Annotated in this window: 46 protein-coding genes, 2 tRNA genes and 2 pseudogenes (2 of these 50 only partly in view); 20 read left to right on the forward strand and 30 right to left on the reverse strand. The window is 72.2% G+C overall.

Features of this window, described 5'->3' with window-relative positions:
* From ACIQPQ_RS12815 to ACIQPQ_RS12830, 4 genes and pseudogenes are all read left to right on the forward strand, one after another.
* Nucleotides 1–401 (forward strand): annotated as a pseudogene (locus ACIQPQ_RS12815) (low temperature requirement protein A); its annotated part reaches 598 nt to the left of the window's first position; the annotation flags it as partial.
* Nucleotides 402–442: 41 nt separating this feature from the next.
* On the forward strand, nt 443–1516 hold the full coding sequence (locus ACIQPQ_RS12820) for a P1 family peptidase (RefSeq protein ID WP_401303041.1): 1074 nt from the start codon (nt 443–445) through the stop codon (nt 1514–1516).
* A 232-nt stretch (nt 1517–1748) separates the two neighbouring features.
* Entirely contained in the window at nt 1749–2978 is a 1230-nt protein-coding gene (locus tag ACIQPQ_RS12825; RefSeq protein ID WP_401303043.1) for an Ig-like domain-containing protein, read from the forward strand.
* A 214-nt stretch (nt 2979–3192) separates the two neighbouring features.
* On the forward strand, nt 3193–3939 hold the full coding sequence (locus ACIQPQ_RS12830; protein ID WP_401303045.1) for a DUF6227 family protein: 747 nt from the start codon (nt 3193–3195) through the stop codon (nt 3937–3939).
* 75 nt (nt 3940–4014) lie between these two features.
* Here the strand turns inward: ACIQPQ_RS12830 and ACIQPQ_RS12835 are convergent, their stop codons facing one another.
* Together ACIQPQ_RS12835 and ACIQPQ_RS12840 are read right to left on the reverse strand one after the other, a co-directional pair.
* Nucleotides 4015–4281, reverse strand: a complete 267-nt coding sequence (locus ACIQPQ_RS12835; protein ID WP_401303047.1) for a hypothetical protein — start codon at nt 4279–4281, stop codon at nt 4015–4017.
* Between the two features lie 173 nt (nt 4282–4454).
* A complete protein-coding gene (locus ACIQPQ_RS12840) occupies nt 4455–6125 on the reverse strand; it encodes an MFS transporter (RefSeq protein WP_401303049.1) in 1671 nt (556 codons plus the stop codon).
* A 63-nt stretch (nt 6126–6188) separates the two neighbouring features.
* Here ACIQPQ_RS12840 and ACIQPQ_RS12845 point away from each other — a divergent pair, with 63 nt between their 5' ends.
* Nucleotides 6189–7235 carry a helix-turn-helix transcriptional regulator gene (locus ACIQPQ_RS12845; RefSeq protein WP_401303051.1) on the forward strand — a complete coding sequence of 349 codons (1047 nt, stop codon included), beginning with the start codon at nt 6189–6191 and terminating at the stop codon, nt 7233–7235.
* 246 nt (nt 7236–7481) lie between these two features.
* On the opposite strand, the gene ACIQPQ_RS12850 is transcribed toward ACIQPQ_RS12845, so the two are convergent.
* The 3 genes from ACIQPQ_RS12850 to ACIQPQ_RS12860 form a co-directional block, all read right to left on the reverse strand.
* Nucleotides 7482–8117 carry a TetR/AcrR family transcriptional regulator gene (locus ACIQPQ_RS12850; RefSeq protein ID WP_401303573.1) on the reverse strand — a complete coding sequence of 212 codons (636 nt, stop codon included), beginning with the start codon at nt 8115–8117 and terminating at the stop codon, nt 7482–7484.
* A 751-nt stretch (nt 8118–8868) separates the two neighbouring features.
* Nucleotides 8869–9864: an RNA polymerase sigma factor RpoD/SigA gene (locus ACIQPQ_RS12855; RefSeq protein WP_383777798.1), complete on the reverse strand. Its 996-nt coding sequence runs from the start codon at nt 9862–9864 to the stop codon at nt 8869–8871.
* Nucleotides 9865–10472: 608 nt separating this feature from the next.
* Nucleotides 10473–11240, reverse strand: coding sequence for a dioxygenase (locus ACIQPQ_RS12860; RefSeq protein WP_383777853.1), 768 nt, complete (start codon nt 11238–11240; stop codon nt 10473–10475).
* A gap of 196 nt (nt 11241–11436) precedes the next feature.
* Here ACIQPQ_RS12860 and ACIQPQ_RS12865 point away from each other — a divergent pair, with 196 nt between their 5' ends.
* The gene (locus ACIQPQ_RS12865) at nt 11437–11946 is read left to right on the forward strand and encodes a MarR family winged helix-turn-helix transcriptional regulator (RefSeq protein ID WP_383777799.1); all 510 of its coding nucleotides are present in this window, start codon (nt 11437–11439) and stop codon (nt 11944–11946) included.
* Nucleotides 11947–12024: 78 nt separating this feature from the next.
* Here ACIQPQ_RS12865 and ACIQPQ_RS12870 read toward each other — a convergent pair whose 3' ends face one another.
* Both ACIQPQ_RS12870 and ACIQPQ_RS12875 read right to left on the reverse strand, forming a co-directional pair.
* On the reverse strand, nt 12025–13560 hold the full coding sequence (locus ACIQPQ_RS12870; protein WP_401303054.1) for an MFS transporter: 1536 nt from the start codon (nt 13558–13560) through the stop codon (nt 12025–12027).
* A 434-nt stretch (nt 13561–13994) separates the two neighbouring features.
* Nucleotides 13995–14639 (reverse strand): TetR/AcrR family transcriptional regulator, encoded by a 645-nt coding sequence (locus ACIQPQ_RS12875; RefSeq protein WP_383777801.1) that lies wholly within the window; start codon nt 14637–14639, stop codon nt 13995–13997.
* A 588-nt stretch (nt 14640–15227) separates the two neighbouring features.
* Between ACIQPQ_RS12875 and ACIQPQ_RS12880 the strand changes: the two genes are divergently transcribed.
* Entirely contained in the window at nt 15228–16454 is a 1227-nt protein-coding gene (locus ACIQPQ_RS12880; RefSeq protein ID WP_401303056.1) for a M6 family metalloprotease domain-containing protein, read from the forward strand.
* A gap of 58 nt (nt 16455–16512) precedes the next feature.
* Here ACIQPQ_RS12880 and ACIQPQ_RS12885 read toward each other — a convergent pair whose 3' ends face one another.
* Nucleotides 16513–16881: a carboxymuconolactone decarboxylase family protein gene (locus ACIQPQ_RS12885; protein WP_383777805.1), complete on the reverse strand. Its 369-nt coding sequence runs from the start codon at nt 16879–16881 to the stop codon at nt 16513–16515.
* Between the two features lie 357 nt (nt 16882–17238).
* On the opposite strand from ACIQPQ_RS12885, the gene ACIQPQ_RS12890 reads away from it, so the two are divergent.
* Both ACIQPQ_RS12890 and ACIQPQ_RS12895 read left to right on the forward strand, forming a co-directional pair.
* Entirely contained in the window at nt 17239–17538 is a 300-nt protein-coding gene (locus ACIQPQ_RS12890) for an amphi-Trp domain-containing protein (protein WP_401303058.1), read from the forward strand.
* A gap of 176 nt (nt 17539–17714) precedes the next feature.
* A complete protein-coding gene (locus ACIQPQ_RS12895; protein WP_401303060.1) occupies nt 17715–18533 on the forward strand; it encodes a nuclease-related domain-containing protein in 819 nt (272 codons plus the stop codon).
* 422 nt (nt 18534–18955) lie between these two features.
* Here the strand turns inward: ACIQPQ_RS12895 and ACIQPQ_RS12900 are convergent, their stop codons facing one another.
* The 6 genes from ACIQPQ_RS12900 to ACIQPQ_RS12925 all read right to left on the reverse strand — a co-directional run bounded on the left by ACIQPQ_RS12900 (nt 18956) and on the right by ACIQPQ_RS12925 (nt 23637).
* Nucleotides 18956–19906, reverse strand: a complete 951-nt coding sequence (locus ACIQPQ_RS12900; protein ID WP_401303062.1) for a hypothetical protein — start codon at nt 19904–19906, stop codon at nt 18956–18958.
* Between the two features lie 381 nt (nt 19907–20287).
* A tRNA-Arg gene (locus tag ACIQPQ_RS12905) sits at nt 20288–20362 on the reverse strand.
* 404 nt (nt 20363–20766) lie between these two features.
* Nucleotides 20767–21972: a hypothetical protein gene (locus tag ACIQPQ_RS12910; protein WP_401303064.1), complete on the reverse strand. Its 1206-nt coding sequence runs from the start codon at nt 21970–21972 to the stop codon at nt 20767–20769.
* A 396-nt stretch (nt 21973–22368) separates the two neighbouring features.
* The gene (locus ACIQPQ_RS12915) at nt 22369–22761 is read right to left on the reverse strand and encodes a hypothetical protein (RefSeq protein ID WP_401303066.1); all 393 of its coding nucleotides are present in this window, start codon (nt 22759–22761) and stop codon (nt 22369–22371) included.
* Nucleotides 22755–23183 (reverse strand): ATP-binding protein, encoded by a 429-nt coding sequence (locus tag ACIQPQ_RS12920; protein WP_401303068.1) that lies wholly within the window; start codon nt 23181–23183, stop codon nt 22755–22757. The genes ACIQPQ_RS12915 and ACIQPQ_RS12920 overlap by 7 nt, the downstream gene beginning before the upstream one ends.
* A gap of 46 nt (nt 23184–23229) precedes the next feature.
* Nucleotides 23230–23637 carry an NUDIX hydrolase gene (locus ACIQPQ_RS12925; RefSeq protein ID WP_275460542.1) on the reverse strand — a complete coding sequence of 136 codons (408 nt, stop codon included), beginning with the start codon at nt 23635–23637 and terminating at the stop codon, nt 23230–23232.
* Between the two features lie 104 nt (nt 23638–23741).
* On the opposite strand from ACIQPQ_RS12925, the gene ACIQPQ_RS12930 reads away from it, so the two are divergent.
* Together ACIQPQ_RS12930 and ACIQPQ_RS12935 are read left to right on the forward strand one after the other, a co-directional pair.
* Entirely contained in the window at nt 23742–24530 is a 789-nt protein-coding gene (locus tag ACIQPQ_RS12930; protein WP_401303070.1) for a GntR family transcriptional regulator, read from the forward strand.
* A 168-nt stretch (nt 24531–24698) separates the two neighbouring features.
* A pseudogene (locus ACIQPQ_RS12935) lies at nt 24699–24905 on the forward strand (hypothetical protein); the annotation flags it as partial.
* 207 nt (nt 24906–25112) lie between these two features.
* Here the strand turns inward: ACIQPQ_RS12935 and ACIQPQ_RS12940 are convergent.
* A tRNA-Arg gene (locus ACIQPQ_RS12940) sits at nt 25113–25188 on the reverse strand.
* A 99-nt stretch (nt 25189–25287) separates the two neighbouring features.
* Nucleotides 25288–26475 (reverse strand): MFS transporter, encoded by a 1188-nt coding sequence (locus ACIQPQ_RS12945; RefSeq protein WP_401303072.1) that lies wholly within the window; start codon nt 26473–26475, stop codon nt 25288–25290.
* Between the two features lie 85 nt (nt 26476–26560).
* On the opposite strand from ACIQPQ_RS12945, the gene ACIQPQ_RS12950 reads away from it, so the two are divergent.
* From ACIQPQ_RS12950 to ACIQPQ_RS12960, 3 genes are all read left to right on the forward strand, one after another.
* Nucleotides 26561–27589: an ArsR family transcriptional regulator gene (locus ACIQPQ_RS12950; protein WP_401303074.1), complete on the forward strand. Its 1029-nt coding sequence runs from the start codon at nt 26561–26563 to the stop codon at nt 27587–27589.
* A gap of 126 nt (nt 27590–27715) precedes the next feature.
* On the forward strand, nt 27716–28219 hold the full coding sequence (locus ACIQPQ_RS12955; protein WP_383777823.1) for a glutathione peroxidase: 504 nt from the start codon (nt 27716–27718) through the stop codon (nt 28217–28219).
* A gap of 108 nt (nt 28220–28327) precedes the next feature.
* Nucleotides 28328–29194: a MerR family transcriptional regulator gene (locus tag ACIQPQ_RS12960; RefSeq protein ID WP_401303076.1), complete on the forward strand. Its 867-nt coding sequence runs from the start codon at nt 28328–28330 to the stop codon at nt 29192–29194.
* A gap of 166 nt (nt 29195–29360) precedes the next feature.
* Here ACIQPQ_RS12960 and ACIQPQ_RS12965 read toward each other — a convergent pair whose 3' ends face one another.
* The 3 genes from ACIQPQ_RS12965 to ACIQPQ_RS12975 all read right to left on the reverse strand — a co-directional run bounded on the left by ACIQPQ_RS12965 (nt 29361) and on the right by ACIQPQ_RS12975 (nt 31877).
* Complete coding sequence (locus ACIQPQ_RS12965; RefSeq protein ID WP_401303078.1) at nt 29361–29552, reverse strand: DUF397 domain-containing protein; 192 nt, start codon at nt 29550–29552, stop codon at nt 29361–29363.
* A 288-nt stretch (nt 29553–29840) separates the two neighbouring features.
* On the reverse strand, nt 29841–30698 hold the full coding sequence (locus ACIQPQ_RS12970; RefSeq protein WP_401303080.1) for a helix-turn-helix domain-containing protein: 858 nt from the start codon (nt 30696–30698) through the stop codon (nt 29841–29843).
* Between the two features lie 420 nt (nt 30699–31118).
* Nucleotides 31119–31877, reverse strand: a complete 759-nt coding sequence (locus ACIQPQ_RS12975) for a GPP34 family phosphoprotein (RefSeq protein ID WP_383777830.1) — start codon at nt 31875–31877, stop codon at nt 31119–31121.
* 238 nt (nt 31878–32115) lie between these two features.
* Between ACIQPQ_RS12975 and ACIQPQ_RS12980 the strand changes: the two genes are divergently transcribed.
* Together ACIQPQ_RS12980 and ACIQPQ_RS12985 are read left to right on the forward strand one after the other, a co-directional pair.
* Entirely contained in the window at nt 32116–34806 is a 2691-nt protein-coding gene (locus ACIQPQ_RS12980) for a D-alanyl-D-alanine carboxypeptidase (RefSeq protein WP_401303082.1), read from the forward strand.
* Nucleotides 34807–35011: 205 nt separating this feature from the next.
* A complete protein-coding gene (locus ACIQPQ_RS12985; protein WP_401303084.1) occupies nt 35012–37087 on the forward strand; it encodes an MFS transporter in 2076 nt (691 codons plus the stop codon).
* Nucleotides 37088–37117: 30 nt separating this feature from the next.
* Here the strand turns inward: ACIQPQ_RS12985 and ACIQPQ_RS12990 are convergent, their stop codons facing one another.
* A complete protein-coding gene (locus ACIQPQ_RS12990) occupies nt 37118–37957 on the reverse strand; it encodes a hypothetical protein (RefSeq protein WP_401303086.1) in 840 nt (279 codons plus the stop codon).
* Nucleotides 37958–38034: 77 nt separating this feature from the next.
* Here ACIQPQ_RS12990 and ACIQPQ_RS12995 point away from each other — a divergent pair, with 77 nt between their 5' ends.
* Both ACIQPQ_RS12995 and ACIQPQ_RS13000 read left to right on the forward strand, forming a co-directional pair.
* Nucleotides 38035–38820 carry an SDR family oxidoreductase gene (locus ACIQPQ_RS12995; protein ID WP_401303087.1) on the forward strand — a complete coding sequence of 262 codons (786 nt, stop codon included), beginning with the start codon at nt 38035–38037 and terminating at the stop codon, nt 38818–38820.
* A 126-nt stretch (nt 38821–38946) separates the two neighbouring features.
* Entirely contained in the window at nt 38947–40575 is a 1629-nt protein-coding gene (locus ACIQPQ_RS13000; RefSeq protein WP_401303089.1) for a sodium:solute symporter family protein, read from the forward strand.
* 23 nt (nt 40576–40598) lie between these two features.
* On the opposite strand, the gene ACIQPQ_RS13005 is transcribed toward ACIQPQ_RS13000, so the two are convergent.
* From ACIQPQ_RS13005 to ACIQPQ_RS13020, 4 genes are all read right to left on the reverse strand, one after another.
* Complete coding sequence (locus tag ACIQPQ_RS13005) at nt 40599–41717, reverse strand: ADP-ribosylglycohydrolase family protein (protein WP_401303090.1); 1119 nt, start codon at nt 41715–41717, stop codon at nt 40599–40601.
* 404 nt (nt 41718–42121) lie between these two features.
* Nucleotides 42122–42691, reverse strand: a complete 570-nt coding sequence (locus ACIQPQ_RS13010) for a hypothetical protein (RefSeq protein WP_401303092.1) — start codon at nt 42689–42691, stop codon at nt 42122–42124.
* Between the two features lie 111 nt (nt 42692–42802).
* Nucleotides 42803–45388 (reverse strand): bifunctional FO biosynthesis protein CofGH, encoded by a 2586-nt coding sequence (locus tag ACIQPQ_RS13015; protein ID WP_401303093.1) that lies wholly within the window; start codon nt 45386–45388, stop codon nt 42803–42805.
* 77 nt (nt 45389–45465) lie between these two features.
* Nucleotides 45466–46323 carry an LLM class F420-dependent oxidoreductase gene (locus ACIQPQ_RS13020; RefSeq protein WP_401303575.1) on the reverse strand — a complete coding sequence of 286 codons (858 nt, stop codon included), beginning with the start codon at nt 46321–46323 and terminating at the stop codon, nt 45466–45468.
* Nucleotides 46324–46614: 291 nt separating this feature from the next.
* Here ACIQPQ_RS13020 and ACIQPQ_RS13025 point away from each other — a divergent pair, with 291 nt between their 5' ends.
* Nucleotides 46615–47013: a nitroreductase/quinone reductase family protein gene (locus ACIQPQ_RS13025; RefSeq protein WP_401303095.1), complete on the forward strand. Its 399-nt coding sequence runs from the start codon at nt 46615–46617 to the stop codon at nt 47011–47013.
* A 78-nt stretch (nt 47014–47091) separates the two neighbouring features.
* Here the strand turns inward: ACIQPQ_RS13025 and ACIQPQ_RS13030 are convergent, their stop codons facing one another.
* From ACIQPQ_RS13030 to ACIQPQ_RS13055, 6 genes are all read right to left on the reverse strand, one after another.
* Nucleotides 47092–48537: an aldehyde dehydrogenase family protein gene (locus ACIQPQ_RS13030; protein ID WP_401303097.1), complete on the reverse strand. Its 1446-nt coding sequence runs from the start codon at nt 48535–48537 to the stop codon at nt 47092–47094.
* A complete protein-coding gene (locus tag ACIQPQ_RS13035; protein WP_401303099.1) occupies nt 48534–50264 on the reverse strand; it encodes an amidohydrolase family protein in 1731 nt (576 codons plus the stop codon). The genes ACIQPQ_RS13030 and ACIQPQ_RS13035 overlap by 4 nt, the downstream gene beginning before the upstream one ends.
* A 249-nt stretch (nt 50265–50513) precedes the next feature.
* Entirely contained in the window at nt 50514–51629 is a 1116-nt protein-coding gene (locus ACIQPQ_RS13040; RefSeq protein ID WP_401303100.1) for an LLM class flavin-dependent oxidoreductase, read from the reverse strand.
* A gap of 145 nt (nt 51630–51774) precedes the next feature.
* On the reverse strand, nt 51775–52545 hold the full coding sequence (locus ACIQPQ_RS13045; protein WP_401303102.1) for an SDR family NAD(P)-dependent oxidoreductase: 771 nt from the start codon (nt 52543–52545) through the stop codon (nt 51775–51777).
* 9 nt (nt 52546–52554) lie between these two features.
* Entirely contained in the window at nt 52555–53460 is a 906-nt protein-coding gene (locus ACIQPQ_RS13050) for a TIGR03619 family F420-dependent LLM class oxidoreductase (RefSeq protein ID WP_401303577.1), read from the reverse strand.
* Nucleotides 53461–53585: 125 nt separating this feature from the next.
* Nucleotides 53586–54896 carry an amidohydrolase family protein gene (locus ACIQPQ_RS13055; RefSeq protein ID WP_401303104.1) on the reverse strand — a complete coding sequence of 437 codons (1311 nt, stop codon included), beginning with the start codon at nt 54894–54896 and terminating at the stop codon, nt 53586–53588.
* A gap of 265 nt (nt 54897–55161) precedes the next feature.
* Here ACIQPQ_RS13055 and ACIQPQ_RS13060 point away from each other — a divergent pair, with 265 nt between their 5' ends.
* A protein-coding gene (locus ACIQPQ_RS13060) for an AfsR/SARP family transcriptional regulator (RefSeq protein WP_401303105.1) crosses the window boundary here: on the forward strand, nt 55162–57671 show its 5' portion. The gene runs 691 nt beyond the window's last position; only the first 2510 of its 3201 coding nucleotides appear in the window; its start codon is at nt 55162–55164; its stop codon lies beyond the right edge, outside the window.

Consider the following 57671-nt stretch of genomic DNA (forward strand, 5'->3'; position numbering starts at 1 on the left):
GCTCCAACCGGGAGGCGTTCCGCTGGGGATACGGCCACTACCTGGTGTTCGCCTCCGCCGCCGCGATCGGCGCGGGGATGGAGGTGGCGGTCGAGCAGGCCATCGGGGAGGCGCACCTGTCGACGCTGTCGGCGTCGGCGGCGGTGACCCTGCCGACGGCGCTGTACCTGCTCACCGTGTGGCTGCTGCACGCCCGGCACTTCAAGATGGGCATCGCGCAGCAGGCGGTCCTGCCCGCCACGGCGCTGCTGGTGATCTGCTGCACGTTCCTCGGGCACTGGGCGGTCCTCGTGGCCGGGGTGGTGTGCGCGCTGGCGGTGGCCGTCGGGACCGTGCTGACGGCGCGGACGGCGGGACGGGCGACCAGGACCGGAGGACCCGCCACGACCGGCTCGGCCTGACCACGCGCCCCCGGGCGCCGGGGCGGGTGAGACTGGCGGGCATGACAGTTGACGCTCTGACGGATGACGCCCTGACCGATGTCGCCGGGCTGCGGGTGGGGCACGCCTCCCGCACCGGGGACGGCTGGCTCACGGGGACGACGGTCGTCCTCGCGCCCGAGGGCGGCGCGGTGGCCGCCGTGGACGTGCGCGGCGGCGGACCCGGCACGAAGGAGACCGACGCCCTGGACCCGCGCAACGTGGTGCAGCGGGTGGAGGCGGTCGTACTGACCGGCGGCAGCGCGTACGGGCTGGACGCGGCGTCGGGGGTGATGGCCTGGCTGGAGGAGCGGGGGCGCGGGGTGCCCGTCGGGAGCGATCCGGCGCACGTCGTGCCGGTGGTGCCCGCCGCGTGCGTCTTCGACCTGGGGCGCGGCGGTGACTTCCGGGCCCGCCCCGGCGCCGCCCTCGGCCGGGCCGCCGTGGAGGCCGCCGCGGCGAGCGCGCCTGGCGCCCCGGTGGCGCAGGGGTGCGTGGGCGCCGGGACGGGCGCGGCCGTCGGCGCAATCAAGGGCGGGGTCGGTACGGCCGCCGTCGCGCTCCCGTCGGGCGTCACGGTGGCCGCGCTGGTGGTGGCCAACGCGGCCGGTTCGGTCACGGACCCCGCCACGGGCGTGCTGTACGGCGAGTTGTTCCAGGGGCGGGTGGAGTATCCGGCGCCGGAGATCCACGAGGCCGCGTCGCGGCGGCTCGCGGAGAGCGCGGCGGCCGCCGCTCCCCCGCCGCTGAACACGACACTCGCGGTGGTCGCCACCGACGCCGACCTGACGAAGGCGCAGGCGCAGAAGCTGGCGGGCACCGCGCACGACGGCATCGCGCGCGCCGTACGGCCGGTGCACCTGCTCCACGACGGGGACACCGTCTTCGCCCTGGCGACCGGCACCCGCCCGCTCGACCCCGGCGCCGCGGACCGCCCCGGCGGGGCCCCGCACCCCCTCGCGCTCAACGACGTCCTGGCCGCGGGCGCGGACGTGGTGACGCGGGCGATCGTCAGAGCGGTACGCGCCGCGGAGACCGTGGAGACACCGGGCGGGACGTGGCCGTCGTACGAGGACCTGTACGGCGGAGACAGATAGCCGCCCGCGCCCATCCCTTCACTCACCACCCCGCCGACCTTCACAACAGCGCGCTCAGCCCTGCCCTTTCGGTGCGCGGGCCCGACAAATGACCTGGTTCGGTGGGCGATTGTCCCGGTTCTGTCACGCGGGGGACTCAGCGGGGAACGGAAGGAACCCCACCGCCCGCGGCGCTCCTCTTCACCCGCGTACCGGAGCAGATGACGCACCTCACATGAAGATGGAGCATCCCGTGGCAAAGCCGAACATTGCAGCGCGGCGCGCACTGGGGGCCTGTGCCGCCCTCGTGGTCGGTGCCCTGACCCTGACGGCCTGCGGCGGCGACGCCAGCGCCAAGGACAACAACGGCAAGGGCGGCAAGGGCCGCGGCGACTCCGCCAAGACGTCCACCGCGACGATCGCCATCTCGGCGGAGGACGGCTCGACGAACGCCTCGATCAACACGACCGGCGTGAAGGTGAGCGACGGCCGGCTGACCACGGTGACGATGACGGTGGCCGAGTCGGGTACGGCCGTCGAGGGCACCCTCTCGGCGGACGGGCGGAGCTGGAAGCCGAAGGAGCAGCTGGAGCGCGGCACCAAGTACCGCATATCCGCGACCGCCAAGGACAAGGACGGCAAGACCTCGGCCGCCAACTCGATCTTCACGACGCTCTCGAAGTCGGACAGCTTCATCGGCACGTACACGCCGGACAACGGCACGACGGTCGGTGTCGGGATGCCGGTGTCGTTCACCTTCGACAAGGCCATCACCGACCGGAAGGCCGTGCAGACGCACATCACCGTCTCCTCCAGCAGCGGGCAGGAGGTCGTCGGGCACTGGTTCAACGAGAAGCGGCTGGACTTCCGCCCCGAGGAGTACTGGAAGGCGGGCTCCAAGGTCACCATGAAGATCGACCTGGACGGCGTGAAGGGCGCGAACGGCATCTACGGCGTGCAGAAGAAGACGGTCACCTTCACCGTGGGCCGGTCGCAGGTCTCCACGGTCGACGTGAACACCCAGACCATGACGGTGGTGCGGGACGGGCAGACGCTGAAGTCGGTGCCGATCTCGTCGGGCAGCCCCGAACACACCACGTACAACGGGCAGATGGTGATCTCGGAGAAGTTCAAGCAGACGCGGATGAACAGCCGGACGGTCGGCCTGGGCGGGGAGTACGACATCTCGGACGTGCCGCACGCGATGCGTCTGACGACGTCCGGGACGTTCATCCACGGCAACTACTGGTACAACAAGGGCAACCCGCCGTTCGGCCGGACCGGGACCAGCCACGGCTGTGTCGGACTCCAGGACGTGAAGGGCGCGCAGGGCGACACCCCCTCGAAGTGGTTCTACGACAACTCCCTCATCGGTGACGTGGTCGTCGTGAAGAACTCCCCCGACAAGACGGTCACCCCGGAGAACGGCCTCAACGGCTGGAACATGGCGTGGGCCGACTGGACCGCGGGCAGCGCGACCTGAGACCGCCCCGGCCACATCAGAGAACCCTCAGCCGTATTCGGCGGAACAAGCCTCTGACCGGCCGTTTCTGACAGATGATCGGGCCGCGCGGGAACTTCTCGCGCGGCCCCCGCGTTTTCCCGACGTACGTTTTCTCGGTTCGCGGACATGATGTCCGGCCGAGGGGCTACGGTATGCACCCACTAGGTGACATGCAGCAACGCCGGGAGAGACCTTGAGCGTTCCGTACGACACGGCAGCGCAGGAATCAGCAGAGTCGCCCGAGACTCCGGAGGAGCATCTCGCGCGGCTTCTCGGTCGCGCCCTCAACTCGTTCGAACTGCCCGACGAGTGCCTGCGCCGACTGGACTGCGCGCTGGCGCACGACAGCTCGCTGCACTCCGCGCACCACAGCGCGGGCATCCACCGCGAGACGTACCGGCACACCTGGCTGCTGGCCGACGGCTCGGCCCTCACCCTCTGGGAGCTGGTGCACAACCCCACCCCGGTCAGCGCCGCGCAGCACGAGGTGTACGTCGACGAGGAGGAGCTGCGGGCCGCCACCGCCCGGCTGCCGCTCCCGCCGGACGCCCCCGACTTCGAACTGCCGGTGACCGTGCAGCTGTCCCCGATCCCGGCGCCCCGCCACGAGTACCTGCCGGACGACTCCGCGGACCACGCGCGCCGCCTGCTGCGCCGCGCGGAGAACCCCGACCGGCCGGGCCCGGACATCGCGGCGCTGCTGTCGACGGCGTTCGCCCACCAGATCACCCAGGCCTTCGGCCGCCCCTGCCGCGCGGGCCGGATCGGCCTCGGCTACGCGCTCTACGAGCACGCGTTCCTGCTGCGCGACGGCCGGGAGCTGTCGCTCTGGGAGATCGAGCACACCGCCACGCCCGACGGGCGGCACATGTGCGAGGTGTATCCCTCGGAGACCGCGGCCCGCGAGGCCATGGAACAGCGGGCGGCCCGCGTCTCCTGAGACGGGCAGGCCAGGCTTTCCGGTCAGCGCGGGTCTCCGGTCAGCGCCGGCCTCCGGCAGCGCGGGGCGCTCCGCTCAGGGGCGGCCGCCGAGCCGTCGTACGAGGCGCTCGAAGGCGGCGCGTTCCGCCGGGGTCAGCGCGACGGCCTCCCGGTGCGGGCCCGCACCGCGTTGACGTGGGACGACGGGCAGGGCGGGAGTCACCACCGCCGCCCGCTTCCCGGAGCGGGTTCCCGGACGGCCACGCCGGGCGGCGCGCCGCAGACCGGTCAGCCAGGCCGCGCACACCACGGCGAACGCGGCCACGCCCGCCAGTTGGTGGGTCGAGAGGTGCTCAGGCATGGGGTCAGTAGACACCACGAAACAGGCCTTGACGCCTTGATCGTGACCTATATCGCAGAAGGTGCCAGTCGGATCGAAACGCCCACGGCGAGGGGCGGGGAAACGGCGCGGCGCCCCCCGAAGGGAGCGCCTGGCCGGTCACACGGGGTGGCGGTCGGCCCGCCCGTTCGCCTTCAGCCCACCAGCTCGGGCTTCGAGGGCTTCGAGCCCTCGGCCGTCGAGCGCTGGCCGCTCCCCGCCCCGTCGCCCACGGCGCCGTCCGTTCCGGCCGCACCGTCCGCTCCGGCCGCACCGTCCGCTCCGGCGGCCTCCGCCTGGTCGTCCTCCCCGGTGAGGGCGGCGGCCTCCAGGTGCTGCGCGGGACGCTTCGGCAGGGCGAACATCAGCAGGAAGATCACGCCCATCACGGCGGCCACCCAGCCCAGCGCGTACTGGAAGGCGGCGACGAACTCCGGGCCCACCTCGGCCGGGGCGAGCCGCTCCGCGATCCGGCCGAAGAAGACGACGGAGACCAGGCCCAGCCCGAGCGCGGTGCCCATCTGCTGCACGGTGTTGATCAGCCCGGACGCCGAACCGGCGTGCTCCCGCGGCACCCCCGACAGCACCGCGTCGGTCAGCGGCGCCACGATCAGACCCATGCCGACGCCCATCACGACCAGCGGCAGGGTCATCTGCCAGGGCGCGATCCCGAGGCCGTAGCGGTCGGAGACGAAGAGGTAGAGCAGGACGCCCGCGCCCATGGTCAGCGCGCCCGCCTGGAGCACCTTGCGGCCGAAGCGCGGCACGAGCTTCTGCACCGACAGCCCGGCGGCCGTGGAGACCGCGAGGGAGAACGGCACCCCGGTGAGACCGGCGCGCAGCTCGCTCCAGCCGAGGCCGATCTGGAGGTACAGCGTCCAGACCAGGAAGAAGATGCCGAGCCCGATGCCGAAGACGGTCTGCACGGCGATGCCCGCGGCGAAGGACTTCACCCGGAAGAGGGAGAGTTCGATGAGCGGCGAGCCGTCCCGCGCGCTCTTGCGCTTCTCGTACGCCACGAGCGCCCCGAAGACGACGAACGCGCCCGCCATCGACAGGTACCCCCACAGCGGCCAGCCCAGCTCGCGGCCACGGGTGAGCGGGTGGAGCAGCATCAGCAGCCCGAGCGTCACCAGCGCGACGCCGACCAGGTCCAGCTTGAGCGCCTTCGGCGCGCGGGACTCGGTGATGAAGCGGCTGCCGAGGACCAGCGCGGCGATGCCGACCGGCAGGTTGATGAGGAAGATGGGCCGCCACTCCAGGCCGAACAGGTTCCACTCCGTCAGCAGCGCGCCGAGCAGCGGACCGGAGACCGCGCCGAGGCCGACGACCGCGCCGAACAGGCCGAACACCTTGCCGCGCTCGTGCGCCGGGAAGGTGGCGTGCACGATCGACAGCACCTGCGGGACCATCAGCGCGGCCATGCCGCCCTGGAGGATGCGGGAGGCGACGAGCATCTCCGGGTTGGCGGCGAAGCCGCACAGGGCGGAGGCGAGCGTGAAGCCGCCGACGCCGAGCAGGAAGACCCGCTTGCGGCCGTGGATGTCGCCGAGCCGCCCGCCGGTGATCAGACCGGCGGCGAAGGCCAGCGCGTACCCGGCGGTGATCCACTGGATCTGGCCGGCGGTGGCGCCCTCGTCGCGCTGGATGGTCGGGATGGCGATGTTTACGATCGTGACGTCGACGAGGTCCATGAAGGCCGCGGTCATGACGATCGCCAGCGCGAACCAGCGACGGCGGTCACCGGCAGGGTGCTCACCGGCCGGGCGCTCACCGGCGGGACGGACGGGGGACTGCGCCGGTGGCGGTGTCTCGGTGGAGGTCATGTAGGCAACACTAGGCAGGCAGTAGGTCAGATCATGTCCTAGTGGTACGGCATCCTCGGTTCCATGACGACGGACACCCCGGCCAGGCTGCTCCAGCTCCTCTCCCTCCTCCAGACGCCCCGCGAGTGGCCCGGCGGCGAACTCGCCGACCGGCTGCGCGTCTCGCGGCGCACGGTACGGCGCGACATCGACCGGCTGCGCGAACTCGGCTACCCGGTGCAGGCCACGAAGGGCTCGGACGGCGGGTACCGGCTGGCGGCGGGCAAGGCCATGCCGCCGCTGGTCCTCGACGACGAGGAGGCGGTGGCGATCGCGGTCGGCCTGCGCGCGGGCGCCGGGCACGCGCTGGAGGGCGTGGACGAGGCATCCGTACGGGCGCTGGCGAAGCTGGAGCAGGTGCTGCCGACGCGGCTGCGGCACCGGGTCGCCACCCTCCAGGCCGCGACCACCCCGCTGACCAGCGGAGACGGTGCGAGCATCGCGCCCGAGACGCTCACCGCGATGGCCTCCGCGGTGGCCGGGCGGGAGCGCCTGCGGTTCGCGTACCGGGCGAAGGACGGCGCCGACTCGCGCCGCCTGGTCGAGCCCTACCGGCTCGTGTCGACCGGCCGCCGGTGGTATCTCGTCGCCTACGACCTCGGCCGCGACGACTGGCGGACCTTCCGTGTCGACCGGGTCGCCGACCCGTTCGCCACGGGCGCCCGCTTCGCCCCGCGGGAGATCCCGGAGGGCGACGCGGCGGAGTACCTGCGCCAGTCGATCCACCGCCACCAGGAGACGTACGCCGTCGAGGTCACCTTCGACGCCCCCGCGGAGCAGGTCGCCGTGCGGCTCCCCCCGTGGCTCGCCCCGTCCGTGACGGCGGCCGGACCGGACCGGAGCGTGCTGCGGGCCACCAGCGGCGAGCCGATCGAATGGCTGGCGGTCCGCCTCGGCATGACCGGCCACCCCTTCTCCATCCAGCACCCCGCGGAACTCCGCGCCTACGCCCGCGCGTTCGGCGAACGCGTCGCGGCGGCGGCGGGCAGCCAGGAGGCGGACGGTACGGGGGCCGGCGACACGGGTGGGAGTGGTCCGGGGACGGGCGGCGGTCCGCCCGGCGCGGCCTAGGTTCGGAGGCGGTCCCTTGGGTCAGATGCGCGCCCGCCCCAGCCTCAGTCAGACGGGCCCTAGGGTCTGTCGTTTGGATCATGCCGGCTTCGGGCCTGGGTGCCTGGTGAGTGCCGGTGAGCGGGGTGTGGTGCGTGCAGCTGCAAGGCGGAGGAGGGCGTCGACGCGGAGCGTCGGCAACCGACGACAACGCCGCAGATGTGCGTGCCACACCCCGCGGCCCAGGCGTGATCCAAACGACAGGCCCTAGCTCGTCGGCTGCTCGGCCCACTCCGTCCCCCGCAGGACCGCGAGGTTGCGCAGGGCGGACTCCGCGGGGCCGTCCGGGCCGGTCGCGGGGGCGGTGGTCATGGCCCAGCCCTCGACCGCGACGCGCACGGCCGCGCTGGCGACGGCGGCGACGAATCGCTGATGGGGAGTGGGCGGGAGGGCGCCCGCCGGGGCGTCGTCGGGGTCGGTCCCTCGTGCGGGACGTTCCTCGGTCCGCGCCCGTTCCACGAGGATCTCCGCCACGGTCTCCTCGGAGACGTGGCACACCTCGGCCCACACCTGGCGCAGGGCGGGGCTGCTGAGGGCCAGGCGGATCAGGGTGCGGACCCATTCCCAGGAGGCCGCGGACACCCCCGCCCCCGGCGTGAACATGTGGCGGACGGCGTGTTCGAGGGCCTGGGGCAGCGGCAGGTCGGCGGGGGCGTCGCGCAGGGCCTGGGCCCAGCGTTCGGCGCCGGTCGTGTAGAGGGGGGCGACCGCCTCCTCCTTGGAGGCGAAGTAGCGGTAGAACGTGCGCGGCGCGATTCCGGCGGCCTGGGCGATGTCCTCGGCGCGGGTGGCCTTGAGTCCCCGGCTCATGAAGAGGCCGGCCGCCGCCCGCGCGATCTCCATCCGCGTCGCCGCCTTGCGCCGCTCGGTGAGTGAGGCCGGGGCGGCGGGCGTCCCCGGGCGGGAAGGGGAAGGGGATGCGGGGGTGGAACGTGTCACACCGGCAGGCTATGCCCATGTGACACAATCTGCCATCCAGGCGGGCCACCCCGGGGTTCAGGTACGGGGTGACCCGCCCTTCGGCATTCCACGGCGCGCTCGGCATTCCACGGCGTCCTCCAACCGCGGCTCCTCTGGCCTGCCTCGCGGCCGTCTCCGACCGGTCGGCGTGGGCGACGTGCTCCGCGGAGGCCCGGAAAAGCCAGAGAGCCGGGTCCGGCGCCTGGGGGGTAGGCGGCGGACCCGGCTCGGGAGAGTCCCGGCGCCGGGGGGGTGTGCGGCGGGACGTGGTTCTGGGCGGACCGGTGGCGGGGCAGGTCCGTACGGCAGATCGGTCGGTGCTGGTGCGGCGGGGCGGTACGACACGGTGACGGAGGCGTCACCGGGGTCAGGTCGTCGTCGTACCGTCACCGGAGGGCTGCGGGGTTCGAGGGTCCGAACTCCCGTGCCCTGAAGTCTTGTTCCCCCGCTCCCCCCGCTTGAAGCAGCCTTCTCCGCCATGTTTGCGCGTACTTGCGCCACCCCGCGCACGCCGGAGGGGGCTCGGGCCGAGGGGCTCGCGCGGCGGACGCCGGGCCGGGCCGCGGGCGGGGCGTCCGGAGGCAGCGCCTCCGGACGGCTCCGCGTCTGCCCCGCGCGGCGCTGCCCCGTGCCGCTACGCCGCCGCCTCGAACCCGGTGTCGCGGGCGAGCTTCTTCAGCTCCAGCAGCGCGTGCTTCTCGATCTGCCGGATGCGCTCGCGGGTCAGGCCATGCTCCTTGCCGACCTCGGTCAGGGTCCGCTCGCGGCCGTCGTCGATGCCGTACCGCATCTTGATGATGGAGGCGGTGCGCGGTTCGAGGCGGTCGATGAGGCCGTCCAGTTCCTCGCTGCGCAGCAGGGTCAGGACGGACTGCTCGGGCGAGACGGCCGAGGTGTCCTCCAGCAGGTCGCCGAACTGGGTCTCGCCCTCGTCGTCCACCGACATGTTCAGCGAGACGGGGTCGCGGGCCCAGTCGAGGACGTCGACGACGCGCTCCGGCGTGGAGCCCAGCTCGGTGGCGATCTCGACGGGCTCCGGGTCGCGGCCGTGCTCGCGGTTGAACTCGCGCTGCACGCGCCGGATACGGCCCAACTCCTCCACCAGGTGGACGGGCAGCCGGATCGTGCGGGACTGGTCGGCTATGGAGCGGGTGATGGCCTGGCGGATCCACCACGTGGCGTACGTGGAGAACTTGAAGCCCTTGCGGTAGTCGAACTTCTCGACCGCGCGGACCAGGCCCGCGTTGCCCTCCTGGACCAGGTCCAGCAGGGGCAGGCCGCTGCGCGGATAGCGGCGGGCGACCGCCACGACCAGGCGCAGGTTGGAGCGGATGAAGATGTCCTTGGCGCGCTCTCCGTCGGCGACGAGCGCCTCCAGCTCCTCACGGGAGGCGTCCGCCTGCGACTCCTCGAACCCGTCGAGGAGCTGCTGCGCGAAGACGCCCGCTTCGATGATCTGCGACAGCTCGACCTCCTTGGCGGCGTCGAGCAGAGGTGTGCGGGCGATCTCGTCGAGGTACATGCCGACCAGATCGCGGTCGGCGATCTCTCCGCCGTGGACGCGAGCGCTGCTGGCCGCGCCGGTCTCGCCGGTGGCGGACTGACGACGGGCGACGGCACGGGTTGCCATGCGTGCTCCCTTGCGATGGTGGGGTCAGCGGGTGGTCGTGGACACCCGGCACTCCTTACGGGTCCTCCCGGACTCTCACCGGGACTCTCCTCGGGTGCCCTGCATCCGATGGAAACAACGACTGGAATCAGGACAGAATTCCCGTCCGGTGCCCCGATTTTTCTGATCATGCAGTACCCTGTCGGCCCGCACAGGGGGGCGCACTGCTGTCAGAAAGGGCGGAGGTGCAGGTCAGGCCCCGGACGGCCGGGCACGAGCGCCCCGCACCGGCCTCCCCGGTCTGCGGCGGGTGAGACGCCGATCACCCGCACCACCGCGTTTTCCAGGCGGAAGGCCCGTCTTCCTCGACCGGCCCTCCCACCCTGTAGACGGACGGCGCCCGCGGAAGGTTTCCACCGGAACGCACCGAACGCGGTTCGACAGCGGATTCTCAGGCCCCTCTCATGCCATCCACATCCGCCCCGCCCCTCCCCACCGGCCGACCTCACTCCGGCCCCAGCCCCCCTCGCTTCACCAAGCCCCCCGCACCCCCTCAACCGACCTGCCTTCCCTCAACCGACCCGCACCCCGTCAGCCGACCCGCACCCCCTCAACCGACCTGCACCGACTCAGCCGAACTGCACCGACCGCTTGGCCATCCCCATCCAGAAGCCGTCGATGACCGAGCGCTGGGCGTCCAGTTCGCCGGAGACGTCGGCGGCGCCGAGGGTTACGAAGAGCGGGGCGAAGTGTTCGGTGCGCGGGTGGGCGTACCGGCCCGCCGGGGCCTTGTGGAGGAAGTCGAGGAGGGCGTCGACGTCCTGCGCCTCCAGGGCCCGCCGCCCCCAGTCGTCGAACTCGGAGGACCAGGTGGGCACGCCGCCGCCGGTGTGCCGCAGGGCGGCGAGGTTGTGGGTGAAGAAGCCGGAGCCGACGATGAGGACGCCCTCGTCGCGCAGCGGGGCGAGCCGCCGTCCGATCTCCATGAGGCGGGCCGGGTCCAGGGTCGGCATGGAGATCTGGAGGACGGGGATGTCGGCGGCCGGGAACATCTCGACGAGCGGGACGTAGGCGCCGTGGTCCAGGCCCCGGTCCGGGACGTCCTGGACGGGCGTGCCGGGGGCACTCAGCAGCTTGCGCACGGACGCGGCCAGCTCCGGTGCGCCGGGGGCGTCGTAGCGGACGCGGTAGTAGTGCTCGGGGAAGCCCCAGAAGTCGTAGACCAGGGGGACGGGGTCGACGGCGCCGAGGGCGAGGGGGGCCTCCTCCCAGTGGGCGGAGACCATGAGGATCGCGGTGGGGCGGGGCAGGTCGGCGGACCAGGCGGCGAGCTGGCCGGGCCAGACGGGATCGTCGGCGAGAGGCGGGGCGCCGTGGCTGAGGTAGAGGGCGGGCATGCGCGCGCCCGGTACGGCGCGTTCCGTGGTGTCGGTGGTGGCGGCGGACATGGCGGCGACTCCTCGCGTGCGGGAACTCGGGACACGCGCGTACTCGAACCCGTACGCGCACGTACTTGAACTCTAAATATCAGTCTCCCTCGACAGTAGGACCGTTTTATTTAAAGTTCAAGGACTGAGGTCGTACAGTGGTGCCATGACGAAGGCCGCCACACCCGCCGACGAGCCCCAGTGGCTCACCGCAGAGGAACAGCGCGTCTGGCGCTCCTTCCTGAACGCCACGACGCTCCTCGACGACAGCCTCGACCGGCAGCTCCAGCGCGACGCGGGCATGCCGCACGTCTACTACGGCCTGCTCGTCCAGCTCGCCGAGGCCCCGCGCCGGCGGCTGCGGATGACCGAGCTGGCCATGAACGCGAAGATCACCCGCTCGCGGCTCTCGCACGCCGTGGCCCGGCTGGAGAAGAACGGCTGGGTGCGGCGCGAGGACTGCCCCTCCGACAAGCGGGGCCAGTTCGCGGTGCTGACCGAGGAGGGCGTGGCGGTGCTGCGGGAGGCGGCTCCGGGCCATGTGGCGGCCGTACGCCGTGGGCTGTTCGACCGGCTGACGGCCGAGCAGCAGAAAGCCCTCGGCGAGATCATGGAGATCGTCGCCGAGGGCCTTCAGCCGAGCGAAGCGGGTGCCGACCTGCCCTGGCTGCGGTAGCCGTACCGCCGCGCACCAGGGGTGTCACCGCGGGTGGCCGCCGTGCCGGGGCAGGTCCCTACGTCAGGTCACGTCACCTCAGTGGGCCACGACCGGCACCGGGACGGCGTCCTCGGCGTCGGCGCCCTCGCCGGTGAAGGCGCTCATGTCGGGCTTGCCGGCGTTGACGAAGGTGAAGGCGATGGCCGCGGCGACCACCAGGATGCCGACGGCGAACCAGATCGCGCTGGTGTAGCCGCTGACCAGGCCCTCCAGCTGGACCAGCTGCTGCTGGGAGCGGGAGCGGGCGTTGCCGATGTGGTCGGCGATGTACGAGGTGGTCGCGGAGGCCGCGATCGTGTTCAGCAGGGCCGTACCGATCGCGCCGCCCACCTGCTGCGAGGTGTTGACCATCGCGGAGGCGACACCGGCGTCCCGGGGCTCGACGCCCTGGGTGGCCAGCGACATGGCCGGCATGAACGCCGTACCCATGCCGAGACCCAGCAGCACCATGCCCGGCAGCAGCAGCGAGGCGTACGAGGAGCCCAGCTCCAGCTGCGTCAGGAACAGCATGCCGACGCCCGCGACGAGGAAGCCGGGGCCCATCAGCAGCCGGGGCGCGACGCGCGTCATCAGACGGGTGCCGATCTGGGTGGAGCCGACGATCATGCCCGCGATCATGGGCAGGAACGCGAAGCCGGTCTTGACCGGGGTGTAGCCCTTCACGACCTGGAGGTAGTAGGTCAGGAAGAGGAACAGGCCGAACATCGCGATGATCGCGAGACCCAGCGAGAGGTAGACACCGCCGCGGTTGCGGTCGGTGACGACGCGCAGCGGCAGCAGCGGGGCCTTCACCTTGGCCTCGACCACGACGAACGTGGCGAGCAGCACCGCGGACGCGACGAACATGCCGATGGTCAGACCGTCGCTCCAGCCCTCGGACTCGGCGCGGGTGAAGCCGTAGACCAGCGCGACCAGGCCGAGCGTGGACAGGATGACGCCGGGGATGTCGAGCGGGGAGCGGTTGCGGCCGCCCTGGGGCTCACGGATGACGAGGTAGGCGCCGACCGCGGCGACGATGGCGAACGGGATGTTGACGAAGAACGTCCAGCGCCAGTCCAGGTACTCGGTGAGGAACCCGCCGAGGATGAGGCCGACGGCGCCGCCGCCACCGGCGATCGCGCCGTAGATGCCGAAGGCCTTGGCACGCTCCTTGGCGTCCGTGAACATCACGGCGAGCAGGGAGAGCGCGGCGGGCGCGAGGAGCGCGCCGAAGACGCCCTGAAGGGCGCGGGCACCGAACATCATCGCCTCGTTGGTGGCCGCCCCGCCGAGCGCGGAGGCGCCGGCGAAGCCGATCAGGCCGACCACGAAGGCGCGCTTGCGGCCCCACAGGTCCGCTATGCGGCCGCCGAACAGGAGGAGTCCGCCGAAGGCGAGGGCGTAGGCCGTGACGACCCACTGCCGGTTGCCGTCGGAGATCCCGAGGTCCTGCTGGGCCGAGGGGAGGGCGATGTTCACGATGGTCGCGTCGAGGACGACCATCAGCTGGGCGAGGGCGATGAAGACGAGCGCCTTCCAGCGGCCCGGGTCCGCCTGGGGGACTCCGGGAGCCTTGGTGGCTGTGTCAGACATGGGTGTACCCACTTCGGGACTTCGTGACGGAATGTTCGGAAAAAGCGAAGAAGAAGAAACGGAGAAGCGACGTAGCGGAGAAGCGAGGGGGCGGAGAAGCGATGGGACGAGGGGCCGGGGGGCGAGCAGGGACAGACATCCGTGGTGTCGGTGATGTCTCTGCCTGATCCCTGCCGAAGGTGACCAAGCGTGACAAATGGGTGACGGAATCCCGTACGGGGCCTTCCGTACGGCGGTCGGTCCGTACGGCCCTGGGGTGCGGGAGTCGGGATCGGGGCGGATCAGGGCGGATCGGAGGGCTGCGGCCGGTGCGTACGTCGGCGTACGGCGCCGTGCCTTCCGGTGGGGTGACGGTCCGCGGGGCCGTGGGGCCGCCGGGTCGCCGTGAGGGGCGTGGTGTTGGCTCAGTGGGGCGCGTCGGGGCCCGAGTGGGGTCAGGCCCGGCGCAGATCCTCCATGGTCACGGCCGCTCCCGGCAGGACGGAGCGGGCCGGGGCCCGCAGTCCGTCGAGGAGCAGTTGCAGGTGACGGTGGACGAAGCGGTCGGCGCTCATGCAGCCGGTGCCTGCCGGGGGCCGGCTGAGCTGGGCCACGGCGACCATGAGGTCACCGAAGCCGACGTCGTCGCGGAGCTGTCCGGCCTGCCGGGCGCGCTCCATGACCTCCTCGACGAGTTGCTCGGCGCGGAGGCGCGAGGCCACGAGATCCGGATGGTTCTCGTCGAACGTGCTGGCGACCATCGGGCAGAGGGCGCCGACGCGTTCGTCGGCGGCCACGTGCACGAAGCGCTCCAGCGCGCCGAAGGCGTCGCCCGTCTCGGCGAGCGCGCGTCGGGCCGCTCCGGCCGTCCGGTCCATGACGGAGCAGACGACCTCGCGGACCAGCGCCTCACGGTCGGGGAAGTTGCGGTACACCGTGGCGTTGCCGACGCCGGCCCGGCGGGCGATGTCGTCGAGCGGCACGTCGGGGCCGAGTTCGACGAACATCTCGCGGGCGGCGGTGACGATCCGCTCCCGGTTGCGCAGCGCGTCGGCGCGCGGTCGCGTCACCTTGCGTTGCACGGGGGGCGCGGTCTGCACGGGGTACTCCTCGGGTCGAAGACGTGACGGGTGGGGCTGGTGGTGCCGGATGGCACTGGGGTGAAGCCAGGTGCGCCAGGGGCGCCCGGTGGTGCTGTGGCCTCCCTGGGGACGCCGTGCGGGTCGTTCCGGGGATGGGGTCCCCGTTTCGATCCGACACAGGGCTAAACGGGGATGCGATCCCCGGTTATTTCCCGGACCGCGCTTCTCTTCTTGTGACCTGAGTCACATCACGCTCTACGGGGGAGTAACCCCCGATCGGCCGCTCCAGCGCGCGCCCGCCCCACCCCCGGCGGAGGGTGAGCGAGAGGACGCAGCCGGTGACGGTGGCTGCCTGGAGCGAGAGGTTCCTGCATGCAGCCGCACCCCGAGCGATCCGGAACGGGCCGCCCCGGCCCGCCCCCGGAGCCGCTCAGCCGACGCATACGCCGGGGCGAGGACGGTGCCGACGACCGCGACGGCGGCCGGGGCGGGGGCCATGCCGAAGGCCGTGACGGGGGCCGTTCGGGCGGCCGGGGCCACGGCCACGGTTCCGGTTCCGGAGAGCGAGGGGGGCGCGGGGGCCGCCGTACGGCCGGTCTCGTCTGCGTGACCGCGCTGACCTTCGCGGTCAGCACCTCCGCCGGTACGGGCCCGCTCGCCCCGTCCCCCGCACCGGCCGGCGCCGGTCCGATCGCCCTGGCCCGCTCCTCCGCCCTCGCCCCCTGCATGATCACCGGCGGCTCCGCCGTCCAGATGTCCGAGGGCCTGCCCACCGTCGGCGGTTACGCCCGCGCCACCGGCACCGTCCGCGCCCTCACCCTGATGATCGACTTCCCCGACGCCGAGGGCCGGGGCGACGCACGGGACCGGTTCGAGGAGTTCTTCCCCCAGACCCGCGACTGGTTCCGCACCGCCTCCTACGGCCGCCTGGACTACCGCGCCGAGACCCCGGTCCCCGGCTGGCTGCGCATGCCGAAGCCGTTCCGCTCGTACGGCGTGGAACGCGGCGCGCCCTTCGACCCCGGCTACCGGGAACTGGTCCAGGACATCGTCGCCGCCGCCGACCCGAAGGTGGACTTCCGCTCGTACGACCTGCTGAACGTGCTGGTCACCCCGAACGCGGGCCCGTCCGCGCTGGACACGGTGCTGTCGGTGACGTTCGCGGGCAACACCGAGGCCCCGATCGCCGACGGAGTGCCGGTGGCGAACGCCTCCTTCGTCTACTCCCGCCAGGACGACGGCTCCGGCTCCTACGACCGCACCGGCTACCGCGTCCTCCCCCACGAGAACGGCCACGTCTTCGGCCTGCCCGACCTCTACACCCAGGAGGGCGGCGGCGCCGTCGGTCACTGGGACATCATGAGCGAGGACTGGGGCGCCAACAACGACTTCCTGGGCTGGCACAAGTGGAAACTGGGCTGGCTGGACGTCGCCCAGATCGGCTGCGCGGCGGCCCCCGGTACCCGCGAGTTCCGGCTCACCCCGCTCGCCGAACCCGGCGGCCCGAAACTGGTCTTCGTCCCGCTGGACGGCCGTACCGGCTACGCGATCGAGGTCCGCACCAAGGCGGGCAACGACGAGTCGGTGTGCCGACCGGGCGTCCTCGTCTACCGGATCGACGCGGACGTCGACACCGGCATGGGTCCCGTCACCGTCCAGGACGCCCGCCGCGACAGCGGCGGCTGCACCCGCAGCCCCAACGTCCACGCCGAACTCTCCGACGCCCCCTACACCCCCGGCGAAACCTTCAAGGACAAGGCGAACGGGGTGCGGATCGCGGTGGTGGGGGCGGACGGGGAGGGGGGATATCGGGTGCGGGTGACGCGAGGGTAGGGGGACGGCGCGGGACGCTACGGGACGTTGCGGAAACGGGGACTCCGGTCGGGAGCGGTCAACCGCGGGCGTCGAACTCGGCGTCGACATCGGCACCGGCGACGGCGATCGCCATGCCGAGCGCCGAGGCGATGTGCCCGGCCGCCGTCATGACCCGGGCGGTCCCGACGATGGGCGCGATCGCGACGAGGACGTCCTGCACCTGCTCGATGGTCGTACCGCTCTCCAGCGCGGGGCCGATGTGGACCGCGTAGGAGACCGGAGGAGCGTCGGAGGCGGCGAGCGCCGCGATCCGCGTCAGCATGAGCATGTCCGGCGGCAGCCCGCACCGTTCGAGGGAATCGACGGTCATGGCGGCGAGGGTGTCGAGAACAGGGGTGTCGGAGGCGGAAGCCGAGGCGGACGCGGAAGCTGAGGCAGTGGACATGGGGCATGCCCTCCTGGTCGATGGCGAGCCCTCAGGGGGAGGCGGCGCGGGCACGAAGGGGTGGCTGACACTCTCGGCGCCCACGGAGAGCCCACGGCGAGAGGGGCTTCCCTCCACCGTAGAACCCATCCGGGGGTCACGCATGGCGCGCGGGCGGCGAGAGCCGGGGCGGGCAAACCCGAGGTGCGGGGCGGGCCCGAGGGGGCGAGATTGGAGGGAGCCGCGGGCGCGGGAGAGCGGAACCCGGTACGGGGGCGCAGCAACGGCGGGCGGGCGGGCGAGCGGGCGCCGATGGGAACGCCGTTGACCACCACCCGCACCTCGCCCTCGCCCCGCACTCCCGGATCGGAGACGTCGATGAAGGACTTGAAGTTCGAGCAGAAGCGGTCCCTGTCCCGCGCCGAGGCGGCGGACCAACTCACGGCGCTCGCAGCCGCGTTGAGAGAAGGCGGGGACGCCGAACTGGACTTCGGCTCCGGAACACTCACCCTGCGTGTCCCCGACGACCTCCGCGGCGAGCTGGAGATCGAGATCGGCGAAGGAGAGATCGAGCTGGAGATCGAACTCAAGTGGCCCACCACCCGGCCCCGAACGACACCATCCCGTCCGACCAAGGCCACGCCCAAGTCGAAGAGGACACCTGCAAAGCAGTCCTGACCACAATTGGGAGGGCCCTCCCACCTAACCGAACGCCGAACGAAGGGGTCTGACACCCATGCTTTCAATTTCGGCCAAGCGCAGGGTAGACGCAGAAGTGAGGCCGTCTTGCCCGCCGTTCCTGCCCCTGGTCATATGTCCGTGAGTCTCTGATGGGATGAAACGGGGAGTGGAACGTGAGCGGCTTACAGGTCTCCGAGTGGAAGCGTTACGGACACGACCGCATCTACGTGAATCGGTCGAGCGGCGAGAAGGTCGCTTGGTTCGACCGCCGCACGGGGTATCTGAATGTTCTGGTCGAGGGGCAGCGGGACGCGGTGCTCGCCGCGCTCGCTCCCTACCTCGGCACCCCGGCTGCACCTGTGGCGCGCAGGGAGTTGAGTCCTGAGCATGACCTTGCGGGGAACCGTCCGGGAGAGTCACTTCAGGGGAAGGTCGACGAGTTGGCGCCCGGGTTCTGGCGGTGGGCGTCCGCCAGACTGACCGGCCGGAGTCTCGAAGTGGACAGCTGGCGCACCGGACAGGCAGGCGAGCGCCGGATGGGAGCCGAGTTGGAGAGGCTTGGGCGCCGGGGCTGGCGGGTGCTGCATTCCATACCGCTGGCGGCTGATGTGGACATCGATCACGTCCTGATCGGGCCGGGCGGCGCCTTCTGCTTCAACACGAAGTGCCACCGGAGGGCGCGCGTATGGGTGGGCGACGACTCCGCGCGCTTAGGCGGCCAGACGTATCCCTACGTGCGGAAGAGCCGAGCCGAGGGGCGGCGGGCCTCAGCCGCACTGACGCGGGCCTGCGGATTCACCGTCGAGGTCCGGCCAGTGCTCGCCTTCGTGGCGGTGGCGGAATTGAAGGTCGTACCGTCGCTTCGAGACGTACGCGTCCTCCAGGAGCGGGACGTCACAGCGTTCAAGCACCTCAAGGACGTGTGGACGCCGGAGAGCGTTGAGCTGGTCTACACGGCGGCCCGCGACCGCCGGACGTGGCTCCGTTCCTGATATGCGCCGCAAGCGCAGAGGTCCTTCCATCGACGGAACGGAAGGACCTCTGACCAGGCATTTCTCCGTGCCGCCGGCAGGATTCGAACCTTCGACACCCGCTTTAGGAGTTTTCTTGGGGCGGAGCAGTGGCCTGCGAAAACGTCGGCTACCGGACGTCTGGTGGCTGCCGGTGGTGCCCGAGGCGGTCCGGGCCCAGGCACCGAGGGGGAGCGAGTGATCACGAACCGGGAGGGAAGGGGCTTAACGCTCTCTCAGGCGATCACATGCCCAGCAACGTGACGACGCCGTGCGCAGGGCGACAGTCATGCCAGCCGGTGCGGTGAACGATGCCGGAAAGCCGTATGCGGGAGAACCGCACGTATGGTTCGAAGCGGCGGGGACTGGACAAGGAGCGGCAGCCACCGCGCCAGTCCTCGATGCTAAGAGGCTCGATTTCGGGCAAGCGCCGGGTTCTGGGTGGGGGTGTCGGTCGGGGCCGGGACGTCCTTCCCGGCGTTCTCCGGCGCGCCGAACCAGGCCACCGCGACCGCGCCCGAGACCGCCAGGACGAAGCCGGTCACCGCCAGCCAGGCGAAGCCGGGGCGTGATGCGTCCCCCAGCCACCAGACGCCGATCATGCCGGGCAGCACGGTCTCGCCGACCACCAGCGCCGCCGTCGCCCCATTCACCGAGCCGATCTGCAGCGCGACGGTGTGCAGGTACATGCCGCCGATTCCAGCGACCAGAATGGCGTACAGGGCCGGGTCGGTGAGCAGCGTGGCCAGGTCGAACGGATCGATCCCGTTCAGCACTCGCACGCCCACGCCCAGCGCGCCGAAGCCGAGACCGGAGAGCAGACCGGCCAGGATCGCGGCCCGGGCGCCGAGCAGCCGGACCAGGACCGTGCCGCCCGCCATCAGCAGCAGTGAGATCGTGAGGAGCCACCAGTGGGTGGTGATCGGCGTGTGCCCGCTGCCCTCAGAGCCCGCCGCGCTCGCGAGCAGCACCAGCGCCGAGCAGACGACTGCGATCGAGGTCCACTCCGCCCGGGTCAGCCGGATGCCGAGCAGCTTGACGCTCAGGACGGCCGTGATGACGAGGTTGGCGCTGATGACCGTCTGGGAGAGGAACAGCGGCAGCAGGCGGGCGGCGAGCGCGCCGAGTCCGAAGCCGACGAAGTCCAGGACCGTGCCGACGATGAATTCCCAGGTCATCGCTGCCTGGGCAGTGGAGGAGAGACTGGGGCCGCCATGCGCGGTGACCTGCCCGGTGGCATGCCCGGCGGCGGCCGCCTCACGGCGGGCTGACTTGCGGGAGCCGACGGCCTGGAGGACGGAGCCCGTGCCGTAACAGATCGAGGCCGCAACGGCGGTCAGGAGTCCTATGAGCACCGAGCGCTCCGTTCAGGGGGGTGGTTCCTGGCTGTTCGCCCTGCCAGACGGGGGATCGACCGCCCGCGTTGCGTGAACCGGGTCTGCGTCGAGATGGACTTGAAGAAGGCCGTCCGGTATCCCGCAGGGGACGCGCGATCAAGCGGAGATGCCCACTGCGTGTTCGGTCGCAGCAGGCCACGGGCTGCGACCGCCAGCAGCGGAGACACCACCATGGCGGCCAGACAGGACAATTGGCTGGTGCCGCCCTTGAACGCCGGGTCCGTTGGATGCGGCTCTCCGAACGGGCTTGAGGTCGGTATTCGCCACGCTGATGACCAATGCCACGGCCACGACGAACAGCGCGCCCACCCGAGAGGTAAACGCGCTGGTCAGACACTGTGCCCCCGGCAGGATTCGAACCTGCGACACCCGCTTTAGGAGAGCGGCTGGGTGATCTGCAGGCTGAGCTGCGGCTTCGCCGACTGAGGAAGTGGGCGGCTACTCGACTGCGGGGCACCGGTGTTGACCGTGCCTGACCGCTGCATCTGGCACGGTTGTGGCACGACCCTCAGCCGACGACAGTCAGCCACGACGGCCGACGCGCGATGACGGCGCCTGAGCCCATAGCTGACGAGTTGAGTTCTCCGGGTGCAGGCAGGCATAACACGTCCAGTGTGGCAGATCATCTGCGGGCCCCCAGGCCAGAGCGGGGTGGGGGTGGTCACCCGCGGGTATCGCCTGTCAGCGGTGGTCGGCCTCGGACGGCCCAGGGACGGCCCAGAGGACTCAGCTGCCGCGCTCAACCGTTCCGCGAGGGCGGACGTGATGGGCAATTATGACGAGTAACAGCGATCCACTACCCCTAAGCCCCCTCCTCATTAGTCACCATGCAGAATTCTTGTTTTAATTTCACGACCCCGCTGCATGAGATTTTTCATTCTAGGCATGTCCATATTTAATTTGCGATGGGCGCGCTGACTGAATAGCAAGAACCTCGGCTGCATGTCAAGGAGATTGCGCCCCAACGGATCCTCAACGACCTGCGTTCGCATGATTTGAACATCAGTGACGGAAGTCGGCTGTTTCGTTATCCGTAGATCCTCGACACCCCCTTCGGTGATGAGCCGCACGACCAGATTCTGGCTGCGCCCAATTCTCCGCGAGCGGATAGTTACCTTCTTTTCACTCCAGAGGACGAGGTGGCGTGCGCGCTGCTCCGACAACTCCACCCCGTCTAGAATCACCTCGCAATTAAGAAAACAGGAATCTGTAACCTCAAATATTATCGAGCCGTCATTGACGTCTGCCGTACCGTCAGAATGAGCCGTCAGCATGAAGGCCACCGTATGCATGTCTCGAACTGGTACGCCATTGAACCTCGTCGAGAAATGCCCCTCCATGGCCCCTGGTGCGATATCATCCAGAGGCAGAAACTTCTGTATCGCCAGCACCTTTGCTTCAACCCGACCTGTCGCGGGCCAATCTTCCATCCTCTCGAAGAGCATGGATCGCACGTTCACATTCAGATGTATACCGTCGCCTTTCGGCTTCAAGCGGCCAAATGTCTCTACACCGGCGATACGTCCACTTACTTCAATCCCATCATCATCGACAGGCCCGTTGAGGATTCCGGAAAGAGTCACCTCGTCGCCTGGGTTCATGAGGAATGGCTTGATGCGCAAACAACCTTGATCTAGCTCAAATGGGTTATCCCCGAAAAATTCAGATATGGAGCCTCGATTCACCTCCATGGATCCACCCATAAAATTGCAGTGGCTCCCAAAGCGAACCGTCAGCGGACTGGAAAAATCATCTTTAGTGATGGGTGCCTTACCGGTATTCGCTAACCTCAGCTCAAAGACTAGGGGTAAAATAAGGCGTCGGCCACTGGGCTCAAGGTTTACACTGATCGGCCCGCTAATCAAGCTTTCGACGGCATCTTCGTCGCGCTGGAGCGCTAGTAGTTCATAGTAGGCTGTGTAATGCACCCTCTTGAGAGTTCCGCCTCTTTTTTGCCATTCAAGCGCTACCCAGGAAACCGCTAGAGCCACTAAAGCGATAACAGTTCCTATTGCGAACTCCACGAGTCCCCCATCCCGGCTGCATTGGCCCGCGTTCGATCTTAGCTAGCGCACGAGGTCGGCGGAACGGGTTTGGCCGGTGGCCTGCCCGGTCTGGGGTCGAGCATGATCAGGGGGCCGTACGCTGGTTGGCAACTCGGGCAGGCTTCGGGCCTGACCGCAATGTGCACGAGTGGCCCCCTGATCTTGCTCGACGCGGGACCCGGACCGGGGAGGTGGCTAAAGCCGTGGAGCCGACCGCCCCAGCCACAGAGGGTCTCTCCCACCTCATGCCCGCAGCCGCCGAGCGCGCCGCCGGGCGCGGCCGGCCGGGGCGCAGACAGGAGGCAGGCCGCGCCGCAGAGGCGGCGCGCGCCCGCGCCGTGCGCGGGCTCTTGAACCAGTAGAGAAAGTTGTAACTCAGTTGGCCTGCTGGGGTGGTTGGGGTTTGAAGTCGTATGCGCAGGCTGGAAGTTCCGTGCCCTGCCGGTGTGCGAGGGGCAGGAAGATCACGGGCCGGATCGTCCAGGTGATGCGGGTCGATTCGAAGGTGACCGACACGGCGCAGGGCTCGGAGCGCAACAGGGCTCGTCGTGTGTCTATGCGGCCGTCGTAGAGCCACTGCCATGCCTGTTGGGATGCTTCGGGGTCGAATGCCGGTGAGATGGTGCGGAGTGCGACGGCTACCCATCGGTCGGCCTGGGGTGCCGTGTAGGCGTCGAAGGATGCCCGCAACACCGACTCGCCCTCGTCGGTGAGGTCTTCGGTCCAGCATTCGCACCAGTAGCCCCGGCGGGCTTCGTCCTTCAGCACGGGTGGTCTCCCGGTCGGGTGCCGGTGAAGAGTTCCGCGGTGACCGTGTAGCCGCCTTCGCTGCCGTGGACGACGACCCGGTGGGCAAGTGCGGTGACCATGCCCAGGCCCCGGCCGTGTTCGGCCTCGTCGTCCTGGTGCTCGGCCTTGGGGGCGGTGCCGGTTCCTCCGCCGTCCGTGACCGAGAGGGCGATCACCTGCCGGGTCATCGCAAGGGCGAGGTGGAAGCTGCCGGATTCCGTGCCGCTGGCCGTGTGGAGGATCGCGTTCGCGCTCAGCTCGCTCACGATCAGCTCGGCGTCGTCGGCCAGGGGAGATCCGCGCAGGATGTCGCGGGTCCAGCGGCGGGCCCGGCTCACCTCTTCCGGAAATCCTGGGCAAGTGAGTCCCCAGACCCGGGCGGTGCTCGTATACTCGTGCATACAAGTTCCTTCGTGCTGGTAGGCCGCCATGTGCAGCGGGTTCGGGCTAGACGAGTTTCACGCCGTCGTGGGCGCGGATGGCCGGCGGGGATGCCGCGTCCAATGCGTCGGTGACGCGGATCGCGTACGCCTCGTCGGCAAGCTCGGTGACTTCTTCACGGGTGGCCCAGCGGAGCGCGCGGGTCTCGTCGCCGGTGGTCGGTGTGCCGTCGGCCGCCTCGCAGCGGAAGACCAGCGAGACGATCAGGCCCGTCATGTTCTTGTAGACACCGGTCAGGGTCGCGGGAAGTGCGATCTTGATGCCGGTCTCTTCGAGCACTTCGCGCTGGAGGGCTTCGGGGAGGGTTTCCTCGCGTTCGAGGACTCCGCCCGGGGGCTCCCACTTGCCGTTGTCACGGCGTTTGATCAAGAGGGCCCGGCCCTGGTCGTCGACGATGACTCCGGCGACGCTCACGGAGTGCGGACGGTCAGTGCTCACGTTCCTCGGCCCTCTCGGCTGACTAGGCTCTCCACCGTAGCAACAAGCGCCCACTTGTCTAGATATCTAAAGGAGTACACGTGCCCTCTCTCCCTTCCGGCTTCCTCGGTGATCTCGATCCCACGAGTGATCGTGCGGTCTTTCGGCAGATCGCCGACCAGTTGCGCGAGGCCATCGACCGTGGGCGGTTCAAGGAGGGTGAAAAGCTGCCCTCGGAAGCTGAGCTTGTTGACCACTACGGGGTGTCTCGGATGACGGTCCGCAACTCCTTCTCCGTCCTCCAGGGCGAAGGACTCGTGCACGCGGAGCACGGCAAGGGCGTCTTCGTCCGGCCCCGGCCGCCGGTGCGGCGACTCGCCTCCGACCGGTTCGCCCGGCGCCACCGCGAGCAGGGCAAGGCCGCCTTCATCGTCGAAGCCAACGCCGTCGGCAGTCACCCCCAGGTCGACAGCCTTGAGGTCAAGGAAGAGAAGGCCAGTCAGGACGTCTCGACGCGGCTCGGGTCCGTGCGGCGGGTCCTGGCTCGTCGGCGGCGGTATCTCCTCGATGGGCGGCCGGTCGAGTTCGCCACTTCGTATCTCCCGCTCGACATCGCCCGCGGTACGCCGATCGCTGAGCCGAACCCCGGGCCCGGTGGGATCTACGCCCGTCTCGAAGAGCTGGGCCACCGTCTCGACCACTTCGAGGAGGAGATCCGCGCCCGGATGCCTTCGCCCGCCGAGGTGAAGATGCTGCGGCTGGCCTCTGGTGTGCCGGTGATCCATCTGATCCGGACCGCCTTCGACGCCGAAGGGCGGGCCGTGGAGGTCTGCGACACCGTCATGGCGGCGGACGCGTACGTACTGTCGTATCAGCTTCCGGCGACGTGATGAGGTGATGTGCGGTGGCGCGCGGGGGACACTTCTCCGACCCGTACACCCCAACAGGCGTACTCGTATAGACGAGTGGGCAAGTGGTGTGGCAGGGTAACCCGTATGAGCCCGGAGGGCGGGTTCGCAGACCGCATCACGTATAGACGAGTAGATGGGTGAACTGTTGTGCGTACCATCCGTATTGAAACCTCGACCGCCACGATCCTGCTGACTGAGGCCCCTGAGCCCAAGGTCCGGGACCGGCAGACGGGCGAGATCGCCAAGGACGCCGTCAGCGGGGAAGCGCTGATGACGATCGGCGTCGTCTACATCGAGGACGGGGAATCGTCGCTGTTCAAGGTCACCGTGCCCGAGGGCGGTGTGGCCGAGGGGCCGCCGCCGTGACTCCGGCCGCTTCCCGGCCGCCATGGGGGCCACCGCCTGATGTCCGACCTGATGACACTTCTGGAGGTGGGTGATCCTGTCGCCGCCACATGGATCGGCTGCTCACGCGGCGGCCGGTTGCGCGTGATCGCCCTCGCTGATGTCAAAAGTAGATGTCAAAGGCCCCGGACCATGATCGGTCCGGGGCCTTTTGGCTGGTGCCCCCGGCAGGATTCGAACCTGCGACACCCGCTTTAGGAGAGCGGTGCTCTATCCCCTGAGCTACGAAGGCGAAGGCGTGACAGGACAGAGCCTGACCCCGGGACAGCCTAGCGGATGTGGGAGGGGGAGGGGTTTGGGTATCCGGGGCGGGCAGGAGGGCGGGGCTGGGTCAGTGAGGGCGGGGGGTGGGGTTTGGGGTGGTGGTTGGGCGGGCCGCCATTGCCAGGGCCGTTGTCGTAGTCAGGGAGGTCAGGGCGAGGACGGCCATCGCTGTGGTGGGGGTGGTGAGTTGGGCGAGGGTGCCGGAGAGGGTGGCGCTGAGGCCCTGGAGGGTGAGCATGCCTGCCGAGTGGAGGCCGAGGGCGTGGCCGGCGAGGTCGGGGGGTGTGAGGGACATCAGGCGTTCCTGCTGGATGAGGGTGGCGCCGAAGCCGGTCGAGGCGAGGGTGACGCACGCGGCGGCCACGGGCAGGGGTGGGTGGAGGGGGAAGACGAGGTACGGGGTGGCCAGGAGGAGGAGCAGGGGGGTGGCCAGGCGGGCTCGGGTGGCCGGGGCCAGGAGGCGGCCCACCGTGATGTCGCCGGTCAGCATGCCCAGCGCCGCGCACGCCAGCAGGAGGCCCGCCGCGTCGGGGGCGTACGGGATGTAGAGGGCCTCGCAGCCGACGATCAGGCCGTTGGGGAGCCACAGGCCCAGGTAGGTCAGGCGGCGGGGGCGGGAGGACCAGAGGAGGGTGTTCGTGCGCCAGGTGGCGGAAGGGGACGGGCGGCCCGTGACGCGGGGGGCGCGGGGGGTCAGGCCGGTGTGGGCCGTCGCCGCCGCGGTGAGGTGGAGGGCGGTGGAGAGGAGGAGGACCTGGTGCGGGGTGAGGACCGTGACCAGGGCTCCCGCCGTCGCATAGCCCGTGATCTGGGTCAGGCCCGCGCTCATGTTGAAGAGCGAACGGCCCGTGATGTACGCCGACTTGGGGACGATCTCGGTGAGCAGGCCCCAGCGGACTCCCCCGCCCGCCGCCGCCACCAGGCCCTGCGCCAGGACGACGAGGAAGAGGACGGGGATCGGCAGGCCGGGGACCGCCAGGGCCGCCGTGGTCGCGGCGAAGGCCAGGGAGAGCGCCGTCAGGGTCCTGCGGGGCGGGAGGCGGTCCGACGCCGAGAGGAGGAACGTCGCGCCCACGACCTGCGCCAGGGACGGGGCGAACATGCTCGTCGCCGTCAGCAGCGGCGAGCCCGTCGCGCGGTGGACCAGCGTGGCCAGGGCGAGGCCCGCGACCGTCTGGGCCGCCAGGTGCGCCGTGGAGGAGAGCAGCAGCGGCTTGAACTCCGGTGTGCGGAAGAGGTCTTGGTAGGCGGGCATGGGGGGAGTTTTGAGGCGGCGGCGTCGGGGGCGTTAGCGTTTCGCCGCTGTGCGAAAGGTCGAAACGGGTGGGAGGGGAGGCGCGTTGGGGTGGTGGCAGGTCAACGCCGACACCTTGGCGGGGAGTCGGTTCGTCGTCTCGCCGCTCGCCGAGGTGTTCGCCTGTCTGAAGCTGCTGGACGCCGGTGTGGGCGCGCATCCCGGTGAAACCGCCTGGCTGCGCGCGCAGTTGCCCGGCTACCGGGCGCTGCTCGACCGTGATCCGGTGACCGCGGCCCTGGTGCGGGCCGGGCTCGGGCGGGAGTGGATCGCGGACTTCCTCACCCCCGCGACGCGGGACGGCGAGAGCTTCGCGCAGGAGGTCGGCCGGGTGCGGGACGTGGCGGGGGCGGACGCGCGGGCGCATCTGCGGGTCGCGGTCGGCGGGGAGCTGCCCCCGGTGCTGGAGCGGGACGACCTCGGCGAGCTGGCCGCCTCGCTGCTGGAGTACGTCTGGGAGGTCGGCGTACGGCCGTCCTGGGAGCGGCGTCGGCGGGTGCTGGAGGGGGACGTCGTGGCGCGGGTGGCGCAGGTGGGTCGGGGTGGGTGGGCGGCCGTACTGGACTCGCTGCGGCCCGGGACCCGGTGGCTCGGCGGGAGCCGGTTCCAGGTGAACCTGCACGAGTATCCGCCGCGGGAGATCGCGGGCGCGGAGCTGGTGTTCGTGCCGGTCACGCCCCGCACCGGCTGGGTGGCCTGGGAGGAGGGCCCGCGGCGCCCGGACCCGGAGTGCGGGCGGGGGCGGTACGCGGTGGTCTATCCGTGCGCCGGGCCGCTGGTCGGGGTGTCGGAGGGCGGCGGGGGGTCGGTGCGGGCGCTGGAGGCCCTGCTGGGGGTGGGGCGGGCTCGGGTGCTCGTCCTGCTGGACAGTCCGTTGAGCACGACGCAGCTCGTGGCGCTGACCGGGCAGGGACTGGGCTCGGTCGGGCGGCATCTGCGGGTGCTGCTGGACGCGGGGCTCGTGGAGCGGCGGCGGGTGGGGCGGACGGTCCTGTACTGGCGTACGGGGGTGGGGGACGGCGTGGTGGGGCGGAGCGGCACGGACGGGGCCCCGGGGGCCTCGGGAACCTCGTAGAGCACGTAGACCTCGTGGACCTCGTGGACCCACAGGCGTCGTAAACCTTGTCCGCGCCGTAGACCTCCTGCGGGGTGCCTGCCCCGGCGGCACGGCCGTTCCCGCTGCGGAGTTAGCATCCGGGGCATGACTACTGATGCTGGTGCGCTTCCGCTGGATGTCGGGATCGGGGCCCTCAAGGGGGGTGACGCGGAGCTGTCGCGGTACGCGGGGCAGGTCGTCCTCGTCGTGAACGTGGCCTCCAAGTGCGGGCTGACGCCGCAGTACTCGGGGCTGGAACGGCTCCAGGAGCGGTACGCCGGGCAGGGGTTCACCGTGCTCGGGGTGCCCTGCAACCAGTTCCTCGGGCAGGAGCCGGGCAGCGCCGAGGAGATCGCCGAGTTCTGCTCCGCGACGTACGGGGTCACCTTCCCGCTGACCGAGAAGGTCGACGTCAACGGGGACGGGCGGCACCCGCTCTACGAGCGCCTCGTCGGGTTCGCCGACGCGGAGGGCCACACCGGGGACATCCGCTGGAACTTCGAGAAGTTCCTGCTCGGGCGGGACGGCACCGTCGTGGGCCGGTTCTCCCCGCAGACCGAGCCGGAGTCCGCCGAGGTCGTCGCGGCCGTCGAGGCTCAGCTCGGCTGACCGAGGGTCGCCCCCTACGGGGCCCCGGCCTTGACCTTGCCCTTGGGGCAGACCTCAGCGTCGGGGTGCCGGGCGGGACCGCTGCCCGGTCACGGAAGGTGAGGGCGCGTGCGCGGTGACGGCGGTGGTGAGGAGCTGCTGGGCATCGGGGCGTTCGCGGCCCGTGCCCGGCTGTCGGCCAAGGCGCTACGCCTGTACGACCGGCTGGGGCTGCTGGCCCCGGCCCACGTCGACGAGGTCAGCGGCTACCGGTACTACCGTGCCGGGCAGGTGGACCGGGCCCGGCGGGTGGCGCTGCTGCGGCAGCTCGACATGCCGCTGGCGCGGGTCGCCGAGGTGCTCGACGCGGCCGGCGGCGACGAGGCCGCCGGTCTGCTCGCCGCCTACTGGGCGGACGTCGAGACCCGGATCGCCGGGCAGCGCACCCTCGCCGCGTATCTCCGTGCACGTCTGTCGGGGAGGAACTCCGAGATGCACGCAGCGTTCGAGGTCGAGACGGTCGAGGTGCCCGCGCAGGTGGTGGTCACCGAGCGGCGGCACACGCTGGCGGACGAGCTGCCCGCCTGGATCGGCGCCTCGCTGGAGCGGCTGGAGGAGGCGGCGCGGGCCTGCGGGGGCGTCACGGGCGCGCCGTTCGTCGTCTACCACGCCGAGGTGTCCACGGAGAGCGACGGGCCCGCCGAGACCTGCGTGCCCGTCGCCGACGAGTCCGCGGCGCGGGACTGGGTGGCCGCCCAGGGGCGGGTACGGGATCTCGCGGTCCGGGTGGAGCCCGCCCGGCGCCTGGCCCGTACCCGGATCAGCAAGGCGCAGGTCGCCCATCCGCAGATCCTCGCCGCCTTCGAGGCCGTGGAGGCGTGGATCGCGCGCGAGGGGCTGGTGCACGACGGTCCGTGCCGGGAGGTGTACTTCGCCGACTGGGGTGCGGCCGGGCCCGCGGACCTGGTCTGCGACGTGGCCTTCCCGGTGCGCTGAGCCCGCACCGGGAGCGGGTGGCCGGCCCGGATTCCGGTGGGCCGGTCCAGGCATGGCCGAGCCCCCTCGGCAAGGACGGCGATCTCGTCGAGAGGGCTCTGTGCGCGTGTACGCGGGGACCGCGAAGGTGCGTGCGGTCCGCCAGGGTCCGCGAGGACCCTTCCGCCTACGCCTTGACCGAGGTGACGAAGAGGTTCCACGCGTCGGCGGGGAAGTCCAGCACGGGCCCGTCCTCCACCTTGGAGTCCCGTACGGCCAACGCCGCCACGACCGGCGACTTGACCTCGACGCACGCGCCGTTGCCGGTGGAGTACGAGGACTTCGTCCACGCGACCGTGTTGCCCTGACGAATTGCCATTTTTGCTCCGGATTGCCAGATGTGATGAGTTGCTGTCGCCGCGCGGTGGGCAACTGCCTTCCACAGCACGGTTTCCGCCAACGGTGTTGCTCGGTGGCGTGATCGACGCTACTCGCCACCGCCGTAGCGCGAAGCGACTATTCACTCTTCTGGCTGACTCGACCCCGAAGTAGCTTTCCCACCGGCCGAGTTAGGTGTATCTTTCGGCACTTCACTCGGCCGGTCGGTGGACGGACCCGCTCGGCGAGTCCTCGCCGGGGTGCGGCAGGTCCTCGCCGGGGCGCGGTCTCAGCGGGCGTAGCCCTTCGCGATGTCGGCGATGAACTGGCGGGACTGCTCGACGTTCAGCGCCTGGGCGCGCAGGTGCTCGTACATCACGCTGTACCGCCCGACGTCCTGCGGCTTCTCCAGGTAGAGGTCGGCGGTGACGCCCTCGATGTAGACGACGCTGGAGTCGGACGCGTCGGGGAACTCCAGGATCGCGTACTGGCCGTTGAGGCCGGGGTGGGCGCCCATGTCGAACGGGATGACCTGCACGGTGACGTGCGGCAGCTGCGACTGCTCGACCAGGTGCTCCAACTGGTCCCGCATCAAAGAGGTGTTGCCCACGACCCGGCGCAGCGCGGCCTCGTCCATGACCGTCCACAGGCGCAGCGGGTTCTCCTCGGCGCTGATGCGTTCCTGTCTGCGCATCCGCACCTGCACGCGCTTGTCGATCTCCGCCTGCGTGGTCTCGGGCAGCGCGCCCGCGATCAGCGTCTCCGCGTACTGCCGGGTCTGGAGCAGGCCGGGGACGACCTGCGGGTCGTAGACGCGCAGGCTCGCCGCGTCCGTCTCCAGGCCGATGTAGACGCTGTACGGCACATCGCCGAAGGCGTGCCACCAGCCCTGCTGGCGCGAGTCCTTGGCCATCTGCATCAGCAGCTCGACGATCCGCTGGTCCTCGACCTCGTAGACCCCGCACAGGTCGCGGACGTCGCGCTGGCTGATGCTGCGACGGCCGTTCTCCAGGCGGCTGATCTTCGACTGGGACACGAGCAGGCGGTCGGCGACCTGCTCGGCCGTCATGCCCTTGTCCTCGCGGAGCTTGCGCAGCTCCTGGCCCAACCGGCGCCGCCGGACAGTGGGATTGACATTCGACGCCACGGGACGTGCACCTCCGGCTGCGTACCTGCAACTCACACTTTGCGTATCTGCTGTTGAGCAGACTGCCACCAAGGTGCTTCCTACCGCTGGAAAACGGTGGATATGCGGGCGGCGCAGGTCAGTCGGCAGTTTCCGGCCCGGCGAGGGGCCTTCGGGACACCCCCGGGCGGCGGCTGCGGCCGGGCCCCGACATGCGTCCGCGCGGGGCGGTGGGCCGGGCGTCACGGGGGACGTACGGCGTCACCGCCCCGCGCGGGCCGCGGCGGCTCCCGAACGGGTCTGTCGGGCCGTACCGGCCACGGGGGCCCGTACGGATCACACTGGTCGTGCGGTCGTGCGGTCATACGGTGGTGCGTTCGCGCACGTGCCGCACGTGCCGCACGTGGTGCGGGTGGTGCGGGTGGTCGTGGGGACCGATGCTCAGTGGGCCACGACGCGTGCCATGGAGCCCCGGTGCGGCTGCGCCGGGACGCCGTGCGCGGGTTCCGCGACGGCCCTCGCGCCCGGTCCGGCCGGGCGGCCGACAGCAGGTGCGGGACCGCGACGCGGCTGCGCCGCCGCGCCGTTCTGGACGTCCATCACGGCGTGCGCCACGAGGCCGCCCATCGGGTCGTGCCGGATCAGGTCCCGCAACCGGGAGCGGGACGAGCGTCCCTCGTTCCCCGGGTACAGGTGCTTGCCGAGTCCGACGGCGTGCGCCAGCGCGGCGAGCGCCGCGGTCCGCGGGTCCGGCGGGACGCCGGTGCGGATCGCGGAGTCCAGCCGGGCCCTGATCTCCCGGCTGATCGCCGTCTCCGTCGCCTGGTAGCGCGTCGTCGGCAGCACTCCGCACATCTGGCCCGCCACGGCATGCACCATGCCGCACCGCTCCAGATGCGAGAGGTAGGTCTGGCGGAGCCCCAGCCGGGGTCCGCCGATCCAGTGGACGGCCCGTACGGGAGCGCCACGCCTTCGCAGCAACTCCAACGCGCAGTCCAGGGTTGGATCTCCAGTCGGCCGTGGGGACACCACGGCGATACGATCCCCGTCTGGGGCTATCCGTCCGGCCAGCGCCAGCTCCACTAGCTGCGCTCCGGCCAGACCAAGGTCGAGCGACTGCGGCTGTGCGGTGGTACCCGTGGCCGGGTCCAGCGCCAGCAGCAGAAGCTCCTCCGGAATGGTTCTGCGGCTCCTGCCCATCCATGCCTCCCCGCGTGGATGAATGACAGGGTGACCCCTCTCACATTCATCTGTCGAGGGTGCGTGACCGGTTCGTAGTGGAACCAGTAGGTATGTCGTTCTCGTCTACCGCAGGAGCCAGGCCCGCTACACAGGACACTGGTACAGGGTTCGGACACGGCCGTACGGCGGTGTCCCGGGCGGGCGGTTCACGGTCGGCAGGCCCGCGGTGGGCGGGCGGCACAAGGAGGAGGCATCGGTGGCGGGCGAGTCCCCCGACAGGTCGAAGCAGCTGGAGTCGTCGGCAGAACCGACGTCGGGGAGCGCGGCCGCGGTTCCCGAGGCACGCGATCCGCGGATCGCGGTCGCCCGGGACGCCGGTACGGCGTCCTCGTCGCCGACGGAATCGGCGGCGGCGTCCTCGCCCCGCGGCGGGGTGGATACGGCGACCCGGGTGTTCTCGGTCCCGAAGCGGACGACCGAGGAGCCGGAGGCTGAGGCGAAGGCTGACGCGGAGCCCGAGGACGGTCCGGACGCCGACGGCACGACGGACGGGGAGTCCGGGGCCGAAGCGGAGTCCGGGGCGGACGCGGAGGCGGCGCCGGAGCACCGCGTGGAGCGGGCCGAGGGGGGCCAGGACGGCGCGGAGGGCGCCGGGGGCGGTGTTCGGGCCTCTGGCGCGCCGGAGGAGCCCGAAGAGGGCGCTACGGCCGCTGAGGGCCCCGAGGGGGCCGCGGAGCGCGCGGAGGCCGCCGAGGACGCGGAGGACGACGCCGAGGCGCCCGTAGCCGCCGCGGAGGAGCCCGCGGAGACCGCGGAGACCGCGACGACGACCGCAGCGGACACCACGGCCGGGGCCGACGAGCCGGTCGAGCCGACCGTGCCGGCCGACGAGCCGGAAGCGGAAGCCGAAGCGGAGTCGGCGCCGGAAGCCGGGACCGCCCCGGCGGCCGACGGCGAGGACGACGAGGCCGAGCGCGCCGAGGCCGACGCCGCCGAGGACAGCGACAGTGACACCAACGCCACCGACGCGGACACGGCCGCCGATGCCGACGCCCCCACCGGCAAGGGCACCGCCGAGGACAGCAAGACCTGGTCGCTGACCCTCCCGAAGAACGACGTCCCCCGCGCCCCCGGCGAGGTCGACGCCGAGGACTCCCCCGGCACCGGCCCGGACGACGCCGCTCCCGACGCCGACGCCGACCCCGGCAAGGGCTCCCCCGAGGACGCCCCCGTCGACCAGCCCACCGCCGTCTTCAAGGCCGTACGCCCCGACGCGCCCGCCGCCGACCAGGCGACGACCATGCTCAAGCTCAGCGACCTCCCGAAGGCGAAGCCGGACGACGCCGGGAAGGGCGCGAAGGGCGACGCCGACGCCGACGACGCGAAGGCCGGGTCCGGCGCCAAGGCCGACGACAAGGCCGATGCCGGTGCGACGACGGCGGAGCCCGCGAAGGCCGCCGACCCCGACACCACCCCTGACGCCACCCCCGAGCCCGCCCCCGCCGAGCGCACCAGCCGCTTCGTCGCGTTGAAGCCGCTCGACGAGAAGGCGGGCTCGCGGGCCGGTGCGCCCCCGGTCGTGGGGACCCCCGCCGAGGCCACCGCCTCCGGTGTCACCTCCGTGGTGCCGCAGGTCGGCCCCGAGCGCACCACCCAGCAGCCGCTGCCGCCCAAGCCGCCGCTGGACCTGCTGGCCGAGCTGACCAACACCCCGCCGCCCCCGCCCACGCCGCTGCGGACGCTGGCCCGGCGGGTCAAGATCTGGACGCCGCTGCTCATCCTCGTCGTCGTGGTCTTTGCGATCGCGCAGGCCGTCCGGCCGCTGCCCGCGACCGCGCTGACGCTGACCGCGAAGGACACCTACACCTTCGAGGGCGGCAAGGTGTCCCTGCCGTGGCCGTCCGAGGGCCAGGGCTGGATGGACGTCAACGGCGTCGGCACGATGGACAGCTTCGGCGACGAGAAGCCGGTCGCCATCGGCTCGGTCGCCAAGGCGATGACGGCGTACGTCGTCCTCAAGGACCACGAGCTGAAGTCGGGCCAGGAGGGCCCCGCCGTGCCGGTCGACGCCACCGCCGAGAAGGAGGGCGGCTACGACGCGGACGGCGAGTCCACGCTGAACACCGTCCAGGCGGGCGACAAGCTCACCCTGCGCCAGGCGATCTCCGCCATCATGATCCCGTCGGCCAACAACATCGCGCGTCTGCTGGCCCGTTGGGACGCGGGCACCGAGGCCGAGTTCATCGACAAGATGAACGCCGCCGCCAAGGACCTCGGGATGACGAACACGACGTACACCGACGCCTCGGGGCTCAAGGAGACCACCGTCTCCACCGCCGCGGACCAGGTGAAGCTGGGCAACGAACTGGTGCGGATGCCCGCGCTGATGGAGATCACCAAACTGCCGGAGTGGATCGACCCGTCCGGTCAGAAGTGGCGCAACTACAACACGCTCGTCCCCTACAACGACTCCCTCGGCATCAAGACGGGCTCCACCTCCAAGGCGGGCGGCAACCTGCTGTTCGCGGCCACCAAGGAGGCCGGCGGCGAGACCGTCACCGTGGTCGGCGCGATCCTCGGCCAGCACAAGTCGCCGATCATCGACACCGTCAACGCGGTCAGCAAGACCGCGCTGCTCAAGGCCCAGGACTCCATCACCTCGGCGAAGATCCTCAAGAAGGGCGACGTCGTCGGCTACGTGGACGACCAGCTCGGCGGACGGACCCCGGTCGTGGTGACCGAGGACGTGCCCGCGGTCGGCTGGGCCGGGCTCACGGTCAAGCTGTCGTTCGCGGCCTCCGACGTGCCGCACACCGCGAAGGCGGGCACCCAGGTGGGCACGCTCACCGTCGGGGACGGCTCCGGCCGCGCCGTGAAGGTGCCGGTCGCCCTCCAGCAGGAACTGACCGAGCCGGGCTTCACCGACAAGCTGACCCGCGTCGGCTGACACCCGGCCCCGCGCCCGCGGCGGCGCCCCCGCCGCGGGCGCCGTACCGTCCCGTTCTCCCGCACCCCGCCCGGCAGCCGCCCGGCGGGGTGCGTGCTAGCGTCACGAAACGGGACAGGTCGGCGGCCGCGGGGAAGCGGCCGTGAAGCGGACGGGAACGGGACGCGGCCGACAGCGGAAGACGGGACACGGGGAGTGCCTTCAGGTGGCCACTGCGGAGCCGACACGCGCCGACGACACCGGTCCGGACCAGGACCCCGGTACGCGGCGCCCCGCCCCGGAGACGGGACCGGGCCCGAGCACCGGTCCGGGGACGGACGCGCGGCGGGTGCGGCTGCCCGCACCCCAGTCCGGCGGCCATGACCAGGACCGCGCCGACCGCGCGGCCCCCCGCACCGCGAACGGGGCCGTGACCGCGCCCGCCGTCGCGGAGGACGCGACCGGGGCCGCGCCGTCGCGGCTGAGAGCGCTCACCGGACGGGTGGGCGACCTGCTGCGCCGCCACCTCGTCCTGTCGATGACGATCCTGTCCGGCCTGCTGCACGTGCTCTGGTTCTTCACGTTCGCGAACAGTGGCGGGGACCTGGCGGCGCAGGACGCGTGGGCCGAGTTCGTCGGACGGCACCCCGACTCCGCGTACAACCTCGCCTGGTACGGCGGCATGCACCCCGTGTCGTACAGCGTGGTGTCGCCGTATCTGATGTCCGTGCTCGGCGTGCGGACCACGATGATGATCGCCGGGACGGTCTCGGCGGGACTCCTCGCGCTGGTCCTGCTGCGCTGCCGCCCGGTGAAGGATCCGCTGTGGCCCGCGCTGGCGGGGGTGTTCGCGCTGCTGTGCAACGCGGCCTCCGGGCGGGTCACCTTCGGGCTCGGCAACCTCTTCGCGCTGGCCGCCGTCGCGGTCGTGTTCTGCTGGCCGCACCGCTGGCGCTACAAGCGGTGGGCGAAGGCGCTGTGCGCGGCGCCGCTCGCCGCGCTCGCCACGATGGGCTCGCCGGTGGCGGGCCTCTTCGTCGGCCTGGTCGCGGTCGCGCTGTTCCTCCAGAAGCGGCGGCCCGGCGCGTGGGCGCTCGGGCTCGCGCCGACGGCCGTGGTGGCGGTCTCCGCCTGGGCGTTCCCCTTCTCCGGCACCCAGCCGATGTCGTTCGGCTCCGCCTCGCTGCCGCTGGTGATGGCGGTCGCCGTCTTCGCGCTCGTCCCGCGCGACTGGAAGACGGTCCGGATCACGGCGGCCGTGTACGGGCTCGGGGTGCTGCTGGTCTGGCTGATCAGCTCGCAGATCGGGTCCAACATCACCCGGCTGGCGATGCTGTTCAGCGGGGTGGTGCTGATGGCGGCGCTGCCGTTCGCGGTGCCGCGCAGCCGCAAGTGGTGGACGATCGTGCTGTCGTGCGCGCTCTTCGCCGGCTGGATCGGCTTCAAGTCGGTCGACGACGTGGTGCGCACCACCCCGGCCGCCTCCTGGGCGCGCGAGCTGGCGCCGCTGGTGAACGAACTCCAGGAGGTCGGCGCCGAACGCGGCCGGGTCGAGGTCGTCCCGGCCCGCTCGCACCGGGAGGCGTCCGCGCTCGCGCCGTACGTCAACCTGGCCCGCGGCTGGAACCGGCAGGCCGACATGGAGCGCAACCCGCTCTTCTACGACGACACCCTCAACTCGGCGAACTACCGCGAGTGGCTGAAGCGGTGGGCCGTGCACTTCGTCGTCGTGCCGAAGGACGTGCCCGACGGCGACGGGGCGCAGCGCGAGCGGGAGCTGGTGCAGCGCGGACTGCCCTACCTGGAGCAGATCTGGGGCGACGCCAACTGGCAGCTCTTCCGGGTCGACTCCCCGTCCTCGCTGGCCGAGCCGAACGCGGTGGTGCAGCGGGCCGAGCAGGGCGAGATGACGATCGACGTGCGGGTGGCGGGGCGCGTCCTGATCCGCATCCCGCACTCGCCGTGGCTGAGCATCGTCGACGCCGAGGGCAACCGCCTCAAGGCTCCGCAGGAGACGGAGGCGTCCAAGCACCGGGCGGACGGCGAACCGAAGACGTACGACAACGCCAACGGCTGCCTGTACGAGACGGAGGAGGACGCCGACGGGGACCGCTGGACCATGCTGATCGCGCCCCGCGCGGGCGTGTACCGGCTGGCCGCCCCCTACCAGCTCCCGCGCGGCACACCGTGCCCGGACGAGCTGAAGGAGACGGGGACCGGCGGCGGCACCGGGACCGACGGGGCGGACCCGGGCACGGACACGGCGGGCGCGGGGCAGGGCCGGGGCGACTCGGCTCCGTAGCGTCGGGGTGCATCCGGTGCGTCGGCGGGGTCAGCGGAGCTGGTCGACGTAGCGGTCGGTGCCGGGGACGGTCGGGATGAAGGGGGCGAGGAGTTCGGTGCGGCCGAGGTGTTCGCCGGTGACCGCCTCCTCCAGGCCCGCGAAGTGGTCGCCCCAGGCCTCGCGCGGGTCGGTCTCCAGGAACCAGAGCAGGGTGAGGCGGGTGTCGACGCCCTCGACCTGCCGGACGTACGTCATGCGGTCGCCGGGCAGGGGGGTGGGGCGGAAGACGGTGACCAGGGCCGCCGGGGAGCCGGTGAGGCGGCGCGGGAGGTGGCGGGCGGTGAGCCAGTCGAGCAGGTCGGCGCGGCGCTCGGCGGAGTCGGCGTCGATCACCTGGAGGACCAGGCCCGCGTAGGGGTGGTCGAGGGCGTGCCGGTCGCGGGGGCCCGCCGCGCCGTCCCGGTAGACGGTGGCCTCGTGGTCGTGGAACGCGGTGAGGACGTGGGTACGGGCGCGGTGGACGCGGGCGTCCCGGTTGAGGCGTTTGTTGACGGTGACCGTCCAGCGCATGTGGTCGTCGTAGCGGCCTTCGGTGATCCAGTAGACGGAGAGGTAGCAGCCGGTGGTGACCGGGCGGGCGACCACCGACTCCTCCGGCCGGCGCAGGAGTCGGAGGTCGCGCGGGGCGACCCAGCGGCGGCCCGCGAAGATCCAGGGCATGGCCATGGCGCCCGCGTAGTAGTGGTCGTCCTCGTACCAGCGGTTGTACGCGTACTCGTGGCCGGGGTGCGGTTCGACGAGGGTGATCAGGGCGTGGCCGGGGTGGACGCCGTAGGGGCCGACGGCGGCCAGTTCGGCGTAGGTGTCGCTGCGGGTCTCCTCGCTCATGCTCTTCCCCTTCTCCGGTGGCGGGCCCATACTCTGACGCTCCGTCAGACAATGCGCCAGGGGAAGGGAGGGGCGTCATGTCCTTGCTGGTGGGCAGGACCGTCGTGGTGTCGGGGGTCGGCGCGGGGCTCGGGCACCAGGTGGCGGCGGCGGTCGTGCGGGACGGCGGGAACGCCGTGCTGGGGGCGCGGACGCGGGAGCGGCTGGAGCTGAGCGCGGCGGAGATCGACCCGGACGGGACGCACACGGCGTACCGGGAGACGGACATCACCGACGAGGCGCAGTGCGCGGCGCTGGCGGGGCTGGCGCGGGAGCGGTTCGGGGGGATCGACGCGGTGGTGCACGTGGCGGCGTGGGACGCGCTGTTCGGCGGGCTGGAGGACGCGGACTTCGTGACCTGGCAGGGGGTGCTGGACGTGAACCTGCTGGGGACGCTGCGGATGACGCGGGCCTGTCTGGACGGGCTGAAGGCGCGGGGCGGGTCGGTGGTGTTCATCGGGACGCAGTCGGCGGTGGTGGCGCCGTCGCAGGTGCGGCAGGCGGCGTACGCGGCGTCGAAGGGGGCGCTGACCAGCGCGATGTACTCGCTGGCGCGGGAGTTGGGGCCGTACCGGATCAGGGTGAACTCGGTGCTGCCGGGGTGGATGTGGGGGCCGCCGGTGCGGGCGTTCGTGGAGTTCACGGCGGCGACGGAGGGGGTGGGCCGGGAGGAGGTGCTGGGGCGGCTGACCGAGCGGATGGCGCTGCCGGAGCTGGCCACCGACGGGGATGTGGCGGACGCGGCGGTGTTCCTGGCGTCGGACCGGGCGCGGGCGATCACCGGACAGTCGTTGCTGGTCAACGCCGGAGAGGTGATGCGGTGAGTTCATGCATGTGAACTAAGGACAGTATAGCGAATTCTTTTACTCTCCCTTGACCTGCGGGTTGCTTGTCGTGTCCACGCGGGAGCGCCCACGATGAGCGCCGGGCCGAACCCTGGGAGGGCGCATATGAACGGTCTCGACTGGGCCGTGCTCATCGGCTACTTCGGCGTGATGGTCGCCATCGGCGTGTGGTCGCACAAACGGGTCGACGACGTCAGCGACTTCTTCACGGCCGGCGGCCGGATGCCCTGGTGGCTGTCGGGCATCTCGCACCACATGTCCGGCTACAGCGCGGTGATGTTCACCGGCTACGCGGGCATCGCCTACACCTACGGCGTCACCTCGTTCGTCACCTGGTCCTTCCCGATCGCGCTCGGCATCGCGATCGGCTCCAAGCTGTTCGCGCCCCGGATCAACCGGCTGCGCTCACGGCTGCACGTGGCCTCCCCGCTGGAGTACCTGAAGAACCGGTACGACCTGAAGACGCAGCAGGCGCTGGCCTGGTCCGGGATGCTGCTGAAGATCGTCGACGTGGGTGCCAAGTGGGCCGCGATCGCCACCCTGTTGTCGGTGTTCACCGGGATCTCGCTGAACCAGGGCATCCTCATCACCGGCGGCATCACCGCCGTCTACTGCACCATCGGCGGACTGTGGGCCGACGCGCTCACCGAGCTGGGGCAGTTCATCATCCAACTCCTCGCCGGGGTCGCCATGTTCGTGGCCGTGGTGATGGAACTCGCCGACCGGGACATCGGGTTCCTCGGCGCCTGGGACGAACCCGCCCTCCAGGGCCACGGCGAACCGCTCGTCGGGCCGTACGGGACGGTGTTCCTCCTGGCGTTCCTCTTCATCAAGCTCTTCGAGTACAACGGCGGCATGCTCAACCAGGCCCAGCGGTACATGGCCACCGCCACCCCCAAGGAGGCGGAACGGTCGGCGCGGCTGTCGGCGGTGCTGTGGCTGGTCTGGCCGCTGGTGCTGTTCTTCCCGATGTGGATGTCGCCGCTGCTGGTCGAGTCGCAGAAGCCCGACGGCTCCGACTCCTACGCCCTCATGACCGAACAGCTCCTGCCGCACGGGCTGCTGGGGCTGGTCATCGTCGGCTTCTTCTCGCACACCATGGCCATGTGCTCCTCCGACGCCAACGCCATCGCCGCCGTCTTCACCCGGGACTGCGCGCCCGTGCTGTCGGCGCGGGCCCGCGCCTGGGACCAGCGCGCCGGACTGATCGCGGCGCGCGTCGCCACCGTCGTCTTCCTCGGACTGTCGATGGCCGCGGCCACCCAGGTCAACTCCCCCGCGTTCAAGGACATCATCACCGTGGTGATCAAGTGGGTGGCCGGACTGATGGGTCCGATGGCCATCCCGATGATGCTGGGCCTGCTGCGGCCGTTCCGCCGCTCCGGGCCGACGGCGGCACTGGTCAGCTGGGCGGCCGGACTGCTCGCCTTCTGGCTGGTCAACTACCCGATCAACTGGAACGTGGACGGCGGGGTGCCGTTGCAGTACCAGGTCTCCGTGCCGCTCGCGGTCTCCCTCGTGCTGTACATCCTCATCGGGTTCCTCAAGCCGGAGGACACCCCGGAGCGGCTGGCGATCATCGACCGGATCAACACCGACGGCGACGGGGACGGGGACGGGGGCGCGGCCTCGGGTGGGGCGGCGGTCCCGGAGCCCCGCGAGGAGGCTGCGGCCGGTCCCGCCGCTCCGGCCTCTCCGTCTTCTCCGGCCTCTCCGGCGCGGGACGGGGGCTGAGGGCCGGGCGGGCGGCGGCGGGGTCAGGCTTCGCGGGGGTAGCGGGTCAGCCACGCCGGTGAGGCGCCCGACGGGCCGTGCAGAGCCGGGCCCTGGGTCATCTCCATCGCGAAGTCGTCGGCGAGTTCCAGCAGCGTGGGACGGCCCTCCAGCTCGGCCAGCCAGGCCGGGGGGAGGGCCGTCTCGCCGTGCAGGGCGCCGAGCAGGCCGCCCGTCAGCGCGCCGGTCACCGCCGAGCGGCCGCCGTGATTGACGGCCAGGCGCAGCCCGTGGCGTACGTCCTCGGCGACCAGCGCGCAGTACACGGCCGCGGCGAGCACCTCGCGGGCCGTCCCCTCCCCCGCCAGCTCCGCCACCCGCTCCGGTCCCGGCAGCCCCTGCCGTACGGCACCCAGCGCCCGCTTCAACGACTCCGTCACCGGCTCGTGGCCGGGGCGCGCGGTCAGCAGGGTGATCGCCTGCCGTACGGCGCCGTCGACGCTGCCGCCCCGGGCGAGGGCGTGCACGGTCACCGCGTACGCGCCCGCCGTGAGGTGGCCCACGGGGTGGCCGTGGGTCTGCGCCGCGCACTCCACGGCGAGCTGCGCCACCAGCTGCGGCTCCCAGCCCACCAGCAGGCCGAACGGCGCCGAACGCGCGGTCGCCTCGGGGCCCTGCTCGGCCGGGCCCTTCGGTGCGTCCAGCGTGCCCATCCGGTCGTCGCCGAACCCGATCAGCAGCGAGCGGGCGGGGTCGCGGCGGGCGTACAACCACTCCTCGTGGGCGAGCCAGCCGTCCTCCGGGCGGCGCAGGTCCGGGCCCCAGTCGCGCTGCGTCGCCGCCCACCGCAGATACGCGCGGTGCAGATCGGTCGGAGGGTGCCAGGCGCCCGTGTCCCGGCGGACCTGGGCGCGGATCAGGCCGTCCACCGTGAACAGGGTCAGCTGGGTGAGGTGGGTGACGGTGCCGCGGCGGCCGTACGCGGGGGCCAGGTCGACGAGGCCCTCCGCGCCGTGCGCCTCGCGCAGCGCGTCCAGGCCGAGGGGGTCCACGGGGGCGCCCAGGGCGTCGCCCACGGCCGCGCCGAGCAGGGTGCCGCGGACTCGGCTGCGGAAGTCCTGCTGTTCGGCTCGGCCCCAGACGTTGCCGGCTGTCGCACCCACCTAGTCCTCCCGGCACCGTCCGTACGTACGACGTTCGTCACTGTAATCGAACGAGTCTCCCCTGCGGGGGGCTGCGCCGGGCTTGGCGGGGGTGGGGTGCGGGGTGGTGGGGTTGTTCGCGGTGTTCCCCGCGTCGCCTTGCGGGCTGCGCCCAGCATCATCGGCTTCGGCTGCCGGGCCGGTGGGGGTTGTTCGCGCCGTTCCCCGCGCCCCCATGCGGGCTTCGCCCGGCATCATTGACTTTGGCCGCCGGGCCGGTGGGGGTTGATCGCGCCGTTCCCCGCGCCCCTTTGCGGGCTGCGCCCGCTACCCCATCGGCTTCGGCTGGCGGGTCGTGGGGCCCCTTCGCGCCGTTCCCCGCGCCCCTTTGGGGGCTTCGCCCCCCCTCGGGCGGGGGGAGTTGGTTAGTCGACCACGTGGACCTTGGTGCCTGTTGCGCCGAAGGCCCAGAGGGCTGTGCCGTCGGGCTTGGGCATGCGGACTCCGCCGGTGAGTTTGCCTGCGGCGGGGGGTGGGGAGGAGCCGTCGGCGGCGTTGGAGAAGGCGATGTTGACGCCGGACTTGGCGGAGAAGTAGATGACGTGCTCGATGGCGACGCCGTCGGAGCCGGTGAGGGCGTCCTTGCGGACGGAGATCGTGTAGGTGCCGGGGTCGGGGTCGACCGTGCCGGGCCAGACGGTGAAGGTGCGGCGGGCCTGGTCGTCGGCGTCGACGAGCCAGACCTGGCGGGCGCCGAGGGCGTACACGATCCGGCGGCCGGTGCCCGAGCCGTCGGGGACGGGGGCGGTCTTCGGGGGTGCGGACGCCGACGGCTTCGCGCTCGTGGACGGCTTCGCCGAGGGGGCGGGGCTCGCCGCCGTCGGCACGGGGTGCGGGCCCTGGTCGGCCCGCACCGTGAGGGCGCCGACGACGACGATCGCACCGGCCGTGAGACCGGTGACCCAGGCCCACGAGGGAAGCCGTCGGGCAGCCACGGAACGCAACTCCTCAGGTACGGGACCCCCCGAACTAGGGGTCCGATCATCGTACTGCGATGACCTCGTGTCCCGTTCCGCGGCAGCCCCCGCCGCCCCCTCCGCGCCCCCTCAGTCCAGGACCGGCAGCAGCTTCGGCAGGTGGCCGTCGGAGGCCGCCGCCGCGCGCTGCCGCTCCTCGGGGACCTCTCCGTACAGCGTCGTGCGCGGCTTCGCCGGGCGCCCGGCGGCCTCGGCGACGGCGACGAGGTCCTTGACCGACTTGTAGGAGCCGTAGGAGGAGCCCGCCATGCGGGAGATCGTCTCCTCCATCAGGGTGCCGCCGAGGTCGTTCGCGCCGGAGCGGAGCATCTCGGCCGCGCCCTCCGTGCCGAGCTTGACCCAGCTGGTCTGGATGTTGGGGATCCAGGGGTGCAGCAGCAGGCGGGCCATGGCGGTGACGGCGCGGTTGTCGCGGACGGTGGGGCCGGGGCGGGCGATCCCGGCGAGGTAGACGGGGGCGTTGGTGTGGATGAAGGGCAGGGTCACGAACTCCGTGAAACCGCCGGTGCGTTGCTGGATGCCGGCGAGGGTGCGGAGGTGGCCGAGCCAGTGCCGGGGCTGGTCGACATGCCCGTACATCATCGTGGACGAGGAGCGGATGCCGAGTTCGTGGGCGGTGGTGATGACCTCGATCCAGGTGGCGGTGGGGAGTTTGCCCTTGGTGAGGACCCAGCGGACCTCGTCGTCGAGGATCTCGGCGGCCGTGCCGGGCACCGAGTCGAGTCCGGCCTCCTTGGCGGCGGTCAGCCACTCGCGGATCGACAGCCCGGTACGGGTCGCGCCGTTGACAACCTCCATCGGCGAGAAGGCGTGCACGTGCATGCCGGGGACGCGTTCCTTGACCGCCTTCGCGATGTCGAAGTAGGCGGTGCCGGGCAGGTCGGGGTGGATGCCGCCCTGCATGCAGACCTCCACCGCGCCCACCTCCCAGGCCTGTTGGGCGCGGTCGGCGACCTGGTCGAGGGAGAGCGTGTAGGCGTCGGCGTCGGTGCGGCGCTGCGCGAAGGCACAGAACCGGCAGCCGGTGTAGCAGACGTTGGTGAAGTTGATGTTCCGCGTGACGATGTAGGTGACGTCGTCGCCGACGGCCGCGCGGCGCACGTCGTCCGCGATGCGGGTGAGGGCGTCGAGGGCGGGCCCGTCGGCGTGCAGCAGGGCCAGCGCCTCGGCGTCGGTGAGCTTCGTCGGGTCGTCGGCGGCCGTGGCGAGGGCCTGCCGTACGTCGGTGTCGATGCGCTCGGGGACCATGCCGGGGGCGGCGGCCTCGCGCAGCTCCTCCCAGTCGCCGTAGACGGCGTCGAAGTCGTCGCGGCGGTCGGTGGTGCGGCCGTCGGTGTCGATGGTGCGGTGCAGGTCGGTGCGGCCGGTGGCGGTGAACGCCTCGTCGGGCTCCTGCCAGGGGCGGCCCACGACGGGCGCGTCGGGGAGGGCGAGGCCGGTCTCCGGGTCGGCGAGGGCGCGGACGTGCGGCAGCAGCCGCGGGTCCAGCCAGGGTTCGCCGCGGGTGACGAACTCCGGGTACACGCACAGCCGTTCGCGCAGCTCGAAGCCGGCCGCGGCGGACCGGGCGGCGAGTTCCTCGATCTGCGGCCAGGGGCGTTCGGGGTTGACGTGGTCGATGGTGAGCGGGGAGACGCCGCCCCAGTCGTCGATGCCCGCGCCGATGAGCCGCTCGTACTCGCTGTCGACCAGGTTGGGCGGTGCCTGGAGGCAGGCGCTCGGGCCGAGCAGCAGCCGGGCGACGGCCACCGCGGCGACCAGTTCGTCGAGTTCGGCGTCGGGCATGCCGCGCATCGCGGTGCCGGGCTTGGCGCGGAAGTTCTGGATGATCAGTTCCTGGACGCCGTGGTAGGCGCGGGAGACCTTGCGCAGCGCGAACAGCGACTCGGCGCGCTCCTCGTGGGTCTCGCCGATGCCGATGAGGATGCCGGAGGTGAAGGGGACGGAGGAGCGGCCCGCGTCCTCCAGGACCCGCAGCCGCACGGCCGGTTCCTTGTCCGGGGAGCCGTGGTGGGGGCCGCCGGGCTCGGACCACAGGCGGGTCGCGGTGGTCTCCAGCATCATCCCCATCGACGGCGCGACCGGCTTGAGCCGCTGGAAGTCCGTCCAGGACATCACCCCGGGGTTGAGGTGCGGGAGCAGGCCGGTCTCCTCCAGGATGCGGATCGAGATGGCGCGGACGTAGGCGATGGTGTCGTCGTAGCCGTGCGCGTCGAGCCATTCGCGGGCCTCGGGCCAGCGGTCCTCGGGCTTGTCGCCGAGGGTGATGAGGGCTTCCTTGCAGCCGAGGGCGGCGCCCTTGCGGGCCACGTCCAGCACCTCGTCCGGGGACATGAACATGCCGTGCCCGGCGCGCCGCAGCTTGCCGGGGACGGTGACGAACGTGCAGTAGTGGCACTTGTCGCGGCAGAGCCGGGTGAGCGGCACGAACACGCTCTTGGAGTAGGTGATGACGCCGGGCCGCCCGGCCGCCTCCAGGCCCGCGTCGCGCACCCGCGCCGCCGAGGCGGACAGGTCGTCCAGGTGGGCGCCGCGCGCCTGGAGCAGGACCGCCGCCTCGGACACGTCCAGCGCGACGCCGTCCCGGGCACGTTTGAGGGCGCGACGCAGGGAGTTCTCGGTGGGGCCCGTTCCGGAGGTCGCGGAGGTCGTCATTCCTTGAGCATACGTTCGGGCCGACCTGCGCCGATCGGTACGTACGGTTCTGTCCGGATCGCCACGGCAGGCGGCTCTCAGGCGGCGCCGGGCAGGTGGGCGGCGTACCCGTCGAGGGCCTTGAGGACCTCGGCCTCCCCGGCGGGCGGGAGCTGCACGACGATCTCCTCGACGCCCAGCTCGGCGTAGTGCGCGAGCTTGCCCGGCGAGGGGAACACGGCGTACGGCACGACCTGGAGGGCGGCCGGGTCGCGGCCCGCGTCGGCCCACGCGGCGCGCAGCACCGGCAGCGACTCGGTGAGGCCGCCGCCGCCGATCGGGAGCCAGCCGTCGGCGTACGCGCAGATGTGCTCGAACAGCTTCGGGCCCGCCGCGCCACCGACGAGCGTGCGGGGGCCGGTGACCGGGCCGCGCGGCTTCTGCACCGGCTTGGGATGGGCGTGGCTGGCCCGCACCGAGCCGAACGGGCCCTCGTGGCCGGTCGGTTCCTCGCTCCACAGCGCGCGCATCACGGCCATCCGGTCGCGGACCAGGGCGCGGCGGGTGCGCCACTCGACGCCGTGGTCGTCGGCCTCCTCGACGTTCCAGCCGAAGCCGAGGCCGAGGGTGAACCGGCCGCCGGAGAGGTGGTCCAGGGTGGCGACCTGCTTGGCGAGGCCGATCGGGTCGTGCTGGGCGACCAGCGTGATGCCGGTGCCGAGGCCCAGCCGCTCGGTGACGGCGGCGGCCTGCCCGAGCGCCACGAACGGGTCGAGGGTCCGCCCGTACTCCGGCGGCAGCTCGCCGCCCGCCGGGTACGGCGTCGTCCGCTCCACGGGGATGTGGGTGTGCTCGGGGAGGTAGAGCCCGGCGAAACCGCGCTGCTCCAGTTCGCGGGCGAGGCGGACGGGGGTGATCGTCTCGTCGGTGAGGAAGATCGTGGCGGCGATGCGCATGGGGGGCGTGGCCTTTCCGGGGCGGGAGCGGGACGGATGCCGGGGACGGGGTGCTGTCATCTGTACCGGGTACGGACGCCGGTGTCCATACCGACCGGTCGGAACCGTGGCGGGGAGGGGCGGGCCGGGAGAAGCGGAGTGGGCGGCGGGGGTGCGGGCGGCGGGCGTACGGGGTGCGGGTACCGGGCGGGGGCCGTGTGGAGGACGATGGCGGGGGCGGTCCTGGTCCGCTGCTCTCCCCCGCCGCTCCCCCCGTCTCTCCCCCGCCTGCCCGAAGGAGTTCCGCCGCCCATGTCCCGTTCGGACGACCGCCGGCACCGTGCCGTGACCGCTTTCCAGCGGCGGGTCAACCCGCTGCTGCGCCGCCTTCCCGGGCAGACCGTGCTGGAGACGACCGGCCGGGTGTCCGGGCTGCCCCGGCGGACGCCGGTGGGCGGGCGGCGGGTGGGCGACGTGTTCTGGCTGGTGTCGGAGTTCGGGGAGCGCTCGCAGTACGTGCGCAACATCCGGGCCGACCCGCGCGTCCGGGTACGGCTCCGGGGCCGCTGGTACACCGGCACCGCCCGCCTGCTCCCCGACGACGACCCGAGGGCCCGGCTGCGCACCCTGCCGAGGTTCAACAGCGCGGCCGTACGGGTCCTCGGGACGGATCTGCTGACGGTACGGGTGGAGCTGGACGGCCGCCGCTGACGGGACGGGCGGGCCGCCGGGGTGCACGGGACGCGAGGGGTGCGCGGGGTGCGCTTGCCGCACGGGGTGCGCGGGGTGTCATCCCGGCCACACGATCGACTGCACCTCGCTGTAGGCGTGGAGGGCGTAGGAGCCGACGTCACGGCCGACCCCGCTCTGTTTGAAGCCGCCGAAGGGGGCCTCCATGTTGCGGGCGACGGTGTTGATGCCGACGCCTCCGGCGCGCAGGCGGCGGGCGACGCGGAAGGCGCGGGCGGTGTCGGCGGACCAGACGTAGTCGATGAGGCCGTAGTCGGTGGCGTCGGCGAGGGCGATGCCCTCCTCCTCGTCGTCGAAGGGGAGGACGGTGACGACGGGGCCGAAGATCTCCTCCCGGACGACGCGCATCGTGGGGGCGCAGTCGGCGAGGACGGTGGGGGCGACGTAGAAGCCCCGTGGCAGGGGCGGGCGTTCGCCGCCGGTGACGACCGTCGCGCCTTCCTCACGGGCCAGTTCGACGTACGCCTCCACGCGGTCGCGGTGGGCGGCCGAGATGACGGGGCCGACGACGGTGTCGCGGGCGCGCGGGTCGCCGACCGGGAGGCGGCGGGCGTGTGCGGCGAGGGCGTCCACCAGGCGTTCGTAGACGGGGCGTTGGGCGAGGACGCGGGTGGGGGCGGTGCAGATCTGGCCGCTGTAGAAGGAGAACGTGGTGCCGATGCCGGCGACCGCCGAGGCGAGGTCGGCGTCGTCGAGGACGAGGGCCGCGCCCTTGCCGCCCAGCTCCATCAACTGCCGTTTCATGGACCGGCCGCAGACCTCCGCGATCCGCCGCCCGACGGCCGTGGAGCCGGTGAAGCTGACCATGTCGACGTCCGGGGAGGCGACGACCGCCTCGCCGATCGCGGCGGCGCGGCCGGAGACGACGTTGACCACGCCGGGCGGCACCCCGGCCGCCTCCAGGGCCTCCGCCATGCGGTACACGGACAGCGGGTCCTGCGGGGCGGGCTTCACGACGACGGTGTTGCCCATGGCGAGGGCGGGGGCGATCTTCCCGGCCGCGTTGGCCCACGGGTTGTTGTACGAGGTGACGCAGGCGACGACGCCGACGGGCTGGCGGACGGCGAGGGCGCTCGTGACGCCGCCCCGGCCGAGCGGTCCGGCCTCGCTGATCTGCGGGGCGATCGGCCACTCGGCGGGCTCGACGCGGGCGTACCGCCGGAAGCGGGCGGCGGCGACACCGACCTGCATGGCGCGCGCGGTGGCGGTGGTCGCGCCGGTCTCGGCCTCCGCGAGTTCGGCGTACGGGACCAGGTGGTCGCGGACGACGGCCGCCGCCCGCGCGAGGATCACGGCGCGTTCCTCGGGCGGGGTGCGGGACCAGGGGCCGAGGGCGGCGCGGGCGGCGGCGCAGGCGGCGAGCGCCTGCGCGCGGGAGGCCTCCGGGGCCTCCCCCACGGTCTCCTCGGTCGCCGGGTCGGTCACCGGGTAGTGCCCGCCGTCCGGCTCCACCCAGACGCCGTCGATGAACAGCCGCTGCTTCACCGGGTGTTCACCGTCCTGGTGTCACGGCCGGAGCGCAGCACCCGGCCGGGTACGGCGCCGGTCACCACGTCGTCGCGGATCGCCTCGACGCCGTTGACCCACACGGCGCGCACGCCGAGCGCCCGCGCGTCGAGGCGGGGGCTGTCGCCGGGCAGGTCGTGGACGAGGGTGGCCGGGCCCGCGTCGATCCGCTCGGGGTCGAAGAGGACCAGGTCGGCGTGGAACCCCTCCTGGACGCGGCCGCGGCCGCGGAGCCCGAAGAGGCGGGCGGGGTCGTCGGTGAGCATCCGGACGGCCCTCTCCAGGCCGACCAGGCGCCGTCCGCGCAGGCAGTCCCCGAGGAAGCGGGTGGTGTACGGCGCCCCGCACATGCGGTCCAGGTGGGCGCCCGCGTCGGAGCCGCCGAGGAGGACGTCCTCGTGCCGCCAGGTCTCGGCGCGCAGCCTCCAGGAGGCGGGGTCGTTGTCGGTGGGCATCGGCCACAGCACGGTGCGCAGGTCGTCGGCGGCGCAGATCTCGACCAGGCAGGCGAAGGGGTCCTGGCCGCGTTCGGCGGCGATGTCCCCGACGACGCGGCCGGTGAGGCCCCGGTTGGCGGTGCTGTAGGTGTCGCCGACGACGTACCGGTCGAAGCGGGCGAGGCGGCGGAAGACGCCGGCCTCCTTGGACGCGGCACGGCGCAGCAGGTCGGCGCGGACGGCCGGGTCGCGCAGGCGGGCGACGCGTTCGGGGACGGGCAGGCCGAGGACGGGGCCCCAGCCGGGGATGAGGTTGAGGGCGCAGAAGGTGCCGAGCGACATGTTCATCGGGGTGAGGATCGGCATGGTCAGCGCGACGACCCGGCCGCCCGCCGCGCGGGCCCGTTCGCTCACCGACAGCTGGCGGGGCACCCGTTCGGGGACGGCGGCGTCGACGGTGAGGACGTTCCAGTTCAGGGGCCGTCCCGCGGTGGCGCTCAGTTCCACGAAGAGGTCCGCCTCGGCGTCGCTGAACTGGTCGAGGCATCCGGCGACGATGGCCTCGATCTGGGTGCCCTCGTGCGCGCCCACGGCGCGGGCCAGCGCGAGGAGTTCGTCGGGGCGGGCGTGCCGGGAGGCGACCGGGCGGCCGTCGCCGTCGGAGTGGGTGGACGACTGCGTGGTGGAGAACCCCCAGGCGCCCGCGTCCATCGCGTCGCGCAACAGCCCGGCCATGGAGTCGAGTTGCCGCCGGTCGGGGGTGCCGCCGACGGCGTCCGCGCCCATCACGTACCGGCGGAGCGCGCAGTGCCCCACCATGAAGCCCGCGTTGACGGCGATCCGGCCCTCCAGGGCGTCGAGGTAGTCGCCGAAGGTGTGCCAGGTCCAGGGCGCGCCCTCCTCCAGGGCGACCAGGGACATGCCTTCCACCTTGGCCATCATCCGCCGGGTGTAGTCGGCGTCCTCGGGCCGGTCGGGGTGGAGCGGGGCGAGGGTGAACCCGCAGTTCCCGGCGGCGACGGTGGTCACCCCGTGGTGGAGGGAGGGCGTGGCGTACGGGTCCCAGAACAGCTGGGCGTCGTAGTGGGTGTGGGGGTCGACGAACCCGGGCGCGAGGACGAGCCCGCCCGCGTCCTCGACGGCCCGCGCCTCCTCCCGGACCACCCCCACGACCACGATCCGGTCGTCCCGCACCCCCACGTCGGCCACCCGCGCGGGCCCCCCGCTCCCGTCCACGACGGTGGCCCCCCGGACCACGAGATCAAGCACCCCACTCACCTCCGGACACAGAACACGGACAAAGCCACCTCCACGCAAGCCCCACGCCCCCGGTGGCACGAGGACCCCGGCCACGACAGGGGCGCGGGGAACTGCGCGACCAGCCACATCGCACCCGCGCGGGCCCCCGACCGAACCCCCCGCCCCTCAGGGGCGCGGGGAACTGCGCGACCGGCCCCCACCCACCCGCACCCGCCGACGCACCCCCTCCCCCCACCCCCTCCCGGCGTCCCACGAGGGCTACGCCGCCCGGAACCGGGTGGTCCGGTGCACCGGATCGGTGTCGATCCGGGGAATCACGTGCTCCCCGATCAGCCGGATCGTCCGGAGCGTCTCCTCCTTCGGCACCCCCACCGGCAGCCCGAAGCTCAGCTGGTCGGCCCCGGCCTGCTCCCACCGCTTGCACTGCCGGGTCACCTCGTCCGGGTCACCGCAGATCAACAGCTCCTCCTCGATGAGGAGTTCGACGAACTCGGCGGTGTAGGGCGGCAGCGTCTGCGGCCAGACGGGGAAGCCCTCGGGGCGCGGGAAGGTGTCGTGGTAGCGGAAGACGAGCGAGGGCAGGTAGTGCAGCCCGCCGCGGACCGCGATGTCGACGGCCTCCGCGTGGGTGGGCGCGCAGATGGCGGTGGTCGTCACCATCACGTTGTCGTTGACGAAGTCCCCGACGGGTTCGGCGTCGACGATCGCGGTCTTGTACTGCTCCAGCACCCATTCCATGTCGGAGACCTTCTGCACGCTGAAGCCGAGCACGCCGAGGCCCTTGCGGGCGGCCATGGCGTACGAGGGCGGCGACCCGGCGGCGTACCACATCGCCGGGTGGGACCGCCCGTACGGCTTGGGCAGGACCTTGCGGGGCGGGAGCTGCCAGTGCTTGCCGCGGAAGCCCTCGTACTCGTCCTGGAGCCACATCCTGGGGAACTCCGCGATGGTCTCCTCCCAGATCTCCTTGGTGTGGTTCATGTCGGTGATGCCGGGGAGGAAGCCGAGGATCTCGTGCGAGCCCGCGCCGCGGCCGGAGCCGAACTCGAAGCGGCCCTCGGTGAGGTGGTCGAGCATGGCGACCTTCTCGGCGACCTTCACGGGGTGGTTGACCTGGGCGAGCGGGTTGAAGATCCCGGAGCCGAGGTGGATGCGTGCGGTGGCGTGGGCGAGGTAGCCGAGGAAGACGTCGTTGGCGGAGAGGTGGGAGTACTCCTCCAGGAAGTGGTGTTCGGACGCCCAGGCGTACTTGAAGCCGGAGCGGTCGGCCTGGATGACGTACTCGGTCTCCTCCATCAGCGCCTTGTGTTCGGCGAGCGGGTCGGTCTCGGCGCGCTTGCCGACGTATCCCTGTACAAAGAGCCCGAATTCCACGGCGGTCCACCGTCCCCAGAGTCCCGGATTCCTGACGGCTTTTCTGACGCTCCGTCAGATCTGTGTGTCGGCCGACTGTGGCACCGGCCGCGTGGACCGTCAAGACATGACGGCCCGTCAGTTGCAGCTTGTGCGGGGCGCGCGTTCAGATGACGGTGATCCCGGCGAGCCAGCCCCCGTCGATCACGAACGGCTGCCCGGTGACGTACGAGGAGGCGTCCGAGGTGAGGAAGAGCGCGAGCCGGGCGACCTCCTGGGGGCGGCCCATCCGGCCGAGGGGGATCAGCTTGCGGTAGAGCGCGTCGAGCGCCTTCGACGTCGCCTCCGGGTCGGCCGCCGGGTCCAGCAGCGCCGGGTTGGACATGGGGGTGTCGATGGCGCCGGGGCAGACCGCGTTGACCCGGATGCCGCGCGGTGCCAGCTCCAGGGCGGCGACGCGGGTCAGGCCGAGGACGGCGTGCTTGGTGGCCGCGTAGGTGCCGACCGCGGCCATGCCGGTGAGGGCGGTGCAGGAGGCGGTGTTGACGATCGTGCCGCCGTCGGTGAGTTCCGGCGCGACGGTCTTGATGCCGAGGAAGCAGCCCGCCTGGTTGACCCGCACCACCCGCATGAACTCCTCCAGCGGGGTGTCCACCAGCGCGTTGAACCGCAGCACGCCCGCGTTGTTGACCAGCCCGTCGAGACGCCCGTACGCGGCTCTGGCGGCGGCGACGGCCGACCGCCAGTCCTCCTCGTCGCCCACGTCGAGGTGGACGTAGTGCGCGCCGATCTCCTCGGCGAGGGCCTGCCCCGTGTCGTCCAGCACGTCGGCGACGACGACCCGCGCGCCCTCCTCGCGGAAGAGCCGCGCCTCCTGCTCCCCCTGTCCGCGCGCCGCCCCGGTGATCAGGACGACCCGCCCGTCCAGTGTGCCCATGTCCGCTCCTCAGTCCAGCCGGGGCGCGACCTCCGCGCCGAACGCGGCGATCTGGTCGATGAGTTCGCTGCGGCTCCGGCTGCGGAACCGCACCTGGATCTGGTGCACGCCCATCGCGCGGTACGCCCTCAGCGACTCGGCGATCTCCTCCGGGGCGCCGGTGACCGTGCGTCGGCCGGTGTCCCAGCCCGCGGCGCCGACGTACAGCGGCTCGGTGAGGGCGCCGACGGTGAACGGCCCCGTGCGGCCCGCCTCGTCGCGCAGCCGCCGTATCCGGTCGATGCGGTCGGGGAGTTCGGCGCGCGGGTCGCCCTGCGGGAGCCAGCCGTCGCCGCGCAGGGCGGCCCGGCGGACGGCGGCGGGCGAGGACCCGCCCACCCACAGCGGGACGCGGGCCTGCGCGGGCCGGGGCCGCTGGCCGAGATCGGCGAAGTCGTGGAACGTGCCGTGGTGTTCGGGGAACTCGTCGGGGCCGAGGGCGGCCCGCAGCGCGTCGATCGTCTCGTCGAGCACGGCCCCGCGCCGCCCGAAGTCGGCCCCGACGGCGACGAATTCCTCCGGTACGTGTCCGGCGCCGACGCCGAGGACCAGCCGCCCGCCGCTGAGGTGGTCGAGGGTGGCGTACTGCTTGGCGGTGAGCAGGGGGTGGCGCAGGCCCACCACGGCGACATGGCTGAGCAGGCGGGCGCGTCCGGTGACGGCGGCCAGGTGGGCGAGGGTGGCGACCGGGTCGTACCAGACGGTGCTCATCGCCCCGGCGAGGCGGCGCGGGATCGCGACGTGGTCGCAGACGGCGACGTAGGCGAACCCGGCCCGGTCGGCGGCGCGCGCCACGGCGACCAGGTCGGCCGCCCCGGCGCCGGTCTCCCAGGGCTCGGTGTAGAGGGTGGACTGGGACTGCACGGGGAGCTGGATGCCGTACGCGAGGCGGGTGGCCCCGAGGGCGGCGGGGGCTTCGGGGGCAGCCGTCTCCTCGGTGCCGGTCCCGGCGGCTCCGGAAATTGCGGGGGCTACGGGGGCACCGGTCCCGTCGGTGCCGGTCACCGGGTGGCCGCCGGGCCGGGCCACAGGCCGTCCGGGGTGAGGCCCAGCAGGTCGATGGCGTTGCCGCGCACGATCCGCTCCACGACGGCCGGGTCGAGGTGGCCCATCTGCGCCTCGCCGACCTCGCGGGACTTCGGCCAGGTGGAGTCGGAGTGCGGGTAGTCGGTCTCGTAGAGGACGTTGCCGACACCGACGGCGTCGAGGTTGCGCAGGCCGAAGGCGTCGTCGAAGAAGCAGCCGTGGACGTGCTCGGCGAACAGCTCCGACGGGGGCCGGTGGACCTTGTCGGCGACCCCGCCCCAGGCCCGGTTCTCCTCCCAGACGACGTCGGCACGCTCCAGGATGTAGGGAATCCAGCCGATCTGCCCCTCGGCGTACATCACCTTGAGGTGGGGGAAGCGCTCGAACTTGCCGCTCATCAGCCAGTCGACCATCGAGAAGCAGCAGTTGGCGAAGGTGATGGTGGAGCCGACCGCGGGCGGGGCGTCCGCCGAGGTCGACGGCATCCGGCTGCTGGAGCCGATGTGCATGGCGACGACGGTGCCCGTCTCGTCGCAGGCGGCGAGGAAGGGGTCCCAGGCGTCGGTGTGCACCGACGGCAGGCCGAGGTGCGGGGGTATCTCGGAGAAGGCGACGGCGCGTACGCCCCGGGCGGCGTTGCGGCGGACCTCGGCGGCGGCCAGCTCCGGGTCCCACAGCGGGATCAGGGTGAGCGGGATCAGCCGCCCCCGCGCCTGCGGGCCGCACCACTCCTCCACCATCCAGTCGTTGTAGGCGCGCACGCACAGCAGCGCGAGGTCGCGGTCGGCGGCCTCGGTGAACGTCTGGCCGCAGAAGCGCGGGAAGGTGGGGAAACAGACCGCGGACTGGACGTGGTTGACGTCCATGTCGGCGAGCCGCGACGGCACGTGGTGGGAGCCCGCCCGCATCTGCTCGTACGTGATGACCTCCAGCCGTATCTCGTCCCTGGGGTGGCCGACGGCCGTGTCGAGGCGGGTCAGCGGGCGGCGCAGGTCCTCGTAGACCCACCAGTCGCCGACCGGGCCGTCGTCGCCGGGCTCGCCCATCACGGGCTTGAACCGGCCGCCGAGGAACGTCATCTCCTTCAGCGGGGCCCGCACGATCCGGGGGCCGGTGTCGAGGTACTTCCGCGGCAGGCGGTCCTGCCAGACGGTGGGGGGTTCGACGGTGTGGTCGTCCACGGAGATGATCCGCGGGAAGTCGGCTGCGGGAGCAGGGGTGTCGGGGCGGTCGGCGCCGGGGCGGCCGGGGGCCGGGGGCGGGCCGTCAGGCTCGTGGGTCTCCATGGGGGCACCGTAGCGCCGAACTGACGGACCGTCAGCTCTTGAATCCGACAGCCGGGACGGCTGGCGAACGGCCAGTGGGCGACCGGCGGGACGGCCGACTGGATGACCGACGGGATGACCGGCTCTGCGCGGATCTGTGCGGAGTACGTGTGCGCGGTGTGTGGACTCCTGTGCGGCAGGCTGTGATCGGCGTCTCCCGACGCTGACGTACGGGCACGGACAGGGCAAACTGACCTCCTTGGTCTTGACGCCTGGGGGGACTCCGATGGACGACCGAGGACCACGGGTGCCGCGGCAGCGGCGCTCCGGCCCGGCCCCGGACCCGGCCGCGCTGCGCTTCGACGTGCTCGGCCCGGTCCGCGCCACGTGCGCCGGGGAACCGCTGCCCGCCGGTTCGCCGCAGCAACGCGCCCTGCTGGCCGCGCTGTTGCTGCGCGAGGGCCGTACGGCGACCGCCGCCGAACTGATCGACGCGCTGTGGGGCGAGGAGCCGCCCGTGCAGGCGCTGGCGGCGCTGCGGACGTACGCCTCCCGGCTGCGCAAGGCGCTCGGCCCGGACGTCCTGGTCACCGAGTCCGGGGGGTACGCGGTGCGCGGCCTCGCCGAGGACGCGCTCGACGTGACCGTGGCGCAGGAGGGCGCGGCGGCGGCCGAGAAGGCGCGCGCCGCCGGGGACGCGGACCGGGCGCGCGAGGCGCTGAACCGGACGCTGGCCCTGTGGGACGGGGAGGCGCTGGCCGGGGTGCCCGGCCCCTACGCCGAGACGCAGCGGGTCCGGCTGGAGGAGTGGCGGCTGCAACTCCTGGAGACCCGGCTGGATCTGGACCTGGAGACGGGCGGGCACGCCGAGGCCGTGGCGGAGCTCACGGCGCTGACGGCGGCGCATCCGCTGCGCGAGCGGCTGCGCGAACTGCTGATGCTGGCGCTGTACCGCAGCGGGCGGCAGGCGGAGGCGCTGGCGGTGTACGCCGACACGCAGCGGCTGCTGGCGGAGGAGCTGGGCGTGGACCCGCGGGCCGGGCTGCGCGACCTCCAGCGCCGCATCCTCCAGGCCGACCCGGACCTCGCCGAGCCCACGGCCCCGGCCGCCGCCCCACCGGTCGCGACGCGGGTGCGGCCCGCGCAACTCCCGGCGTCCGTGCCCGACTTCACGGGCCGGGCGGCCTTCGTGACGGAGCTGAGCCAGGTGCTGGCGGGCGCGGTGGGGGCACCGGGCGCGACGGGGCCGACCGGGCCGACGGGCGCGGCGGGCGGGACGGGTGCGGCGGGCACCTTGGGCGCGGCGGGCGCGATGGGCGCGTTCGGCACGGCGGGGCTGGCCGGAGCGGCGGGGACGTCGGGTGGCGCCGGGGCGGCGGGCGGGTCAGCGGGTGCGGCGGGGGTGCCGGGCGGGGCGCTGGTGCCGGGTTCGGCGCACACCGCAGACGCGTCCGCGCTGGTCAGGGGCGCGGGCCGGGTGATGGCGGTGTCGGCCGTCGCGGGCATCGGCGGGGTCGGCAAGACGACCCTGGCCGTGCACGTGGCGCACGGGGCGCGGGCGGCGTTCCCCGACGGTCAGCTGTACGTCGACCTCCAGGGCGCCGGGGCCCGCCCCGCCGACCCGGAGACCGTCCTCGGCGCGTTCCTGCGCGCGCTCGGCACGGAGGACTCCGCGATCCCCGACTCGCTCGCGGAACGGGCCGCGCTGTACCGCTCGGTGCTCGACGGACGCCGGGTGCTGGTCCTGCTGGACAACGCGCGGGACGCGGCGCAGGTGCGTCCGCTGCTCCCCGGCACCGAGGGCTGCGCGGCCCTGGTGACCTCGCGGGCGCGGATGGTGGACCTGGCCGGGGCGCACCTGGTCGACCTGGACGTGATGGCGCCGGACGAGGCCCTCGCGCTGTTCACGAAGATCGTGGGCGAGGAACGGGTCGCCGCCGAGCGGGAGGCCGCGCTGGACGTCGTCGCCGCCTGCGGCTTCCTCCCGCTGGCGCTGCGGATCGCCGCGTCCCGGCTGGCGGCCCGCCGTACCTGGACGGTGTCGGTGCTGGCGGCCAAGCTCGCCGACGAACGGCGGCGGCTGGACGAACTCCAGGCCGGGGACCTCGCGGTGAAGGCCACCTTCGAACTCGGCTACGGCCAGCTGGAACCCGCCCAGGCCCGCGCCTTCCGGCTGCTGGGCCTGGCCGACGGCCCCGACATCTCCGTGGCGGCGGCGTCGGCGGTGCTGGACCTGCCGGAGCCGGACGCCGAGGACCTGCTGGAGTCCCTGGTCGACACCTCGCTGCTGGAGTCGGCGGCGCCCGGCCGCTACCGGCTGCACGACCTCGTCCGGCTCTACGCCCGCGCCTGCGCGGAACGCGACGAGTGGCCGCCCGCGGAGCGCGAGGCCGCGCTGTCGCGGCTGCTGGACTTCTATCTGGCGACGACGGCGGGGGTGTACGCGATGGAGCACCCCCTGGACCGTCTCGTGGACGACCTGGAGTCGGTCGCCCATCCGGGCCTGCGGTTCAGCGAGGGCGCCGCGGCCCTCGACTGGCTGTACACCGAGGCCGGTCCGCTGCTGGCGTGTGTCCGGCAGGCGGCCGGCACCGACCGGCTGCGCCGCGCCGTCGACCTGCTGTGGGCGGCGAAGGACCTCACCGAGTCCGGCGCCAACGCGCACCAGTACGAGACGACGGCCCGCGCCACCTGCGAGGCGACCCGGGCGAGGGACGACGCGCGCGCGGGCGGCAGGGCGCACACGGTCCTCAGCGACGTCCTGCTGGTGTCGGGCCGGATCGGGGACGCCGACGA

Origin of the sequence: Streptomyces sp. NPDC091281, from assembly GCF_044757425.1 — a bacterium.
Taxonomy (GTDB): Bacteria; Actinomycetota; Actinomycetes; order Streptomycetales; family Streptomycetaceae; genus Streptomyces.

Bases quoted from the DNA above. Each gene is read 5' to 3' on its own strand.
- ACIQPQ_RS12820 (WP_401303041.1), top strand. From the start codon at position 443: ATGACAGTTGACGCTCTGACGGATGACGCCCTGACCGATGTCGCCGGG.
- ACIQPQ_RS13045 (WP_401303102.1), bottom strand. From the start codon at position 52,545: ATGGGCACACTGGACGGGCGGGTCGTCCTGATCACCGGGGCGGCGCGC.
- ACIQPQ_RS12955 (WP_383777823.1), top strand. From the start codon at position 27,716: ATGACTACTGATGCTGGTGCGCTTCCGCTGGATGTCGGGATCGGGGCC.
- ACIQPQ_RS13000 (WP_401303089.1), top strand. From the start codon at position 38,947: ATGAACGGTCTCGACTGGGCCGTGCTCATCGGCTACTTCGGCGTGATG.
- ACIQPQ_RS13020 (WP_401303575.1), bottom strand. From the start codon at position 46,323: ATGCGCATCGCCGCCACGATCTTCCTCACCGACGAGACGATCACCCCC.
- ACIQPQ_RS12920 (WP_401303068.1), bottom strand. From the start codon at position 23,183: ATGCACGAGTATACGAGCACCGCCCGGGTCTGGGGACTCACTTGCCCA.
- ACIQPQ_RS12850 (WP_401303573.1), bottom strand. From the start codon at position 8,117: ATGGAGATCGCGCGGGCGGCGGCCGGCCTCTTCATGAGCCGGGGACTC.
- ACIQPQ_RS13055 (WP_401303104.1), bottom strand. From the start codon at position 54,896: ATGGAGACCCACGAGCCTGACGGCCCGCCCCCGGCCCCCGGCCGCCCC.
- ACIQPQ_RS12860 (WP_383777853.1), bottom strand. From the start codon at position 11,240: ATGCCCGCCCTCTACCTCAGCCACGGCGCCCCGCCTCTCGCCGACGAT.
- ACIQPQ_RS13025 (WP_401303095.1), top strand. From the start codon at position 46,615: ATGTCCCGTTCGGACGACCGCCGGCACCGTGCCGTGACCGCTTTCCAG.
- ACIQPQ_RS12975 (WP_383777830.1), bottom strand. From the start codon at position 31,877: ATGGGCAGGAGCCGCAGAACCATTCCGGAGGAGCTTCTGCTGCTGGCG.
- ACIQPQ_RS12965 (WP_401303078.1), bottom strand. From the start codon at position 29,552: ATGGCAATTCGTCAGGGCAACACGGTCGCGTGGACGAAGTCCTCGTAC.
- ACIQPQ_RS12990 (WP_401303086.1), bottom strand. From the start codon at position 37,957: ATGAGCGAGGAGACCCGCAGCGACACCTACGCCGAACTGGCCGCCGTC.
- ACIQPQ_RS12995 (WP_401303087.1), top strand. From the start codon at position 38,035: ATGTCCTTGCTGGTGGGCAGGACCGTCGTGGTGTCGGGGGTCGGCGCG.
- ACIQPQ_RS12945 (WP_401303072.1), bottom strand. From the start codon at position 26,475: ATGCCCGCCTACCAAGACCTCTTCCGCACACCGGAGTTCAAGCCGCTG.
- ACIQPQ_RS12865 (WP_383777799.1), top strand. From the start codon at position 11,437: ATGACGAAGGCCGCCACACCCGCCGACGAGCCCCAGTGGCTCACCGCA.
- ACIQPQ_RS12835 (WP_401303047.1), bottom strand. From the start codon at position 4,281: ATGCCTGAGCACCTCTCGACCCACCAACTGGCGGGCGTGGCCGCGTTC.
- ACIQPQ_RS12840 (WP_401303049.1), bottom strand. From the start codon at position 6,125: ATGACCTCCACCGAGACACCGCCACCGGCGCAGTCCCCCGTCCGTCCC.
- ACIQPQ_RS12885 (WP_383777805.1), bottom strand. From the start codon at position 16,881: ATGTCCACTGCCTCAGCTTCCGCGTCCGCCTCGGCTTCCGCCTCCGAC.
- ACIQPQ_RS12845 (WP_401303051.1), top strand. From the start codon at position 6,189: ATGACGACGGACACCCCGGCCAGGCTGCTCCAGCTCCTCTCCCTCCTC.
- ACIQPQ_RS13015 (WP_401303093.1), bottom strand. From the start codon at position 45,388: ATGACGACCTCCGCGACCTCCGGAACGGGCCCCACCGAGAACTCCCTG.
- ACIQPQ_RS12890 (WP_401303058.1), top strand. From the start codon at position 17,239: ATGAAGGACTTGAAGTTCGAGCAGAAGCGGTCCCTGTCCCGCGCCGAG.
- ACIQPQ_RS12870 (WP_401303054.1), bottom strand. From the start codon at position 13,560: ATGTCTGACACAGCCACCAAGGCTCCCGGAGTCCCCCAGGCGGACCCG.
- ACIQPQ_RS12855 (WP_383777798.1), bottom strand. From the start codon at position 9,864: ATGGCAACCCGTGCCGTCGCCCGTCGTCAGTCCGCCACCGGCGAGACC.